This window comes from Pandoraea sp. NPDC090278, assembly GCF_044772185.1.
Taxonomy (GTDB): Bacteria; Pseudomonadota; Gammaproteobacteria; order Burkholderiales; family Burkholderiaceae; genus Pandoraea.
The window spans coordinates 1,729,051-1,784,162 of record NZ_JBIVYJ010000001.1 but is presented as its reverse complement, the minus strand read 5'-3'; the positions used below and the strand labels follow the sequence as shown (position 1 = coordinate 1,784,162).

Annotated in this window: 58 protein-coding genes, 1 tRNA gene and 1 pseudogene (2 of these 60 only partly in view); 39 read left to right on the top strand and 21 right to left on the bottom strand. The window is 61.1% G+C overall.

Annotation, left to right across the window (positions count from 1 at the left end):
- A protein-coding gene (locus ACIQWO_RS07610) for an NAD(P)/FAD-dependent oxidoreductase (protein ID WP_402821335.1) crosses the window boundary here: on the top strand, positions 1-758 show its 3' portion. It extends 388 nt beyond the left edge of the window; the window shows 758 of its 1,146 coding nt (coding positions 389-1,146); its start codon lies beyond the left edge, outside the window; its stop codon occupies positions 756-758.
- Between the two features lie 79 nt (positions 759-837).
- On the top strand, positions 838-1,884 hold the full coding sequence (locus tag ACIQWO_RS07605) for an ABC transporter substrate-binding protein (RefSeq protein ID WP_233326099.1): 1,047 nt from the start codon (positions 838-840) through the stop codon (positions 1,882-1,884).
- Between the two features lie 26 nt (positions 1,885-1,910).
- On the opposite strand, the gene ACIQWO_RS07600 is transcribed toward ACIQWO_RS07605, so the two are convergent.
- Entirely contained in the window at positions 1,911-2,306 is a 396-nt protein-coding gene (locus ACIQWO_RS07600) for a BLUF domain-containing protein (protein ID WP_150574620.1), read from the bottom strand.
- An 87-nt stretch (positions 2,307-2,393) separates the two neighbouring features.
- On the opposite strand from ACIQWO_RS07600, the gene ACIQWO_RS07595 reads away from it, so the two are divergent.
- The 3 genes from ACIQWO_RS07595 to ACIQWO_RS07585 all read left to right on the top strand — a co-directional run bounded on the left by ACIQWO_RS07595 (position 2,394) and on the right by ACIQWO_RS07585 (position 5,240).
- A complete protein-coding gene (locus tag ACIQWO_RS07595) occupies positions 2,394-3,143 on the top strand; it encodes a YoaK family protein (RefSeq protein ID WP_402821331.1) in 750 nt (249 codons plus the stop codon).
- A 73-nt stretch (positions 3,144-3,216) separates the two neighbouring features.
- Positions 3,217-4,800: a diguanylate cyclase gene (locus tag ACIQWO_RS07590; RefSeq protein WP_402821328.1), complete on the top strand. Its 1,584-nt coding sequence runs from the start codon at positions 3,217-3,219 to the stop codon at positions 4,798-4,800.
- Positions 4,801-4,880: 80 nt separating this feature from the next.
- On the top strand, positions 4,881-5,240 hold the full coding sequence (locus tag ACIQWO_RS07585; protein ID WP_402821325.1) for a hypothetical protein: 360 nt from the start codon (positions 4,881-4,883) through the stop codon (positions 5,238-5,240).
- 36 nt (positions 5,241-5,276) lie between these two features.
- On the opposite strand, the gene ACIQWO_RS07580 is transcribed toward ACIQWO_RS07585, so the two are convergent.
- Positions 5,277-5,522 (bottom strand): hypothetical protein, encoded by a 246-nt coding sequence (locus tag ACIQWO_RS07580; protein WP_039402924.1) that lies wholly within the window; start codon positions 5,520-5,522, stop codon positions 5,277-5,279.
- 219 nt (positions 5,523-5,741) lie between these two features.
- Between ACIQWO_RS07580 and ACIQWO_RS07575 the strand changes: the two genes are divergently transcribed.
- From ACIQWO_RS07575 to ACIQWO_RS07555, 5 genes are all read left to right on the top strand, one after another.
- Positions 5,742-7,748: a DUF2849 domain-containing protein gene (locus tag ACIQWO_RS07575; RefSeq protein ID WP_402821322.1), complete on the top strand. Its 2,007-nt coding sequence runs from the start codon at positions 5,742-5,744 to the stop codon at positions 7,746-7,748.
- Positions 7,738-8,232, top strand: coding sequence for a DUF934 domain-containing protein (locus ACIQWO_RS07570; RefSeq protein ID WP_402821319.1), 495 nt, complete (start codon positions 7,738-7,740; stop codon positions 8,230-8,232). The genes ACIQWO_RS07575 and ACIQWO_RS07570 overlap by 11 nt, the downstream gene beginning before the upstream one ends.
- Positions 8,233-8,530: 298 nt before the next feature.
- Positions 8,531-9,172: a methylamine utilization protein gene (locus tag ACIQWO_RS07565; protein ID WP_402821316.1), complete on the top strand. Its 642-nt coding sequence runs from the start codon at positions 8,531-8,533 to the stop codon at positions 9,170-9,172.
- 63 nt (positions 9,173-9,235) lie between these two features.
- Positions 9,236-11,647 carry a putative bifunctional diguanylate cyclase/phosphodiesterase gene (locus ACIQWO_RS07560; protein WP_402821313.1) on the top strand — a complete coding sequence of 804 codons (2,412 nt, stop codon included), beginning with the start codon at positions 9,236-9,238 and terminating at the stop codon, positions 11,645-11,647.
- A gap of 146 nt (positions 11,648-11,793) precedes the next feature.
- Positions 11,794-12,117 (top strand): hypothetical protein, encoded by a 324-nt coding sequence (locus ACIQWO_RS07555; RefSeq protein WP_402821310.1) that lies wholly within the window; start codon positions 11,794-11,796, stop codon positions 12,115-12,117.
- 86 nt (positions 12,118-12,203) lie between these two features.
- On the opposite strand, the gene ACIQWO_RS07550 is transcribed toward ACIQWO_RS07555, so the two are convergent.
- Complete coding sequence (locus ACIQWO_RS07550; protein WP_402821307.1) at positions 12,204-13,223, bottom strand: LexA family protein; 1,020 nt, start codon at positions 13,221-13,223, stop codon at positions 12,204-12,206.
- Entirely contained in the window at positions 13,195-13,884 is a 690-nt protein-coding gene (locus tag ACIQWO_RS07545) for a LexA family protein (protein WP_402821304.1), read from the bottom strand. The genes ACIQWO_RS07550 and ACIQWO_RS07545 overlap by 29 nt, the downstream gene beginning before the upstream one ends.
- A 215-nt stretch (positions 13,885-14,099) precedes the next feature.
- Here ACIQWO_RS07545 and ACIQWO_RS07540 point away from each other — a divergent pair, with 215 nt between their 5' ends.
- The 21 genes from ACIQWO_RS07540 (at position 14,100) to ACIQWO_RS07440 (ending at position 30,374) form a co-directional block, all read left to right on the top strand.
- Positions 14,100-15,008 carry a hypothetical protein gene (locus ACIQWO_RS07540; RefSeq protein WP_402821301.1) on the top strand — a complete coding sequence of 303 codons (909 nt, stop codon included), beginning with the start codon at positions 14,100-14,102 and terminating at the stop codon, positions 15,006-15,008.
- Positions 14,959-15,678 carry a hypothetical protein gene (locus ACIQWO_RS07535; protein WP_402821298.1) on the top strand — a complete coding sequence of 240 codons (720 nt, stop codon included), beginning with the start codon at positions 14,959-14,961 and terminating at the stop codon, positions 15,676-15,678. The genes ACIQWO_RS07540 and ACIQWO_RS07535 overlap by 50 nt, the downstream gene beginning before the upstream one ends.
- Positions 15,675-16,298 (top strand): hypothetical protein, encoded by a 624-nt coding sequence (locus tag ACIQWO_RS07530; protein WP_402821295.1) that lies wholly within the window; start codon positions 15,675-15,677, stop codon positions 16,296-16,298. Before ACIQWO_RS07535 ends, ACIQWO_RS07530 begins: the two co-directional genes overlap by 4 nt.
- A gap of 179 nt (positions 16,299-16,477) precedes the next feature.
- Positions 16,478-16,996, top strand: coding sequence for an LIC_12616 family protein (locus tag ACIQWO_RS07525; RefSeq protein WP_402821292.1), 519 nt, complete (start codon positions 16,478-16,480; stop codon positions 16,994-16,996).
- 165 nt (positions 16,997-17,161) lie between these two features.
- Positions 17,162-18,637, top strand: a complete 1,476-nt coding sequence (locus tag ACIQWO_RS07520; protein ID WP_402821289.1) for a DUF3383 domain-containing protein — start codon at positions 17,162-17,164, stop codon at positions 18,635-18,637.
- Positions 18,638-18,649: 12 nt separating this feature from the next.
- Positions 18,650-19,090 carry a phage protein gene (locus tag ACIQWO_RS07515; protein ID WP_402821286.1) on the top strand — a complete coding sequence of 147 codons (441 nt, stop codon included), beginning with the start codon at positions 18,650-18,652 and terminating at the stop codon, positions 19,088-19,090.
- Complete coding sequence (locus ACIQWO_RS07510) at positions 19,090-19,581, top strand: phage tail assembly chaperone (RefSeq protein ID WP_402821283.1); 492 nt, start codon at positions 19,090-19,092, stop codon at positions 19,579-19,581. Before ACIQWO_RS07515 ends, ACIQWO_RS07510 begins: the two co-directional genes overlap by 1 nt.
- 32 nt (positions 19,582-19,613) lie before the next feature.
- Positions 19,614-19,769 (top strand): DUF6889 family protein, encoded by a 156-nt coding sequence (locus ACIQWO_RS07505; RefSeq protein WP_402821280.1) that lies wholly within the window; start codon positions 19,614-19,616, stop codon positions 19,767-19,769.
- The gene (locus ACIQWO_RS07500; RefSeq protein ID WP_402821277.1) at positions 19,762-21,522 is read left to right on the top strand and encodes a mannosyl-glycoprotein endo-beta-N-acetylglucosamidase; all 1,761 of its coding nucleotides are present in this window, start codon (positions 19,762-19,764) and stop codon (positions 21,520-21,522) included. The genes ACIQWO_RS07505 and ACIQWO_RS07500 overlap by 8 nt, the downstream gene beginning before the upstream one ends.
- Positions 21,519-22,103 carry a phage baseplate protein gene (locus ACIQWO_RS07495; RefSeq protein WP_402821274.1) on the top strand — a complete coding sequence of 195 codons (585 nt, stop codon included), beginning with the start codon at positions 21,519-21,521 and terminating at the stop codon, positions 22,101-22,103. The genes ACIQWO_RS07500 and ACIQWO_RS07495 overlap by 4 nt, the downstream gene beginning before the upstream one ends.
- A gap of 1 nt (position 22,104) precedes the next feature.
- On the top strand, positions 22,105-22,419 hold the full coding sequence (locus ACIQWO_RS07490; protein ID WP_402821271.1) for a phage baseplate plug protein: 315 nt from the start codon (positions 22,105-22,107) through the stop codon (positions 22,417-22,419).
- Positions 22,419-23,411, top strand: a complete 993-nt coding sequence (locus ACIQWO_RS07485; protein ID WP_402821268.1) for a phage protein — start codon at positions 22,419-22,421, stop codon at positions 23,409-23,411. The genes ACIQWO_RS07490 and ACIQWO_RS07485 overlap by 1 nt, the downstream gene beginning before the upstream one ends.
- A 76-nt stretch (positions 23,412-23,487) precedes the next feature.
- The gene (locus ACIQWO_RS07480; protein WP_402821265.1) at positions 23,488-24,234 is read left to right on the top strand and encodes a Gp138 family membrane-puncturing spike protein; all 747 of its coding nucleotides are present in this window, start codon (positions 23,488-23,490) and stop codon (positions 24,232-24,234) included.
- 2 nt (positions 24,235-24,236) lie between these two features.
- A complete protein-coding gene (locus ACIQWO_RS07475; RefSeq protein ID WP_402821262.1) occupies positions 24,237-24,584 on the top strand; it encodes a hypothetical protein in 348 nt (115 codons plus the stop codon).
- Positions 24,581-25,762, top strand: a complete 1,182-nt coding sequence (locus tag ACIQWO_RS07470) for a baseplate J/gp47 family protein (protein ID WP_402821259.1) — start codon at positions 24,581-24,583, stop codon at positions 25,760-25,762. Before ACIQWO_RS07475 ends, ACIQWO_RS07470 begins: the two co-directional genes overlap by 4 nt.
- Position 25,763: 1 nt before the next feature.
- Entirely contained in the window at positions 25,764-27,197 is a 1,434-nt protein-coding gene (locus ACIQWO_RS07465; RefSeq protein ID WP_402821256.1) for a DUF2612 domain-containing protein, read from the top strand.
- Between the two features lie 55 nt (positions 27,198-27,252).
- Complete coding sequence (locus tag ACIQWO_RS07460) at positions 27,253-28,239, top strand: hypothetical protein (protein ID WP_402821253.1); 987 nt, start codon at positions 27,253-27,255, stop codon at positions 28,237-28,239.
- A 268-nt stretch (positions 28,240-28,507) separates the two neighbouring features.
- Positions 28,508-29,137 (top strand): hypothetical protein, encoded by a 630-nt coding sequence (locus ACIQWO_RS07455; protein WP_402821250.1) that lies wholly within the window; start codon positions 28,508-28,510, stop codon positions 29,135-29,137.
- Entirely contained in the window at positions 29,109-29,345 is a 237-nt protein-coding gene (locus ACIQWO_RS07450) for a holin (RefSeq protein WP_402821247.1), read from the top strand. Before ACIQWO_RS07455 ends, ACIQWO_RS07450 begins: the two co-directional genes overlap by 29 nt.
- A gap of 88 nt (positions 29,346-29,433) precedes the next feature.
- Positions 29,434-29,889 (top strand): glycoside hydrolase family 104 protein, encoded by a 456-nt coding sequence (locus tag ACIQWO_RS07445; RefSeq protein WP_402821244.1) that lies wholly within the window; start codon positions 29,434-29,436, stop codon positions 29,887-29,889.
- Positions 29,889-30,374 carry a DUF2514 family protein gene (locus ACIQWO_RS07440; RefSeq protein ID WP_402821241.1) on the top strand — a complete coding sequence of 162 codons (486 nt, stop codon included), beginning with the start codon at positions 29,889-29,891 and terminating at the stop codon, positions 30,372-30,374. The genes ACIQWO_RS07445 and ACIQWO_RS07440 overlap by 1 nt, the downstream gene beginning before the upstream one ends.
- Before the next feature lie 375 nt (positions 30,375-30,749).
- On the opposite strand, the gene ACIQWO_RS07435 is transcribed toward ACIQWO_RS07440, so the two are convergent.
- From ACIQWO_RS07435 to ACIQWO_RS07420, 4 genes are all read right to left on the bottom strand, one after another.
- Positions 30,750-31,007, bottom strand: a complete 258-nt coding sequence (locus tag ACIQWO_RS07435; RefSeq protein WP_402821238.1) for a hypothetical protein — start codon at positions 31,005-31,007, stop codon at positions 30,750-30,752.
- Between the two features lie 562 nt (positions 31,008-31,569).
- Positions 31,570-31,767, bottom strand: coding sequence for a hypothetical protein (locus tag ACIQWO_RS07430; protein ID WP_402821235.1), 198 nt, complete (start codon positions 31,765-31,767; stop codon positions 31,570-31,572).
- Between the two features lie 250 nt (positions 31,768-32,017).
- Positions 32,018-32,299 carry a hypothetical protein gene (locus tag ACIQWO_RS07425; protein ID WP_402821232.1) on the bottom strand — a complete coding sequence of 94 codons (282 nt, stop codon included), beginning with the start codon at positions 32,297-32,299 and terminating at the stop codon, positions 32,018-32,020.
- Between the two features lie 75 nt (positions 32,300-32,374).
- Entirely contained in the window at positions 32,375-32,587 is a 213-nt protein-coding gene (locus ACIQWO_RS07420; protein WP_402821229.1) for a cold-shock protein, read from the bottom strand.
- 304 nt (positions 32,588-32,891) lie between these two features.
- Here ACIQWO_RS07420 and ACIQWO_RS07415 point away from each other — a divergent pair.
- Positions 32,892-32,990 (top strand): annotated as a pseudogene (locus ACIQWO_RS07415) (transposase); the annotation flags it as partial.
- A gap of 247 nt (positions 32,991-33,237) precedes the next feature.
- Here ACIQWO_RS07415 and ACIQWO_RS07410 read toward each other — a convergent pair.
- Both ACIQWO_RS07410 and ACIQWO_RS07405 read right to left on the bottom strand, forming a co-directional pair.
- Entirely contained in the window at positions 33,238-33,975 is a 738-nt protein-coding gene (locus ACIQWO_RS07410) for a hypothetical protein (protein ID WP_402821226.1), read from the bottom strand.
- A complete protein-coding gene (locus tag ACIQWO_RS07405) occupies positions 33,966-34,583 on the bottom strand; it encodes a hypothetical protein (RefSeq protein WP_402821223.1) in 618 nt (205 codons plus the stop codon). The genes ACIQWO_RS07410 and ACIQWO_RS07405 overlap by 10 nt, the downstream gene beginning before the upstream one ends.
- A 308-nt stretch (positions 34,584-34,891) precedes the next feature.
- On the opposite strand from ACIQWO_RS07405, the gene ACIQWO_RS07400 reads away from it, so the two are divergent.
- Together ACIQWO_RS07400 and ACIQWO_RS07395 are read left to right on the top strand one after the other, a co-directional pair.
- Positions 34,892-35,557 carry a M35 family metallo-endopeptidase gene (locus ACIQWO_RS07400; RefSeq protein ID WP_402821220.1) on the top strand — a complete coding sequence of 222 codons (666 nt, stop codon included), beginning with the start codon at positions 34,892-34,894 and terminating at the stop codon, positions 35,555-35,557.
- Positions 35,557-36,030, top strand: a complete 474-nt coding sequence (locus ACIQWO_RS07395; protein ID WP_402821217.1) for a hypothetical protein — start codon at positions 35,557-35,559, stop codon at positions 36,028-36,030. Before ACIQWO_RS07400 ends, ACIQWO_RS07395 begins: the two co-directional genes overlap by 1 nt.
- Positions 36,031-36,440: 410 nt before the next feature.
- Here the strand turns inward: ACIQWO_RS07395 and ACIQWO_RS07390 are convergent.
- Positions 36,441-36,517, bottom strand: a tRNA-Pro gene (locus tag ACIQWO_RS07390).
- A 301-nt stretch (positions 36,518-36,818) separates the two neighbouring features.
- Here ACIQWO_RS07390 and ACIQWO_RS07385 point away from each other — a divergent pair.
- The gene (locus ACIQWO_RS07385; protein ID WP_402821214.1) at positions 36,819-38,507 is read left to right on the top strand and encodes an AMP-binding protein; all 1,689 of its coding nucleotides are present in this window, start codon (positions 36,819-36,821) and stop codon (positions 38,505-38,507) included.
- 23 nt (positions 38,508-38,530) lie between these two features.
- On the opposite strand, the gene ACIQWO_RS07380 is transcribed toward ACIQWO_RS07385, so the two are convergent.
- The gene (locus ACIQWO_RS07380; RefSeq protein ID WP_150737215.1) at positions 38,531-39,304 is read right to left on the bottom strand and encodes a sulfite exporter TauE/SafE family protein; all 774 of its coding nucleotides are present in this window, start codon (positions 39,302-39,304) and stop codon (positions 38,531-38,533) included.
- Positions 39,305-39,634: 330 nt separating this feature from the next.
- On the opposite strand from ACIQWO_RS07380, the gene gshA reads away from it, so the two are divergent.
- Positions 39,635-41,305, top strand: a complete 1,671-nt coding sequence (gene gshA, locus ACIQWO_RS07375; protein ID WP_402821210.1) for a glutamate--cysteine ligase — start codon at positions 39,635-39,637, stop codon at positions 41,303-41,305.
- 71 nt (positions 41,306-41,376) lie between these two features.
- On the opposite strand, the gene ACIQWO_RS07370 is transcribed toward gshA, so the two are convergent.
- The 5 genes from ACIQWO_RS07370 to ACIQWO_RS07350 form a co-directional block, all read right to left on the bottom strand.
- Positions 41,377-41,700, bottom strand: coding sequence for an AzlD domain-containing protein (locus ACIQWO_RS07370; protein ID WP_046292276.1), 324 nt, complete (start codon positions 41,698-41,700; stop codon positions 41,377-41,379).
- Positions 41,697-42,434, bottom strand: a complete 738-nt coding sequence (locus tag ACIQWO_RS07365; RefSeq protein ID WP_402821207.1) for an AzlC family ABC transporter permease — start codon at positions 42,432-42,434, stop codon at positions 41,697-41,699. The genes ACIQWO_RS07370 and ACIQWO_RS07365 overlap by 4 nt, the downstream gene beginning before the upstream one ends.
- Before the next feature lie 218 nt (positions 42,435-42,652).
- Positions 42,653-45,169, bottom strand: a complete 2,517-nt coding sequence (locus ACIQWO_RS07360; RefSeq protein WP_402821204.1) for a penicillin-binding protein 1A — start codon at positions 45,167-45,169, stop codon at positions 42,653-42,655.
- Between the two features lie 221 nt (positions 45,170-45,390).
- Positions 45,391-46,023: a LysE family translocator gene (locus ACIQWO_RS07355; protein ID WP_402821903.1), complete on the bottom strand. Its 633-nt coding sequence runs from the start codon at positions 46,021-46,023 to the stop codon at positions 45,391-45,393.
- A 140-nt stretch (positions 46,024-46,163) separates the two neighbouring features.
- The gene (locus ACIQWO_RS07350) at positions 46,164-46,466 is read right to left on the bottom strand and encodes a hypothetical protein (protein ID WP_402821201.1); all 303 of its coding nucleotides are present in this window, start codon (positions 46,464-46,466) and stop codon (positions 46,164-46,166) included.
- A 332-nt stretch (positions 46,467-46,798) separates the two neighbouring features.
- On the opposite strand from ACIQWO_RS07350, the gene ACIQWO_RS07345 reads away from it, so the two are divergent.
- Entirely contained in the window at positions 46,799-48,421 is a 1,623-nt protein-coding gene (locus ACIQWO_RS07345; protein ID WP_402821198.1) for a methyl-accepting chemotaxis protein, read from the top strand.
- Positions 48,422-48,533: 112 nt separating this feature from the next.
- Positions 48,534-48,941, top strand: a complete 408-nt coding sequence (locus ACIQWO_RS07340; protein WP_402821195.1) for a hypothetical protein — start codon at positions 48,534-48,536, stop codon at positions 48,939-48,941.
- 86 nt (positions 48,942-49,027) lie between these two features.
- On the opposite strand, the gene ACIQWO_RS07335 is transcribed toward ACIQWO_RS07340, so the two are convergent.
- The 4 genes from ACIQWO_RS07335 to ACIQWO_RS07320 form a co-directional block, all read right to left on the bottom strand.
- Positions 49,028-49,465 carry a hypothetical protein gene (locus ACIQWO_RS07335; protein WP_402821192.1) on the bottom strand — a complete coding sequence of 146 codons (438 nt, stop codon included), beginning with the start codon at positions 49,463-49,465 and terminating at the stop codon, positions 49,028-49,030.
- Positions 49,465-50,022: a nucleotidyltransferase domain-containing protein gene (locus tag ACIQWO_RS07330; RefSeq protein ID WP_402821189.1), complete on the bottom strand. Its 558-nt coding sequence runs from the start codon at positions 50,020-50,022 to the stop codon at positions 49,465-49,467. Before ACIQWO_RS07330 ends, ACIQWO_RS07335 begins: the two co-directional genes overlap by 1 nt.
- A gap of 90 nt (positions 50,023-50,112) precedes the next feature.
- Positions 50,113-51,855 carry an NADPH-dependent assimilatory sulfite reductase hemoprotein subunit gene (locus ACIQWO_RS07325; RefSeq protein WP_402821187.1) on the bottom strand — a complete coding sequence of 581 codons (1,743 nt, stop codon included), beginning with the start codon at positions 51,853-51,855 and terminating at the stop codon, positions 50,113-50,115.
- Positions 51,856-51,874: 19 nt separating this feature from the next.
- The gene (locus ACIQWO_RS07320) at positions 51,875-53,743 is read right to left on the bottom strand and encodes an assimilatory sulfite reductase (NADPH) flavoprotein subunit (protein WP_402821184.1); all 1,869 of its coding nucleotides are present in this window, start codon (positions 53,741-53,743) and stop codon (positions 51,875-51,877) included.
- Between the two features lie 552 nt (positions 53,744-54,295).
- On the opposite strand from ACIQWO_RS07320, the gene ACIQWO_RS07315 reads away from it, so the two are divergent.
- Positions 54,296-55,112, top strand: the 5' portion of a protein-coding gene (locus ACIQWO_RS07315; RefSeq protein WP_402821181.1) for a 2-oxoglutarate dehydrogenase E1 component. It continues 2,039 nt past the right edge of the window; 817 of the gene's 2,856 nt are visible here — the first part of the coding sequence; the start codon lies at positions 54,296-54,298; its stop codon lies off the right edge, out of view.

Sequence of the window (55,112 nt, the reverse complement as noted above, 5' to 3'; positions counted from 1 at the left end):
CGTGGCTGGGGGATGGCGCTGTCGGTGGTTCGCTGTGCATGAGCGACGGTCACGCGAATCCGCGTCTGGTGTCGCCCGCCTTCGCGCGTGCGGCCCGCGCCCTCGGTGCAGACGTGCGCGAGCGCACCCCGATTACTTCGGTTACGCACGACGGCGTGCGCTTCCAACTGACGGCGAAACCGGAAGTCGGCGACGAGCTGCACGTGAGTTGCGACTGGTTGCTCAATACCTCCGGCGCGTGGGCGAACCACATTGCAGGCACGTTCGGGGAGCGTGTGCCGATGCATGCCATCTACCCGAACATGTGGGTGACGGAGCCGTTGCCCAAGTTTGTCGGACACAACCTCGGCGTGTACGGCGGCGGCGTGTATGCGCGGCAGGTCGAGCGCGGCAACTGCGTGATAGGCGGTGGACGCGGTACCGGTGATGGCGAATACGCCCAGCCGTCGGCCGACACCACGCGTGCCGTGATGCGTGAAGCATGCGCGTTGCTGCCCGCGCTGCGCAATGCGCTGCTGATTCGTACGTGGAGCGGTGTGGAAGGCGAGACGCCCGACGACAACCCGATCATCGGCATGAGCCGCACGACACCGCGTCTGGTGCATGCGTTCGGCTTCTCGGGTGGTGGCTTCCTGCTCGCGCCGGGCGTGGGTGAAGTGCTGGCCGATCTGGTGACACAGGGAGAGACGGCCACGCCGATCGATGCCTTCGCCGTCGACCGCTTTGCCGCAGTCACTGCCACGCACGCCGTAGTCTGAGGAACCTCACGCATCCCCAACGTTCAGAGTCCGTCCCAAACAACATTCCTAACACCCTGGAAACGCAAGGAGAACCACGATGAAGCTGTCTAAGAAGGTCGTCATGTGCGCTGCGGCGCTGGCATTGGGCGCGAGCAGCGCAGCCTGGTCGCAGTCCAAAACGCTCTACATCGGCATGAATGGCGGCCCGATGGAAAAGGCTTACACGAGCCAGGTCTTCCCGGAGTTCGAGAAGGCCAACAACGTGAAGGTCGTGGTGGTGCCGGGCACGTCGTCGGATGTGCTGGCCAAGCTGCTTGCCAACCGTAACAGCCCGCAAATGCATGTCGTGTTCCTGGACGACGGCGTGATGGCGCGCGCCATCAGCATGGGCGTGTGCCAGAAGCTCGACGACTCGCCCGTGCTCAAGGAACTGATGCCGTCCGCACGCGTGAAGGACGACATGGGCGCTGGTGTGCAACTGGGCATGACCGGTATCGGCTACAACACCAAGCTGTTCAAGGAGAAGGGCTGGGCCACGCCGACCTCGTGGACCGACTTCGCCGATCCGAAGTTCAAGGGCAAGGTGGTGTTCCAGTCGGCGTCGAGCAGCACGTTCGGCCTGCATGGCTTCCTTGCACTGAACCGCATCTGGGGCGGCAGCGAGACGAACGTCGAGCCGGGCTTCACGAAGTGGGCGTCGACGGTCGGCCCGAACGTGGTCGAGTACATCCCGAACTCGGCCAAGCTCTCGGAGATGATCCAGACGGGTGAAGCCGCGATCTTCCCGCTGACACCGACGGCCGTGAGCGATCTTCAGGACAAGGGCATTCAAGTCGGCTACGTTGCGCCGAAGGAAGGTGCGGTGCAGTTGCTCGTCGACCTGTGTGTAGTGAAGAACAGCCCGGACAACGCGATGGCGCAGAAGCTCGCGCAGTATCTGCTGTCGGCCAAGGGCCAGTCGCTGGCCGCTGCCGCCGGTGCGTACATCCCGACGAACCCGAAGGCGACCGTCCCGGCCACGATGCAAACGCGTCTGGGCAAGCTCGACGACCTGACCAAGAACATCAAGACGGTCGATTGGGATGCCATCAACCAGCGTCGCGCGCAATGGGATCAGCGCTGGAACCGTCAGATCGAGCAGTAATCATGTAGTCATGTTGCGGGCCGACGTCACATCACGTCGGCCTGTGCCGCCAGCACGTTGAAGGCCCCCACGAGTTGCGCGTGGTCAGCGGGCATGACGAAAGCATGCAGCGCGTGCGCTGGCTCGTCGAGCATCAGATAGCCAAGACTCCACGTCGAGAACGCCCCCGGCTGGCGCGGCGTGCCGTCGAGCAGCACCTGGATGGACGAGTGGTGACGCGACGCTTCGATGCGCTGGCGGGCGTCCGCCAAAGGCTCGGCAGGCCCTTCGATGTACTGATAGAAGGTCGTGCCGTCGTAAAGCAGCAGGCCGGTGATGCCGTAGGTTTCGTTGAAGCCGCGGGAATGCACGATGATTTTCGAGAGCGCCACCGGATCAAGATCGGGCAGGGCTCGGCTGGTGTATGCGTAGCACTCGATCATTATTTTTGATGTCCCCCAAGTCACTCGTCGACTTTGCGTCAACGCACATTAGAATACTCCAAGTGCGAAGCCGGGGACTCCAGCGTCATGCCGATCAACTATCTTCGTGGCTTTACCCAACCGGTGCGCACGGACGCGGCGAATCGGCGCTTGGGCTGCTCGCTCGCTTTCGTTGCCGGGGCGGCTAACGCCGGTGGTTTCCTGGCCGTCGGGCAATATACGTCGCATATGTCGGGGATCGTGGCGTCGCTCTCCGATCATCTCGCGCTCGGCCAACTGGTGCTGGTGCTTGCTGGGCTTAGCGCCCTGGTGGCGTTCCTGCTGGGGGCGGCCACATCAAGCGTGCTGATCCATTGGGGGCGCCGCCACCACACCCAAAGCGAGTACGCGGCACCGCTCATGTTCGAGGCGCTGCTCTTGCTGACGTTCGGCGTGATGGGGGCGAATCTGGAGAGTCACCGGGTGTTGTACGTGCCCGCCGCGGTGGGGCTGCTGTGCTATGTGATGGGCTTGCAGAATGCCATCATCACCAAGATATCCCGGGCCGAAATTCGGACGACGCACGTCACAGGCCTCGTGACGGACATTGGTATCGAACTCGGCAAGATGGGTTACTGGAACCGGCCGGGTGTAGCGCAGGAGTTGCCGCCGGTGGCCGGTGACCGGCAGAAGCTGCGGCTGCTCTGCGCGCTGCTAGGAATGTTCTTTCTGGGCGGCATGATCGGGGCGCTGGGCTTCAAGCATCTGGGTTTCGTCTCCACGATCCCGCTCGCAGTGGTGCTCATCATGCTGGCCATCGTGCCGCTGCTCGACGACTTCTCGCAGAATGTGCGTTAGTGGACGTTGGCGCACTTAAGCGCACGGCATCCTCACCGATCCTCACACCGGTATCGCTGTCAGGCCCTTCGCTATGACTACAAGCTCAGGTGTACCCAGTTCGCGCAATCCCGCAGGAAGCTGGACCCGCAAGCGGCTGCACGCGGTGTCCGCCAAGTTCGACGACTACCCATGGATGATCGGTGTAATCGGCACGATCATCGCGCTGGCGATCCTCGCTGGTGTGGCGCTGCTGCTGCGCGCCGACCGGCAGGCGCGTCACGAACACGCGCTCGAGCGTGCGCAAAGCGTGGCGTCGGTGGTCGCGGCGAGTCTGGGTGGCAACATCGCGGTCTACGATGCGTTGCTCATGGAGATGGTGCGCGAGGCGGAAGATCCGGCCACGCCACTGTTTCCGGACCAGGTGCGCGACCGCGTGCGCTTTGGACAGGCGCTGAGCCGGGACTTTCTGGACGACGCTTATGTGGTCGACAAGAACGGGCGCATTGCCGCGCCGCTCGACCGGACGCAAGGTGCCCCCGTCAGTGTGGCCGATCGCGACTACTTCCGCTCGCATGAGAGCAGTCCGTCGCTCGGCCTGTACATCTCCCAGCCCTACGCGTCACGCACGCACGGCGGCCGGTTGTCGGTGGCGCTCACGCGCCGTATTGCGGCACCCGATCATTCGTTTGCCGGAGTTGCGGTGCTTGCGCTGCGGCTAGATCGTCTGAGCACGCTGGTGAACGACGTAGATTCGGCCGATCTGAAATCCATCGACATCGTGGAAGAGAAGGGCACGGTGCTGGCCTGCGATCCATGCTCGGGTGCGCAGCCGGGCCAACTCGTCGTCTTGCCGGGCAACGCGGCGCGTAACGGCGATCTCGCGGCAGCGCTGGCATTTCCGCGTGGAACGCAGGCGAGCGAGTACCGGTCCGTGCGGGTGCCGGGGGCCTCGATGTTCGTCGTGGTCACGCCGTCGACGGCTGACCTTCTGCACGAATGGCAGCGCCAAGCCATGTTGTTCGGTGCAATTGCCCTCGCGTGCGCTGCCACGCTGATCGCGGGCTCATGGTTGCTGGTGGCTGCGATGCGCACACGGGCCGCGGCCGCTGCACGGCTCATGAGCCTGTCGATGACCGACGGGCTCACGGGCCTCGCCAATCGTCGCGCGCTCGACGCCAAACTCGGCAGCGAATGGCGGCGCGCGAAACGCTCGGGCAGCCCGTTGTCGATCCTGTTTGCCGATATCGACGACTTCAAGCATTTCAACGACGCCTACGGTCATTCGATGGGCGACGATGTCCTGCGCGCCGTCGCGAAGAATATCGGTGGGCATGTGCGGCGCGACAGCGATATGGCGGCGCGTTACGGTGGCGAAGAGTTTGCCGTGGTGCTGCCCGATACCGATGCGCATGCGGCCGAGGTGATGGCCGAACAGTTGCGACGCGACATCGAGCGTCTGCATATCGATCACGAAGGGAGCGCCGCAGGTACGGTGACGGTGAGCGTGGGGGCCGCGACGGGGCGCGCGGCTGAGTGCGACAGCGCCGACGCCATCCTGAAGGCCGCCGACGCGCAATTGCGTGAGGCCAAGCAAAATGGCCGCAATCGCGTGAGCGCGGTGGTGCTCAGAACGAAGGCGGGGAGCCGCAGCGCCGAGGAGGGGCGTCAACTGTGATTTGTGCGGGCGACAACGCGAAAAGACGCTGGGACAATGGCGTCACGTCGAAAGATAACGAATCACTTATCGGGGGCTTTATGAACCGCACCAAATTCTTCGCAGCCATCGTTTGCCTGACGGGCCTTCTGACGTTCGGCCATGCCAGCGCTCAGTCGTACCTCGGTTCGAGCGACCTCGGCAGCATCCGTCAGTCCAATCAGACACCGGCGGTGAGCACGGCCGTGGCCGCAGTGGGCAAGCCGACCGCAACGGTCTCGGACGCCCACGCCGCCAGCGCGAGCATCAATCGGACGGCGAGCGAGCGCAACGGGCCTTCCACGGGGCCGAGCGACCAACAATTGGCGGCGACGAACAACGCGCTCGACACGCGTAATTTGCAGCACCCGCGTCAGACGAAACCCTCTGCCAGCACGGTCCGTGGGTCGCGGTCGGAATAAGCGGTCGGAATAGTCGGGTGGATCAAGCGGGGGAGATTAATCGGCCATCGCCGGAATGGCACCTTCCTGAAACAACACACGCGGGGCGTCCATCGTGCCGTCCTCTTCGTCGACCAGCACTTCGTACGCGGCAATCCCCGCGAAGCCGGAGGCCATCGACTGCGCAATGCGCACCGCGCCGAACTCCGTACTTGCCTGACGCAACTCGCCCGGCTGCAGAACGCCGTCCTTGTTCTTGCGATACGGCACGACGATGAACTTGATGGATTTGGCGTCGCTCATGGTGTCACTCACGATGAAATGGAATGATGGGAAATGTAGCATGACTACTGTATAAAAATACAGGTATCCGCATCATTTTTTCGCCATACAACATCTCGTAATGTCGACATAACTAGTCAATATTCGTATATTCCCGCGCCTCTTGATAGCCTGCGGTTCTAATCGCGAATTGTTTTCCCACCAACTCGCGGCCAAAACTACAAGTATCGAGAGCATCGAATGAACGCAGGCAATCTGATTTCGGCGAACCGGCTCAAAGACGGTCTGGTCGTCTGGCTGGATGAACAACACAACTGGGTAGACGAACTGACGCAGGCGCACGTGTTCGATGCCGACAGTCTCGATCAGGCGCAAGCCGCCGCCAAGGCGTCCGCTGCTGCGAATCTGATCGTCGATCCCGTACCGCGTCCGGCTGAGGTGAGCGAAGTCGGCCCGGTGCCGGTGGACTTTCGCGAGCAACTGCGCTCGCGTGGCCCGTCGGTGCGCGAAGACCTCGGCAAGCAGGCCGTCGACGCCGACACGCAAGCGGCCCTGGCGCATGCCCCGGCCCTGACCGTCGCCCCGGAACATGCAGGCATCTATCGGTATGACCCGTCGGAGCGCCAGTACCTCAAGGATCGCGCGAACGAATTCGGTCAGCAGGTGGCGCGCCGTCTGAGCGGCGAACTCAGCGAGGACGACTTCAAGGTCTACCGTCTGATGAACGGCCTGTACCTGCAACTGCACGGCTACATGCTGCGCGTGGCAATTCCGTACGGGACCCTGAGTGCGGTTCAACTGCGTCAGTTGGCCTACGTAGCGAATCGCTACGACAAGGGTTACGGTCACTTCACCACGCGTCAGAACCTGCAATTCAACTGGCCGACGCTCACCGATTCGCCGGACATTCTGTCGGCATTGGCAGACGTCGATCTGCACGCCATTCAGACGAGCGGCAACTGCATCCGCAACGTGACGACCGACCAGTTTGCCGGTGCAGCGAAGGACGAAGTTGTCGATCCGCGCGTGTACGCCGAGATTCTGCGTCAATGGTCGACCGACCACCCCGAATTCACGTATCTGCCGCGCAAGTTCAAGATCGCCATTACTGGCGGTCAGACGGACCGCGCCGCTGTGCGTTTCCACGACATCGGCATTCTGGCGCGCACAAACGAGCAGGGCGAAGTCGGCTTCCAGATTTATGCGGGCGGCGGTCTGGGTCGCACCCCGATCGTGGGCACTCTCGTGCGCGAGTGGCTGCCTGAAGCCGATCTGCTGCGCTTCGTCGAGGCGATTCTGCGCGTGTACAACGCGTTGGGCCGTCGCGACAACATCTATAAGGCGCGCATCAAGATCCTCATCAAGGAAATGCAGCCCGCGAAGTTCATCGAGATGATCGAGGAAGAATTCGCGCGCATTGCACAGACGCATCGTCCGCTCGCGGAGAACGTCATCGCGGCGATTGGCGAGCGTTTCATCCTTCCCGAATTCGAGACGCTGCCCGCCGAGTCGACCGTCTTCGCACAAGCCTACGCGAACGACATCGACTTCAAGCACTGGGTCGACACCTGCACGCACGAACACAAGGCGCCGGGCTATATCAGCGCGGTCGTCTCGCTCAAGCCCGCCAGCGGTATTCCGGGTGACGCGAGTGCACAGGAAATGCTGGTGCTGGCCGATCTGGCCGATCAATACTCGTTCAGCGAACTGCGCGTGACGCACGAGCAGAACCTTGTGTTGCCGCACGTGAAGCGCGACGAACTGCATGCGCTGTGGAAGCAACTGAAGGCCAACGGTCTGGCGACGCCGAACATCGGTCTGATTTCGGACGCGATTGCGTGCCCGGGGCTGGACTATTGCGCGCTGGCTAACGCACGTTCGGTGCCGGTGGCGCAGCGTATCGCGCTGCGCTTCACGGAAGAACAACAGCGCGATATCGGCCCGGTGACGCTCAACGTGTCGGGCTGCATCAACGCTTGCGCACATCACCACGTGGCGCACATCGGTATTCTCGGTGTAGACAAGGCGGGCAAGGAAAACTATCAGATCACGCTGGGCGGCTCGGCGGACGACAACGCGGCCGTCGGCAAGATTCTCGGCCCGGGGGTCTCATACGAAGCGGTGCCGCAAGTGATCGAAAACATCCTCGGACGCTATCTGAAGCTGCGCAACGAAGGTGAGCGCTTCATCGATACGCTCGGACGCGTGGGTGCAGAAGAATTCAAGGGAGCTTTGCATGTTGATTGATCGTAACGGACTGCCCGCCGAGGACGTCTGGACTTATGTCGCCACGGACGCCTCCGATGCAGCCAACGACGCCAGCGCAGCGGAGCAGGTAAGCAGTGACACCGTGCTGCCGCTCGACGCATGGCTTGCGGCGGACGCGCAGGGCGTGGCACCTGCCGGTATTCGCGTGCAGGGTCACGACGACCCTGAGCGCATCGCGGCGCTGTTGTCGAAGCTGGAACTCGTGGTGATCGAATTCCCGAAGACGCGCGACGGCCGTGGTTTCACGTTGGCGAAGTTCCTTCGCGACAAGTGGCAGTTCAAGGGGGCCATCCGTGCGGCGGGCCCGCTGTTGCCCGACCAGTTGGCGATGTTGTGGGCGTGCGGCTTCGACAGCCTGCTCTCGCCGTCGGAAGTGCCCACGGCACGCTGGCGCGAAGCGGCACTGGCCGCGCAAGTGCGTGCCGGACGTCCGCGCACGCTGCTTGCTCGTCTGACCGCCTGAAGACTCAAACGACGTGACACGGCCCGGTGCATTCCCATGCGCCGCCGTGCACGCAGCCTTCAGAACGGAAATTCCAAAAGTAGAACGAAAGTAGAAAGTAAAGCGAATTTCCCAGCATTTGCGGACGCGTTCGGGTTGATGGCGCGTTGAAAGGCAACGCAAGGTCGCCTGACGCATACTGCGGCGACGGCAAATTTCCTACCCGTGCGTAGGAATAGTTCGGGGGCTTGCGCCGTTATCTCCCCATCACTGCTCGTTTCCCCTTTCCGTCTGCACTGCGCGACATCGCAATTCCATCATGAAGACAACAGGACGTCTGCCGCTGCGCGCGGCCCTTATGGGGGCGCGCCTGGCGGTATTGGCGCTGGCCTTGCACGGCGCGGCCGCCGTGGCGCAGGACTTCCAGGTGCGCGACAGCACCGGGGCTGCATTGGACGATGCGGTCGTCTATCTCACCCCGGAGGACGGCAAGGCGCCAGTGGCGCGTCCTGCATCGGCGTCCATCGTCCAGCAACACAAGATGTTCATGCCGCTGGTCACCGTCGTGCAGAAGGGGGCGGCCGTCGACTTCCCGAATCGGGACGACATCGCCCACGACGTCTATTCGCTTTCCGACGCCAATCGCTTCGAGCTGAAGCTGTATCGCGGCGGGTCGAAGCGTGTGGTGTTCGACAAGCCCGGCGTGGTCACCATCGGCTGCAACATCCACGACATGATGATTGCGTACGTCGTGGTCGTGGACACGCCGTACTTCGCGAAAACCGGTGCGACCGGCCGGGGCGAGCTGCCGCAAGTGCCGGAGGGTCGGTACCGCGTGGCAGTCTGGCACCCGCGTCTGGGCAACGCACCGGCTGCCGTCGTCGGCACATTCAGGCTACCGGCGGACACCTCAGTCGGGGCCAAGCCGCTTTCGCTGACGTTGCCGCTGCACGGGGACTGACGCGTGTCGTTCTTTCCTGCACTCCTGAGATTGCCTGGCCGACTGCACGGCCGATTCCTCGGCATGACGCGAGGCAAGTTGGCCGGTCTCGGCTGGCATCGTCTGCGCACGAAGATCACGCTGGTGTTCGTCGCCCTGATTCTGGTGGTGCTGGCGGTCATGCAGATGACAGCGAGCCGGGCGCTCAACGACGCGTCCTCTGCTCAGGTCGCAGAGCAACTTTCGGTCGGTCAACGCGTGTTCTGCCGGGCGCTGCAAACCAAGGCGGACGAACTGACGCAGGTCGCGCAGGTCGTCACGGCCGACTTCGGATTTCGTGAGGCGGTGGCACTGCACGACCCGGTGACGATGCACTCGGCACTCGAGAACGTGCGCGAGCGTGTGCATGCGGACGTGGCCTTGCTCGTCGATCTGAACGGCGAGGTGATCGCCGATTCGCGAGTGTCGGGCGCGGTGAGCGACGGTGACGACATCGATGCGACCGACCCGGCGCTACCCGGCACGCCGCGCGGCAAACTCAGAGGCAAAGCGGGCACCTCCGTCTCCGTGATCGGCATGCTCGGCGGCCGCGCGTATGAACTGGTGAGCGTGCCGGTCAAGGCGCCGCTGATTATCGGCTGGGTGACGATGGGCTTCGCACTCGACGACGCATTCGCGCGCGACATGCACGAGCTGTCGGGACTGGAGGTGTCGCTGGTGCATCGCGGTACGTCAGGTCAGTGGGAGGTGGTGGCGAGTTCGCTATCTTCGGCCGATCGCACCGACTTGCAGATGGCACTCACCCGGAACGTCATTCGCGTGACGGGGAAGGAGACGACGTCGCGCGTGAGCGGATATGCCGCGCGCGTCGTCAATCTGTCCGGCACGGACGCTCCCGTCGTCGCCGTGCTGCAACGCTCGTTGACGGAGGCGGCGGGTCCGTTCCGGCAACTGCGCTCGACGTTGCTCTGGCTGACGCTCGGCGGCATTGTGATTTCGGTGCTCGGGGCGGCGCTCATCGCGCGTAGCGTGACGCGCCCGCTGGCCGCGTTCGTGGATCTGGCACGACGCATCGGCAAGGGCGATTACGCGGCGGCCATTGACGTGCGACGACGCGACGAAACCGGCGATCTGGCGCGCGCGTTCGACCTGATGCGCAACGCGATTGCCGAGCGCGAGGAGCGAATTACCGAACTGGCTTATGTCGACACGCTGACCGGGCTGCCGAATCGCGCGGCGTTCAGCGAGCAGATGCAGGACGACATCATGCGTGCCTATCGGGGCGGTGCGCCGTTCGCCGTCATCCTCATGGACATGGATCGTTTCAAGGACGTGAACGACACGCTGGGGCATCACGTCGGCGATCACCTGTTGTGGGAGGCGGGGCACCGGCTGAGTACCGAGCTGAAGGCGTCGGGCTATATGGTGGCGCGTCTGGGCGGCGACGAGTTCGCCATTCTCGTGCGCGGCGGCGATCAGGCGGCGGCGCATCGGTGTGCGACGGGGCTTGCGAGCGCCCTCGATGCGCCTATCGTCGTCGACGGTCAGACGGTGGACGTTGGCGCGAGCTTCGGCATCGCCGTCTATCCCGATCACGGCTCGGACATGCACACGTTGCTGCGGCGTGCGGATCTCGCGATGTACGCGGCGAAGCGTTCGAATCTGGGTGTCGCGGTGTACGAGCCGGACACCGAGAGCCGCGACCGGGACCGCTTGTCGCTGATGAGCGATCTGCGTCACGCGATCGAGCACGGCGGGCTGTACCTCTGCTATCAGCCGCAAGTGGACTTGTCGGACGGCCGGGCCGTGCGTGTCGAAGCGCTGGTGCGGTGGCGGCACCCGAAGCGGGGGATCGTGCCGCCGGCGGAGTTCATTCCGTTTGCGGAGCAGACGGGGTTCATCCGCGTCATTTCCCGGTGGGTCGCGGCCGAGGCCATCGCGACGTGCGCCGCATGGCATGCGCGAGGGATTCCGCTCGGCATGTCGATCAACCTGTCGGCACGCGATCTGGTGGACGTCGATTTACCGGATTACCTGAAGCGGGTGTTGGACGAACACGCGCTTGCGCCGCATTGGTTGTGCGTCGAGATAACCGAGAGCGCGCTGATGGACGACCCGGAACAGGCGTTGATTACGATGGAGCGTTTGCATCGGATGGGCGTGCGTATTGCGATCGACGACTTTGGCACAGGCTATTCGTCGCTGTCGTATCTGAAGCGCATGCCGGTCGAGGAAATCAAGATCGACCGGTCGTTCGTGAAGGGGATGGCGCATGAGCAAAACGACACGCTGATCGTACGCTCGACGATTGCGTTAGGGCACAGCATGGGCATTCGCATCGTGGCGGAAGGCATTGAAGACGCCGCGACGCTGGAGAAGCTGCGCGCGCTCGGATGCGACTTTGCGCAAGGCTATTACCTGAGCAAACCGCTGCCGGAAACCGAGCTTGTCGACTGGGCGCAGGCATGGCAAAAGCCGGGGTGCGAGGCTGTATAAAAATTCAGTCTTTTGAAAGTTGAAATTTTGTCCTATCTTTTCATCGTCGCGCTCGCAGGGGGGGCAGTCGGACGGGCGACGATGCATCATCTCGACAAACTGACAAATTCATAACGGTTACCACGGCGCAACGATGTGAGGACATCATGAAAACAGTCGCGGTTCAGGCCAATCTGGACGAGACGGTGGATCTCGTCCGCAAATTCGCACACGATGAATTCGCCCGCGCTATCGGCGTAGAGGCACCCTCCGAGCAGGACGTCCGCGGCTTCTTACTGGATCGATTACGGTCGATGCGGATTCGTGCGGTAGAGCCCGGCGACGAGCCGACCGTGCAGCGCGTGTTCGATTGCGTCTACGTGATGCCGGTCTGCGTTCGATACGAAGGCATGCGCGTGATCGAAGCGCGCTTAGTCGTCATGCCAGACGCGCGCTATGCGATGAAGGCTTATATCCCCGTGTCGGATTAAGCTGCGGGTACCGCGTTTTCAACGTACGCCGGATAGCCCTTGCCTGCTCGACGATGCGGCGAGTGGCGAGCACTATCCGGTCAGTCCTACTTTCTTTGACGATAACGTCGGTGTTCGATCATGACACCGACGACCCGTGCCTGTTCCTGTTCGCTGTGGATCGTTGGGAAATCAGGGTTCAGCGGGACAAGATCGAACACTTCCATTCCCTCTGGCCCAAGTCCGCGAGGTCGGTATTTTTTGAACGTCGCTTCGTTTCGGGCATTAGTGGCCACGACGTAGTCCCCTGGAATGGGAGATAGGATCGGGTCGACAATAATCCGGTCTCCCTCCCTGAATTCCGGCTCCATGGATCGCCCATCGATTTCAAGCGCAAAGGCGCCGTCAGAAAGCACGAGATCCGTCAGCAGATACTCGAAGCCAGCGCCGGGCGGAAACGGCGTCACCGTCTCGTTCATCAACCCCGCCTGAATGCTGCTGATGAGCGGAATGCGGCGTGTGCCCACCTCTGCCAGCCGCACATTCGCCGCCCCCTCCATCGGCCCGATTCCGTCACGAAGCCATTCCGGCTCGACGCGAAGGAATCTTGACAATGCTTCGATCTGGTTCGCCTCGATCTGTGCTTTGCCGCCACTGAACCAGAGATGCACGGCCGCTGCGGTGACGCCGCCTGCTTGCGCAACCTCTTGCTTTTGACGAATGCCACGAAGGTCCATCGCATACTTCAGCCGGGCAGGGAAGCTCTCGGGGGGATACGCATTCAGGAATTTGGGTGAGGGCTTGGCGTGCTGAGCATGAAGTGAGGGAATGCGTTGCTTCCCACGTCCGGTGATCAACCAGAACATGTTGAAGCGATAACGTTCCTGAATTCGGGCAGCCTGGTCGTGGGCGATGTCCGTCACTTCGCGCGATAACCATGCAGCGGTAGCACCGGCGTGAAGCCCGACTTCAGCCTCAAACTGGCCCGGCGAAACACCTTCTGCAGCAAGCACTTCGGCGATACGGGCGGCAAGCCCGTCGTGGGCGCGGGTGACAGGACTTTCGACGTCGCGTGTTGAGTTCATGGTTACGCAGAGGTTATCGGCGCCGATACCGTCGATGCTCAACCATCACGCCGATGATTCGAGCCGGCTCGTTGGCGCTGTTAATCGTCGGATAGTCGACATTCAACGGAACGAGTTCGAAGATTTCGCGCCCGTCTTGACCGATGCCACGGGGACGATACTTCTTAAACGTGGCTTCTTCGCTTCCGTTTTTTGCAACGACAAAGTCACCGGGTTGAGGCCCGACGGCCGGGTCGATAATGATTCGATCCCCTTCCTTGAATTCGGGCTCCATCGATTGACCTTCAATCTCGAGCGCGAAGGCCTGTTCCGACAGCTTCAGATCCGTCAACAAATACTCGAATGCCGCGCCCAGCGGGAACGGGCTGATCGCTTCGGTCATTAGACCCGCTTGCACTCGGCTGATGAGCGGTATGCGGCGCAAACCCACATCGGCAGGACGCACGTTGGCGTTGCCGGGGTCGCTGCCAGCGACGATCTGGCCCTGACCATCGTCAATCCATGTCGCATTGATCCCCAGCTCGCGCTGGGCGATCAGACGACCCTGTTTCGAAACGCCGTTGCCACGGTACGCCCAGTTATTGATCGTCTGCTCACTCTGATTGAGTGCGCGTGCAAGATCGGCGACCGTCACAATCCCGGGCCGCACCTGCTTGGCCGCCTCGAATAGCCGTCGAAACGTCTCGTGCATCTCTTTTTTCATAGCGCGATCTTCGCTCAGCTAAACACAATGTTTATAAACATGTTGTTTGCTTTTTAAATAAACATGGTGTTTAATTTTAGCATGAACACGACTAAAACTGACCATCCCGACCGGACGCTCCACTTTCGGAGCGATTCGGTTGGGATCGCATAGACGGGAGCGCAATGGCACGAATTCGATCCGTCAAACCTGAGTTTTGGACATCCGAACAAGTCATGGATGTCTCTCGGGATGCTCGCATCCTATTTATCGGCATGTGGAATTTCTGCGACGACGCGGGGATTCACTCAGCCAACGAGAAACGCCTGAAGGCGGAAGTCTTCCCTGCCGACGATCTGACGACGGCGGATGTTCGTCGAATGGTCGACGAACTGCTACGTGTCGGTTTGCTCGCCGAGTACGAAGTTGCCGGTCAGCGATTCTGGATCGTTACGGGCTGGCATCACCAGAAGATCGATCAACCGACGTTCAAGCACCCCGGTCCGGACGGCACCGTCGCGTCGGGGGTCCCCAGGCGTCGGCAAGTTCGCGTGAAAGCGCGCGACTCGGCGAGTGATCGCGGCGTGGACGGCGAGCGTTCGGACAACGTTCGACGAATGTTCGGTGATCACCCGGCGAATGTTCGCCGAACGGACGCTGAGCGTTCACCCCCGGAAGGGAGAGGAGGGGAACGGAGTGGAATACCGAAAGGCAGCGGTGCTTCAGTCGTCGTAGACGATGAAGAAAAGTCGCGCGATGACGACCTCACGTCCGATGGTTATGTGCCGGAGACGGCGGCGCAATGGGCCACGTACTTCGGTGACGAGCAAGGCATTGGCATCGACCCGACCAGTGCGCACGAGCGAAAGCGCTTCGTGCCACTTGCGACGGCCTGGTGCAATGCCCGAGTGTCGCTCGGCCGCATGCGGGCCGCCATTGCCGAGGCGCAGGAAAAGGCGACCGAGGTCATTGTGTTTCTACCCGCCTACGTCGACCGTGTACTCGCCAATCAGGGGGTGCCACGTGCTTCGCCACGAAGTGTCGACAACGCAGCCATCCTTGCTGGCCTCGCCGGTCACCCCTTGGAATACAACCATGAATACAACGCCTGCACCCTCGACGTCGATGCGCATTTCGTCGCCTGATTGGCCACGCGACGCGGCACCCCAGCGGCTCATCGAGCGTTTGTTCACTGTGCTTGGTCATCGCTACGGTGCCCGGCTTGCGGACATGTGGCGCGGCGGAGATCCGTCGAAGCCGGACACTGTCGCGCGGCATATTGATGGCGTGAAGCGGCAGTGGGCGCTTGATCTTGCCGATCTGACGCCCGCCGAGTGGCAACGCGGTATCGAGGCTTTGCGTGATCGGCCGTACGTGCCGACATGCCCGGAATTCCGGCTGCTTTGCCGACCGCGCCAACAGGTCAACGAGTTGCTGGACCTCGCCATCACGCAGCTCCATCGACGGGACACCGACGGCTCCGACGTTTGGCCCGACCCCACGCTGTTCTGGGCTGCGCAACGCGTCGGCGGGTATGACATGCGCACGCTTGGCCGCACTGAGCTGCTGAAGCGATTCACGGCGGCGCTGGAGGCCCTAAGACAAGAGGGCATCGTGCCGCCGGTCCCCCCGAAGGCGCTGGCGCTGCCGGCGCCCGGTAAGGCGACGACGGACAAGGTTTCGGCCAGGGCGATGCTTGCTGCGTTGCTGGCTGGACGTCCAGGGCGTATGCGGGACGTGTTGGGCAATGGAATCGGCAATGGAATAGGCAATGGAATGGGAATGGACAATTTTTACGGGGAAACCGACCAATGAACGAAGCATTTCAGGACACTCGACAGGCGCTACATGTGGCGTACCTCATCCTCTCGTTGCCGCCGCGTCAGAAAGCGACGTTCCGAAGCATGCTCATCCAGGTCATGGAAGCAGTAGACAAACCGACGAAGGGCCAGGAATCGTGGTTGAACCAGCTGCGCGGTCCGCAACGCGACTTTGATCCGGATCGGCTGACGATGGAAGAATTCCGCGCGCAGTGCGCCATGATCACTGCGGCTGCGCGCACCCGTTTGCCGTCGCCCGAGTACGCGGCAGTACTCGCACGCTTCGCACACGGCGACGAAAAGATTCAGGGCATCAGTGCGCTTGCCGTCTGGTCGCGCAAATCCAGCGGCATTACGGCGGTTGCTCTGCTGCGGGATCTCGCTGCGTGGAACTATCTTCCTCGTACTAGAAGGGAGGGGACGTCGATCCGTGAACTGGCCGAACGCCACAAGGTGTCGAAGGACAAGGCGTTTCGGGCGGCCAAGTGGATGGCGACACACTTCACGGAGCTGGAAAACATGGCCGTCGCACGACTCGAAGTCAGTTTTGTGCGGCACGGTGTCGTGCCGCCGGTAAGTGATGCATCCTACGAATTCTCGTCATTCGCTGCGTAATAAGGACTACTAAAAAAAGTGCTTGCACTCTTGCGACAAAGCATCTAATATTTGCCCATACTCACCGCAATTGCATCCAAGGCCCGCTCAACGCGGGCCTTTTTCATTGGTGAATCGAAACAGACCACTCTCCGGGATAGTCCATGAATAACAGTTCGACAGGGGGATATCTGGCTCCGGTGCAGTCGACGCCGCCGATCGAAGATTCAGCGCTGGAGGATTTTCTTCGGACGATGATCGCGGGCGTGACTGGGCTAGACGCCAATTTTGTTCTTTCGCTTCCACAGTCGCTGACGTCGACGCCTCCTGAATCCGGCGTCAACTGGTGCGGCTTCACCGTGTCCGGCTTCCAGTCGGACGCAAATGCGGGTCTGTTGCACGTGCCAGCCGACGACGGCAGCGACACCTACGTTCGGCACGAAGACATCGAGGTCAAGTGCCAGTTCTACGGGCACAACGCCAGTCAATATGCCCGGACGTTGCGCGACGGCTTGTACGTGCCGCAAAACCGCGAGCAGCTACAGCTCAGCGATTTCGGCCTTGTCGACACCTCCGGCATCGTTTCCGCACCTGGTGTGGTCGACCAGCAGGTGCAGCGACGCTGCGATATCAGTATGTTCCTGCGCCGTAAGGTGACGCGTACCTATCGGGTATTGAACCTCGCGTCGGTGCAAACGTCGGTGGTGAGCGAGCGCTAGGCCTGACAACCGAAATCTCGCGCACGACTTTGGAGGACGCTTCCTCCGCAATTCTTGTCGCTTCACTTCATTTCACTGCGCTGGCGAAGCGCGATACCCGATTCGCGTCAGCCAGACATTTTCGTTTCAAGCCCGCTTAGGCGGGCTTTTTTTATGGGGATCACGATGTCCAACGGATTGCCGGTTTCACGGCTGATCAACGTTACGATCAACATGTCGCCACTGGCGGCACAGGGTGCGAACCTGAACACCGCACTCCTGCTGGGTGCGTCGAGCGTCATCGACGCTGGCGAACGCATGCGTACCTACGGTGCGATTGCAGACGTCGCGGCCGACTTTGGCACGACCGCACCTGAATACCGGGCCGCCGCGCTGTATTTCCAGCAGACGCCGCAGCCGTCCACGCTTTGCATCGGTCGATGGGCGAAAACGGCGGCCTCCGGCGTGCTTCGCGGCGGTGTGCTCTCGAGCACCCAGCAGGCGATGACGAACTGGACGTCGGTCACGAGCGGCGCTTTCAAGGTGAATGTCGACGGAATGGCAAAGACGGTCTCCGGTCTCGACTTCTCGGCGCAGACGAACCTGAACGGCGTTGCGACCGTGATCAACGGCTCGCTGACCGGTGCGACGTGCACCTGGAACGGTTCGAAGTTCGTCATCACGTCGAACAGCACCGGCGCAACATCGGCCGTTGGTTATGCCGAGGCCCCCGCGAGCGGTGTGGATATTTCGGCCCAACTCGGGTTGACGTCGACGTTGGCAGGTGTGCCGGTGCAGGGCATTGCGGCCGAATCGCCGACGGATGCCGTTGCCATCTTCCTCGATCGTTTCGCGAACCAGTTCCTGGGTCTCGCGTTCGCCGACACCGGTGTGACCGACGACCAGCACGTCGCGGTGGCCGCCCTGATCGAGGCCGACCAGAAGCATCTCTATGCTGCGACGACGCAAAATCCGCAGACGCTGGACACCACGGTCTCGTCCGATCTGGCGAGCCGGTTCAAGGCGGCCAAGTTCAAATACAGCTTCACGCAGTATTCGAGCGCGACGCCTTACGCCGGTGTGTCGCTGTTCGGCCGACTCCTGACGGTGGACTTCAACGCGAACAACACCACGATCACGCTCATGTGGAAGCAGGAGCCCGGGATCGTGGCGGAGACGCTGTCGACGACGCAGGCCAACGCTTTGCAGGCGAAGAACTGCAACGTGTTCGTCAATTACTCGAACGACACCGCCATTGTGCAGACCGGTGTGACGCCTAGCGGCATCTTCATCGACTCGGTCTACAACGCGATCTGGTTCCAGAACCGTATTCAGACCGACGTGTACAACCTGCTTTACCAGAGCCCGACCAAGATCCCGCAGACGGATGCAGGCAATTCGCTGATCGCGACAGTCATCGAATCGTCGTGCGCGGCGGCCGTCAACAACGGTTACCTCGCGCCTGGCGTGTGGAATTCCGGTGGATTCGGTGCCCTCAAGCAGGGCGGCGCGCTCTCCAAGGGCTACTACGTGTACACGCCCTCGATCGCAACGCAGGCCCAGTCGGACCGTGAGGCGCGCAAGTCCGTGCCGTTCCAGATCGCGGCCAAGGAAGCCGGGGCGATCCATTCCGTCGACATTCTCGTCAACGTCAACCGATAACAGGAGCCAAATATGGCCACTTATAGCTTTCAAGACGTTCAAGCCGCCATCGTGGGTCCGGGTGCAGCCTTCTCGATTGGCGCGGGCTCGGCCACCTCGGATGAGGGTATCTCCATCGAAGCCGGCGGCGGCAAGAACACCATGACGGTGGGCTCCGACGGCGAGGTGATGCACTCGTTGCATGCCGACAAGTCCGGCACGATCAAGGTGACGTTGCTGAAGACCAGTCTACTCAACGCATTGTTGCAGGCTGCATTCGACGTGCAGTCGCTTAGCAGTGCTCTGCACGGCAAGAACATCATTACGGTGTCCAACGCCGCTTCGAGCGACCTTCATGTTTGCCGCGACTGCGCGTTTGCCAAGAAGCCCAGCGTGGTCTACGACAAGGCCGGGGCCAAGATGGAGTGGACGTTCGACGCGGGCAAGATCGATTCGATTCTGGGGACGTACTGATGCCCTCCGAAATCGAGATTCGCCAAGTCAAGTACCGCATCGGCAAGCTCTCGGCGATGAAGCAACTGCACGTGTCGCGCAAGATTGCGCCGCTGGTGCCCGCGCTTCTGCCGATCATGCTGGAACTGGCATCCCCGAAAGGGGATACGCCGGTTCCGGCGGGCGCAGGCGATGTGACGCAAGGCGCAGGGGGCGACGGCAGCGCGCTGCTGTCGCAGCCCCGATTGCTTCAACCGTTCGCGGACGGTCTGGCCAGTCTTCCGGACGATCAGGCGGAGTACGTGATCGGCGAATGCCTTGCCGTCGTGCAGCGCTTCCAGGGGAATGCGTGGTTTTCGATCTGGTCGCCTGCCGCAAAGCTGCCGGTCTACGACGACATCGATCTGTCGATCATGGTCGAGCTGTCCGTGAAGGTCATCGCGGATAGTCTCGGCCCTTTTATTGCCGGGTGGCTTACCAGCCCCGCGAGTCACCCATCGGCGATGGCGTAGCTTGGGCGCAGCTGCCGGGGAGTGAGGATTGGTTGCTCGCGCCTGTACTCGCTGGCTTGTGCAAGTACGAATCTTTGCTCGACGGCACGCTAAGCCTGCACGACATGGCCCTGATGAATGATGCCTTGGCTGTGCGCAACGACAACCGCGCACAAGCCGAGCGCATGAGGGAGAACGACAATGGCTGATGAGCCGACGGTCATCCGGGATTTTCTCGTCACCCTGGGATACAAGGTCGACGAGAGAAGCCTGAAGACATTCAAGGACGGTGTCGAGGGTGCGACCAAAGGTGCTGTCCAGATGGTGGAGACGATCGAAAACGCTGCCGTCAAATTGGGTGTGAACCTCGCCGCCTTTGCGTCGAAGATGGAGGGGGTGTATTTCGCTTCGCAGCGCAGCGGCGCGACGGTTGCCAATCTGAAAGCCCTGGAATTTTCGGCCAAAAATCTGGGTGTTTCGTCCGAGACGGCGCGCAACAGCGTTGAGGCGCTTGCACGCTTCATGCGCAGCAATCCGGCTGGCGAGAGTTACATCAAACGTCTCGGCGTGCAGACACGCGACGCCAACGGGCAGCTGCTCGACACGGTCGACATCATGGCCAGTCTTGGCGGCGCTCTGGCCAGCAAGCCAGCCAAGGTTGCGGGTGAGTACGGCAGCGCGCTAGGTATCGACGAGGGGCTGATGGCGGCCATGCGTGGTGGCGAGTTTGGGAAGTCCATCGAGCAATACCGCAACCTGACCGCGCAGACCGACTTCGACGGGGCATCGCGAGATTCGCACCGCTTCATGCTTTCTCTGCGAGAGCTTGAAGCGGTTTGGGACGGTTTCGTCACGCGGCTTGAAGGTAGTTTGATTCAGCGCCTCGGGCCAAAGCTCGACGAGTTTCAAGGCTGGTTCCAGCGTAACGGGCCGCTCATCGAGCAGCGTGTCGGCGATGTTGCGATGGCCGTCATTGGTGCGGGTGAGGCAATCGCGCCGGTAGTGGGTGGGCTGTTCGACCTGTTCGTCGATCTCGACAAATCGACCGACGGCTGGTCGACGAAGATTCTCGGTGGTGTGTTTGTCCTTCGCGCACTCGGTGCCTTCCAGTTGGTTGGGGGCGTTTTCAAGATGGCCGAGGCGCTTTTCGCAGTGGGGCGCGCGGCAGCGACGGTGAGCGGTATTTCCGGAGCCGCTAGCGCTGCCGCAGCGGCAGCCGGTGGTGCCGCGGCGGGTGGTGGCGTCGTTGGTGGGCGGATCGCCGGGTTGTTGAGTCGCGCCGCGCCGTTTGCGCGTATCGGCGGGGCGCTCGCGCTGCTGTTTCACAGTGAAGGGCTAAATCAAGGCGAGGCGGAAGATCTCGCACGCCGCCGAAAACTCGGCATGACCGTCTCGAACCCTGACGGTACGACGTCGAATGTTCTGCCGCCTGGTGTCTTGCCGCGAGGCCCTCACAACATCACCTCGGGCAACACCCGCTTCGGTCGGGGGGAGGTGGCGAAGGTCGCAGACGATTTTGCCGACTTCGTGATGTCCGACGACAGCCTGCGTGCCAAAGGGGATTTGCTGCGCGGTCAAGCGCGTCGTGGTCTGAGCGCCGTACGGGGTGCCATTAACCGGGCACCGCTTGCCGGGAACGATGCCGGTGCGTATGTCGGGGCAATGGTGAAGCGTTTTGGCGTTGGCGACGATCAGGCGCTCAACATGCGCGACCCTAATGTCATGGCCGGTCTGACGGCGGAAATTACCCGGCAAGAGAACGGACGCAATCCGTTCGCGCCGGACACTTTTCTCGGTGCCGCCGCCAGCGGTGGCCCGCGTCAAACGATCATCACGCAAAACAATCAGACCAGCATCAACGTGTCCGGTGGCGATCCGCAGGCGACAGGGCGCGCGGTGCGCGACGAGCAAGCTGGCGTCAATCGAGAACTCACTCGCAATCTACAAGGTGCGCTGTTATGAACATCCTCGAATTCTTCGATGTCATGACGATCATTCCCAAGTCGCTTGACGAGATCCGGATCGGCGTCACCATCGAGGAGACTTACACCGACGACTTGATGTTCACGCAGAACCCGGTGGAAAAGGGCGCGCCGATCACGGATCACGCGTACAAGAGTCCACCGAAGGTGGTGATCAAATGCGGGTGGTCGAACGCCGATTATGCGGCGCTGAAGGCATCGGGCGCGGTCTCCCAATTCCCACAGGGATCGACAACGCAGTCGGGTTACATCGATACCGTTTACTCGCAGCTTCTAGCGCTGCAAGCAAGCCGGAGGCCATTCCGTGCGGTGACATCGCGCCGGAATTACGACGCGATGTTGCTGACCAACCTGAGTGTGACGCACAACGATAAGACAAGTGACGCGCTGATGCTCACGGCAACGCTGCAGCAGGTCCGCATTGTGGAGACGCGGGCGACAACACTGCCGCCTCGCGACGATCAGGCCGACCCGTCTCGCACCGCCGAGACACAGAACATTGGGTCGAAGCAGGCAACACCGGCAACGCCGGCACCGGGCGGTTCAGTCGCCCCGCAATGACATGGCCAATTTCTACGAAATCCCGTTCTCGCCAACCCCTCAGGCATTTCGCGTCACGTTGTCGGGTGTCGAGTACTCGCTGACCGTACAGTACCGAGCGGCGGATAACGCCGGATGGATGCTGGACATCGCGGACGCGAATGGTGCGCCGATCCTCGGTGGTCTGCCGCTCGTGACCGGAACGGATCTGCTGGCGCCTTATGCCTACCTCGGGCTCGGCGGACGTCTCTGGGTGCAAGGTGCGGGTCATCCGGACAACACACCAACGTTCGATGATCTGGGTGTCGGATCGCATGTTTTCTGGGTGACGGACTGATGACCGAACAATATCTTCGAAAGGCATCCCTCATCATCGGCGAGAAGGCTGGCGATGCCCTCGACCTGTCGGACTTACGCTTCGCATTCGATGTGAAGCGTGGTGACAGTCAAACGCCGAATAGCGCGCACATTCGCGTCTTCAACATGAGCCCGGACACGATGACGCGCGTGCAAAAGGAGTTCAAGCGCGTCGTGATTCAGGCTGGGTACAAAGGCAATTACGGGCTGATCTTCGACGGGACCGTAGTGCAGACGCGACGCGGCCGCGAGAGTGAGCTAGATACGAAGCTGGAAATCACCGCAGCCGATGGCGATGCCGCGTACAACTTTGCCGTCGTCAATACGACCCTGGCTGCGGGATCGACCGCACAGGATCATTTCAATGCGGTCGCGAAGTCGATGGTGCGGTATGGCGTGGGCGTGGGGTACACGGCCGGATTACAGTCGAACCCGTTGCCTCGTGGCAAGGCGATTTTCGGCATGGCCCGCAATTTCATGCGAGGGGTTGCGCGGGCCACGCAGACGACCTGGAGCATTCAGGACGGGCAGATCGTGGTCATCCCCGAAACCAGTTACATGCCTGGCACGATCCCGGTGATCAACGCGGATACCGGCATGCTCGGCATGCCGACGCAAACGCAGAATGGCATCTCCGTGAAGGTACTGCTCAACCCGAACGTCAAGATCGGCACGCTCGTTCAGCTCGATAACGCTGCGATTCAGTTGAGCGAACAGAGCCTTGTCCGTCCGGATGCCAAGCCGGATGCCAAACCCTCCGGCGAGAGCGTTCAGAAAAGCCGTCTTGCTTCGAGCGAGCTGTATTACGTCACCGTGGCCGAACACCACGGTGATACGCAGGGCGCCAATTGGTACACAGAACTGACGTGCATCGCGGCCGATCCCACGGTCATCCGGTCATCGGCGCTGCTCAATCGCCCGATGTTTAGCGCTGTGGAACCCGCACCGAACGCGGTCAAGAGTCACGGTTAGCAAACTCGCCGTACCGGAATCGCTCTCTGAGTGTCCGGTACGGCGGGACCACAAGTTTCTCTACCTGAGTTTCCCCATGAATCGACAAGAGCGCGTTGGCGACCCCAACGAGATGCTGCTGCTCGCGATGCGAGGCGCGCTGTCCGAAGTATGGACGGCGCTTCCGGGCGTTATTCAGTCGTTCGACGCCGTCGCGATGACTTGCACCGTGCAGCCTGCGATCCAGGTGCGGGCGCGTGGCCCGGACGGCACAGAGAGTTCGCTCTCGTTGCCCCTGCTGGTCGACTGTCCCGTCCAGTTCCCTGCGGGCGGCAATTGCACGCTGACATTTCCCGTCACCCCGGGCGACGAATGCCTGATTGTCTTCGGCTCACGCTGTATCGATGGCTGGTGGCAGTCGAGCGGCGTGCAAGCGCAGGCGGAGCCGCGCATGCACGACCTTTCCGACGGCTTTGTGCTGTTGGGCACGCGATCGCGTCCGCGAGCGCTCTCGGGCGTGAGCACTGCGTCGGCGCAGCTGCGCAGCGACGATGGCGCAACCTTCATCGATCTGAATCCGGTAACGAAAAAAGTCAGCATCGTTGCCCCCGGCGGGCTTGACGTCGTTACGCCATTGGCCACGTTCTCGAAGGCCGTCACGATTGGCGGCCTGTTGACCTTCATCGGTGGCATGGTCGGAAGCGCCACGAGTGGTGCTGCGGCCGTGTTTAACGGCGTGCTGAATGTTCTTGGCCAGATCACGGCTAACGGCAAGCGTGTCGACGACACGCATACACACAACAACGTGCAACCCGGTTCGGGTAATTCCGGCACGGTGAACTGACCATGAGATATCGAAAACTCGACGCTGACGGCGATTACGTCCTCGGCGGGGCCGCCGCATTCCTGGCGAATTCGCCGGAAGCGGTGGCGCAGGCTGTTACGACCCGCTTGCGACTGATCCGTGGCGAGTGGTTCCTCGACACCACGGTCGGCATGCCTTGGGACAAAGTGCTCGGCAAGCACACTCAGGGTGCGGCAGACAGCGCCATACGGACGTGCATTCTCGGCACGCAGGGCGTCGTCGAAATCACCGACTACTCAAGCCGCCTGGCGCCCGACACCCGGGCAATGACAGTGACCGCAACGATCAACACGATCTACGGCACAACGACGATACAGGAAACGCTGTGACCATCACGACAACCGCTCCCACCATCGATGCCACTGGCATCCACTCGCCGACCTACGCCGACGTGCTGGACTTCCTTCAGACGCAGTTTCGCGCGATTTACGGTCAGGATGCCTACCTTGAGCCGGACAGTCAGGATGGCCAGTTCCTCGCCGTCATCGCATCCGCCATCAATGATGGCAACAGTGTCAGCCTCGCCATTTACAACAGCTTCAGTCCGGCGACGGCGCAGGATGCTGCGTTGTCGAGCAATGTGAAAATTAACGGCATTGCCCGGCATGTGGCGTCGTACTCGACCAGCGACGTGCTGCTCGTCGGTCAGGCGGGCACGACGATCACCGACGGGCTGGTGCAGGATGCGAACCAGATTAACTGGGCGCTGCCTCCGACGGTGACTATCCCGCCATCCGGGCAGATCACGGCAACGGCGACCTGCACGAAGATCGGGGCAATCGACGCGCCCGCCGGGGCTATCGCCAGGATCATGACGCCCACACGTGGCTGGCAGACGGTGACGAATCCGTCTGCCGCTGCGCAGGGGGCACCCGTCGAGTCGGACGCTGCGCTGCGCGCTCGTCAAAAGACGTCGACCGCGATTCCGTCGCTGACGGTGTTCGAGGGGACGATCGGTGCCGTCGCCAATGTGCAGGGTGTGACGCGATGTGCCGGTTATGAGAACGACACCAATGCCACTGACGCGAACACGTTGCCGCCGCACACCATCTCGTTGGTGGTGGAGGGGGGCGACGCGACGGCTATCGCGAATGCGATTGCAGCGAAGAAGGGGCCGGGCGGCGGGACATACGGGACGACAGCTGTCAGCGTCAACGATGTGTACGGGCGTCCAATCGTCATCCGGTTCTATCGGCCCGTGCCTCAGGCGATGACGGCAGTGGTGCAGTTCAACGCCCTTGCCGGGTTCACCACGGCCATTGGTCAGTCGGTTCAGCAGGCCATCTCGGACTACATCAACGCTGTGGCGATTGGCGGCGGCACACCAGGCGTCGTCGAGTGGGATGCGTGCATTGCGGCCGCCAAGAGCGTGCCGGGGGCGACCACGTTCAAGATCAAATCCCTCACGTTGAGCGGCCCGGCTGGGGCTGGCTCCCCGGACGTGCCACTTGCGTTCAATCAGGCCGCAACGTGCACGCCCGCCAGCATCACTTTGACACCGGTTTGATATGGCTGACATTACCGATTACACCGGAAAGATCACTTCCGAGCATGCCGACAAACCGCGCTATGCGGCGATGGTTCTTGCGGTCACGCAGTGCTTTGTCGACGTGCAGAATGCGCTCGCGAGCCTGCCGACGAACTTCGACCTGGATAGCGCGGTTGGCGTGCAACTGGACGCGATTGGTCTATGGGTCGGCGTTTCGCGCAACATTAAAGCCCCTTTGGCTGGGGTGTATTTCTCGTTCGATATCAAAGGAGTCGGGTTCGACCAAGGGGTTTGGAGAGGGCCATTCGATCCCGATACCGGGGTTGTAGCGCTCGACGACGATACCTATCGCCTCGTGCTTCGCGCTCGCATCGGTGCGAATCACTGGGACGGAACGTTGGCGGGAACCGCTGGCATCCTAGGACAGATTTTTCCGACCGGTGCTGCTGTGGCGGTGCACGCTTTGGGCGAGCCATTCGGAATGGGGGACGGGGCGACGAAGGCATTCCAGATTCAGTACCAGCAGCGGCCGGTCCATCAGGTCACAACAGCGACCTTGTTCCGCAATGACTGGCAGGGCAATCAGCGGCTTTACGCGACATCCCGCACGAATTCGCTACAACAAAGCGGTTCGATGACGACGGCACCGTGGTCGTCAACGGTCCCGGGATATCTGGGGGCGCGGACGTCATCGACCGCGATCGCGGCTCCGGATGGCACCGCAACGCCTGTGACCGTCATCAACGTCACCAACAACAATCTCGCTCTGCGTCAGACTGGGCTCTCAGTGCCAGTGGGGACGCGTACGGCTAGTCTCTGGGTTTATGTTCCCTCGGGCCAGCCTGGCGTCACTGGCTTCAAGCTATCGGTCGATTGGAATGACATCGACAACGGAAGCTCATCGGCGGTATCCACGTCGTTTGATCGCTGGGTCAGGCTGTCGAGTACGGCAAGCGTCACCGCCGCGCGTACTCAACTCGATTTCAACCTCACCGCGCAATCGTCGAACTTCCCAGTCGGTTCGGTGCTGTATGTCAGCTTTGCCCAAGACGAACCAGGTGCAGTAGCGACGAGCTACATAGCAACGACTAACGCGGCAGCGTCGGTGACTGACTACAGTCTGGGCGCTACTGGCGTCACAAAGATGACCGTGCCGCCGCCCGTGGGGGCGACGCTGACGTGGTGTGGTGACGGCATTCAGTACCCGAACGGAACGTATGCCTTCGTGCAGGACAATCAGGACATGTCGATCACCGTTGGCATTGCCGGGCAGGTGCCGTCAGCATTGTTCCTCGCGCTGCTGTCTGGTGGATACATCCCAATTAAGCCCCAAGCGGTGCGCGTGAACTACTACCTCACGACATCGAAGCCAGGTACACCGATTTTTGGCTTCGATATGTCCAACGGCTACGTGAACGGCTTCGATGTCGGCGCGTGGGCTGTCCCACTCTGATTCTCAATCGAATTCGATTCCGCCGCCTTCGGGCGGCTTTTTTTTTGGATAAATCATGCCCACAAACGATTTTCTCGCGTTCGCATCCGGTGCCGGCGCAAACGTAACTGCGCAATCTGACTATGCCGCGATGACCACCCTCGGCAGTGGTTTTTTGTCGGGGACGGCTCAATCGGCACAGGTCAACAAGGTGTTGCGCCAGGCCAGCATCATGTCGGCGGTTCTGGCGCAGTTCTCTGTCGATCTTACGGGCAGCAACGCGGTCGATGACGGCACGACAGCATCCCTTCTCGCGACGTTGAAGGCTGCGGTCTCGGCGCAGTCAGTTGGCGTCGTCGGCACGTCGCGCAACGCGAAGATGTACATCGCAACGGCCGGGACGACGGGTGCTTTCACGGCGGAAGAAGTGATTCTCGAAACGGCGCTCGGTGGCCAGCGCTACTGCCTCGCGAATGTGTCGGATACGTTCAACCTGACGACGGATATGGACACCGGCACCGCGCCGGTGTCGGGCTTCGTCGCGCTTTACAAGCTCTACAACCCGACGACGAAGGCCAGCATCCGGCGTATCGTCAATGCCACGAGCGCCATTGCGCCCGAGATCTACGCAGGCGCAGCGCCACCGGCCGGTTACACCGTTTCGGCGCTCGTCGCAGTTATGCCGACGAATGCTTCGGGTCAATTTCCGGTGTGTTCTCTCGCAGATCGGACTGTGTATTTCGCGCCCAAGGCGGCCGCTACGATCGGAACGTTCCCAGCGAATTTCTTGGGATATTCGGTAGCTTCGGCGATTCCGCCGAAAGCCAAGGACATGGGTTTCATCTTCACCTATAACAACGGCTCGACCGGTGTGACGATGGGCTTTGACGTGGCAGCAGACACGAACGGATTGGGGCAGGCATCTTTCGTGACGCAGTACAGCGCTGCGAACACGTCGTCGAATGCGCGTGTTCCGATCGTGACGCCGCAGACGGTGTGCGTGAAAGGCAGTGGCTCGGGTTCGCCGACGTTCCAGATCAACGCAACCTCCTATTCCTTCTGAGGTGAAAAATTGTCGGCAGCTACTGTATGGGTCGAATTTTCCGACGTTTCGGAATCGAATGCACTCTCTGTCATGGGGCATCCGGCTGACTCGCCCCTGTTCGATGGGCGTCACGTTGTCGAAATGACGCCGGACGATCCGCGCTACGTCACATTTTTCAAAGAACGGCCGGCGGAAGCACGGGATTTCATGGTGCCGCCGTCGGCATCGGGTGACTGACCACATTCCTACTTCACAGATCAACACCCTCAGTTCGTAGGGAAATCACATGCCAAGAATCGACGCCGTCACAGCGGGCGGCAGGAATGCACTCGCCTTTTGGGACACGCTCGCGGTTAATGAGCACACAGTCGTCGGGCTCGCGAATTCTGACGATGGATACAACGTGATTGTCAGTGGCACGCCGCAGCGTCCGACACTTTTCACGAGCTATCAGGATCACCCGCGCATTCTCGTTACGGCCAGTGACAAGAACGGCGTCTCGTGGATCGTCAACGGAAAGCCGCTGCAATCAACTGCGGCAGGGCATTCCCGACGGCTCGCGCGGTACTTCGACGCATACCGCCCGATGCTGCACCTGAGGTACTTTTTACCGCGCAGCCAAGATCTGATTGCACTGCGCCAAACGCGCGAGCAGGGCGCCATGCCAGACATTTGGGCAGCCGCATTGCAACTGCCCTCGCCAGGTGCCGAAACATCTGGGCGAGCCTGCCCGTCGCGGGCTATGGGCGACACGAAAACACCCTCGACTCGCTGCTTGCTGCTTATCGGCGTGCGGGTGGAGTCATTGTTTCGTAACCGGGGACCGATTGATGGAACACCAAAAGACAGCCTGGACGATCTTGTGCCTGCTCGTACTAGGCGCAGCTATGGGACTCGGGAAATTACTCGTCAGTGACGAGGTATTGACGTGGCGGTTGGTCGTCGGCCGCGCGATCTTGGGGGCCGGCGCATCGATGATCGCCGGTGTGGCGTTGATTCAGATCCCGGACATTCCGCCGTTGGCCCTGCTGGGCATCGGCGGCGTGCTCGGTACGGTCGGCGCGCAGTTCATCGAGTTGCAGCTGAAGCGTCGCGCAGGATCGTTTCGAAGCGGGAAGGGGTGAGCGATGGGAGTGACGTTCTCATGCTCGTCGGGCTGGCGAGCGCTGCGATTGAAAAAACGGAGGGGGCATGGCTCGGATTGACTTGGTCATGGCAAGTGACCAGAACGTGTGCGCGTTTCTCGACATGCTGGCGTGGTCCGAATTCACATCACGCATCGCAGGTTCAGACGACGGCTACAACGTGATCGTCGGCGGCGGGACGTTCACCAGCTACGCAGACCATCCGAGGAAGTCGGTGTGGATCTCGCGCTTCAATGTGTGGTCGACGGCGGCTGGGCGGTATCAACTGCTCTCGCGCTATTACGACGTGTACAAGCGGCAATTGGGCCTGCCGGATTTCTCGCCCGTGAGTCAGGACAAGATCGCGATACAGCAGATTTGCGAGCGCGGTGCGCTGCCCGACATCATGGCAGGAAGGATCGAGTCAGCGATTTCGAAGTGCAGGAACATCTGGGCCAGCTTGCCCGGTGCGGGTTACGGTCAGATGGAACACGCGCTTGCGCCGTTGCTTCAGCAGTATGCGAAGGCCGGAGGTGCAATGTGATGTGGTTCGATCCTCGCCTGTGGGGCGGGCTATTGCTCGCCATCGTGCTGGCTGCTGGCGGTGGCTATTGGAAGGGGCGCCACGATGCCGGTCAGTCGGCTACGGTTGCTGAACAAGTGAAGCAGATCGACGACCTCACTGCCGCCAACAACCTTTATCGCCAGACGACGCAAACGCTGGCCGGGATATCGATCGATGCAAAAAGATCTGCCGATGCCGCGAATGCTGCCGCTCGTACTTCTGATCTCGTCGCTGACGAGCTGCGCAAGCAACTCGGCCAGTACGTCGTTGCTGCACGACGTTCCTCCGCTGCCAGCGGAAGCGCGCCAACCGATGGGGGAACAGATCCCCTCGATATGCTCTCAGGGCTGCTCAATCGGACTGACGAGGCTGCGGGAGCGCTCGCTAAATTCGCTGACGATGCCCACGTCGCAGGACTTGCCTGCGAGCGCAGCTACGACGCGTTGACGAAAAAAGATAATTAAAGTGATCAAAATATATAAAAAGATATCTATTATTATCTTTTTGATGCGTTATTTTGAGGGCTTAACTGGACACTCAGCCGCCGAGCAATGAAAGCGCGTAGTCAAAGACCATCGACTTGACTTTGAGTACGCCGATGAGGGCGCTGGCACCGACGGCACACTTTGCGCCAAGATAAGCGAGGGCTGCGAGGGGCGTGATCAGTCTCCAGATTTCCGTGAGTGGTTGAGGATAGATGCTTTCGACGTGTTGCCAGAATAGCGAGCCTCGAACTCTCGGTCATCGGAGATAAATCGCAGTTCCCCGGTCGACACGCCCGCAATGGCCAAGGGCGGAGCCACCGTCGAATGAGCCGCTTCCTGTCAAGCGCGTCTCACTTACGCCGAGGTGCGATCGTCGAGTACTGGCACGCGACCGTACTGAAATAGAACCTTAGGCTCGTCCATCGCGCCAGTCTCGGGATCGATCTGAACTTCGTAGGCAGCTACGCCAGTATGTCGATCTCGCATCGCGTGCGCGACACGCACCGCGCCTACGCTAGTGCCGACCGGCCGGGCTTCTAAGGGCAGCAGATCGCCGCCGGTCCCTTTACGGAACGGAATGACAATAAATCGGGTGGCGTGTGGATTTCGCATACTGTCCTCCCTCGTGATCGGGGTGAGGATGGTAGGCTAGCATAATGAACTGTATAAAAACACAGTATTTGCATTAGTGAAATTCAGATGAATCGACGGCCATCAACCCCTGCAGCAGGCACGGCCAGACGATGTAGAACTGCTCTTCGATGGCCAGAGACCATAGATGCAGCCATATCTTCGTGTCGGACGACGTATCGAAGTAGCCAGCGTCGTTCCAGACGTTGTTTGTAAGTGGTGAAAAAGATAATCAAAGTGATCTTTTTATCTTAAATGATAATTTAAATTATCGAGATATGGGGACTTAACCGTGCCGCCATGAGGTAACCCGTGTAACGCACGGCGACGCCAGAAGGTCCTGTGCGTGCTTAGGCTTCGTAGCTGAGACAGATTAGTCGCTTTGGCCTTTCCCACCATTCATCTCAGTCAGCGCCATGAGCAATGTCGCGCATCTTCGGCGTCCGCTTGAGTAAAGCGAGGCTGGTCGTCCATTCTTTCCAGGGACTGCATTCTTAGACGATCAGCAGGCGCCCGAAGGCGACCGCGTGATCAACATGCGGCCCTACCACGCTGGGCGAATCGTATAGGCATGGCGGAAGTAGGCGCGGCCAAATTGGGTCGGCTCAAAGTGCTTGCCGACCCGATGTATCAACTCGCGTGCGAGCAACGCATTGATTACCGCGTCAGAGGGTTGCTTCGGGTTTTTTTCCGCAATGAGTTGAAGCGCCGCAGTGATGGCTTGTGCTGAAAGGGCGAGCATATTCGCTCCTGTAGAAGTTTTATGACCCTGTGCGCTGCGCTTCGATAGAGCTGCTCAGTTGGGTGATTTGCGCTCGGTGGCGCGCCGACGTAGCCACTTACCGATGGGACCGTGCTGCGCATGCGCGGACGCTTCAGTCCGATTGCTCAGACAAATCGCACGGGCGATCGACCCGAAAGAAAGAAACCGTGCCGCGTCAGCAGGCACGTACCCGGAATACAAGAACCAGTTGGGAGATGCGCCCATGGGGTTACGCCTCCAACGACGCCTTGTTAATAAAACCGTCAATCAACGTGCGACCAAACTCATCGCCAGCGCGTCGTGCATTGCCGATGGAGTCGAACAGAACGGTCTCAAGTCGAAATACCCGTGATTCCGACGGCGGAACGCTATCTATGGACGCGTTCGGCGTGATGCGTACGGATACAGCCAACAATCTTTCGTGCTTGCGGCTTGCTTGCGGGGTGTCCGGGTCCAGAAACACCAGGATTTCCAGGTTAAAGCCTCTGTATGACGGTGATGTGTGCGACATGTTTCCTCCGGCACGGCGAGCATCTCCACATCGCCGTACGACTACGGCGATGTGAGCGAGCGATAAGGGAAGACGCTAAGCAGGCTTGATGTTGGATGCCTGCAAGCCTTTCGGGCCGCGTGTGACGTCGAAGGAGACGTGCTGATTCTCTTGCAGGGTGCGAAACTCCGTGCGCCCTTGAGGTTGAATTTCTGAGAAATGGGCGAAAAGATCATCCCCACCGTCGTCCGGGGTGATGAAGCCAAAACCCTTGCTGTCGTTGAACCACTTCACAATACCGGTGCTCATGTGAACCCCAGGTTTTCCCTGCGAATAGTCATCGCGGAACGCGTGACTGGGCGCAAGTGGCGGACAACCAAGAAATTCAGAGATCGGAAGTGTCTAGCAATGATCGATGAGATCGACGCTTGATCGATAAACGTCAGACTTGATGTTCGATATATCGCTTATACGCCCAATGCATCGAGGACTCAATGCATATTGTGTAAGTGTTCCCCGAGCTGTCCCGCCTTGGCATTGCGCCAGTTTCTTGACCTGCCCCCTGAATAGTCCGCAGACGGTGTAGAGTCCGCTCCAAGGAAGGGGAACGGAAGTGAAGAAGCGATTCAGCGAAGAGCAAATCATTGGCGTGTTGAAGGAAGGCGAGGCGGGTCTCAAGCCGGCCGAGCTGTGCCGTAAATACGGAATTTCGCGTCGCTGATGTGGCTGCTTTCGCTTCATGTGGACGAGCAACAGCGCGCATGGCGGCGAACGAATTCGATTGGATTATTGAGCAGGCCGAGCGTGCGACGCTATCAGTGGACGAACCTGCATGATCCAATGTCAGTTCGTTATATCGCGATTCCAATGGCCTTGATCCCATAGGGGGCCGAAGGAATAGGATTCGACAGCTGGATGCTAACTCCGGGCTGCGGAATTCAAACCTAAGACGCACGATTTCAAGCTGGTGGTTTTGCGGCGATCCGGATCTTGTCCATCGGCACGACGCGAAACTCGCGCTCGCTCATGTCTTCGGTGAGTTTCAACATGAGCGCCTTGTCCCCGACGACTTTTACCAGCTTCCATTCGATATCGGGTTGCTCAAGGAAGTATGCTTTTGCCAGCGTCGAGTGTGTGGGGTCTACGTGCACTCGTGCGACGGCCGTGCCAATGGAGCTTGAAGCGAAGATAAATAAAGTCAGGACCGCGAGTAGCGCGTGGCCCCAAATGTGTTCGGAAAAAATTGGCTGCCCCTGTCGCAATCGCTGTTTCGCATGAGCAGCGAGGGCTCCGACGACGACGCCGTAAGTGACCAGGAACACCACCAGAAAAAAAGTCGAGGCGATGGCGCCTTTGTAAATCCCGCTTGTGAGTGTGACAAGCCAGAAAAGGCCGGCAGCGGCGACGCCCGCAATGAGGAAAGCCTTGTTGTCGTTGAGCGTTTGTTGTATTGCCGCGCCCCAAATGCCCGCTATTACAAACATGGTGATGATCGGTGCGGACAGCACGAGCAACGCGGGGGTGCCCAGCATTTCAGCGGCCCATGGGGCTCCCAACTCTCCGAAGTACGATCGCGCGAACAAATATCCGATGACCGAGAACAGGGCCGTTCCGAAGACCAAAGACCCGGTCAGCATCCCAACGATTTCAGCAATCGTAAGCTTTCTGACTTCGGGTTGCGTGTTTGTCAGTTGCATTGCGGTGCTATCCATGCGTTCGCCCCGTTGCGGTAAGCGTAAGGTGATGTTGAACGGCTCTTTATCTGGGCGCTTAGTGTATTGCCTCGCACACAGCTTTTGCAAACTGACGCATCCGTCGTGCCGATCATGACCTTCGCGTCATGTCCATTGGCATCCGGCTTGCGTCCGGTGCGATTCAGGTAGATCGAATTCGTCGAGCGCTGCATTGATTTGCGCCGTTTCCTATTGATAGTTCCGCACCCACTCGCGTAACGTTCAGTCCCTTCAACGCAACTTGATATGCGTTTTATACGTGAGGTGACGTGACGCTCTATTACGCAGTGGTCGATGGCGATCCACTGACCAGCCATTCCGATAGTCGCGTTTTCGCTAGCGGCAGGCGATGCACTGTCGAAGACGCCAGCGGAGCGCGCCGAGGAATTGTATTCATCGGCGACGCTGCATGGTGTGCTGCGTGCAAGCGTGAGGGCGTTGTGATTGGCGGCGCCGGCGTTCGCGATAACAGGCGCATGAAGGACATGACATCTGGGATGCGCCGTCAAGCGGTGAGCGGCGATTTTGTCCAGTGCGGCTGTGACCGGCAGCCCCAGATTATTGCCGTTCATGGGCGAAGATTCGCCATAAATGATGTTTCGAGCATTGAGGGCGCCGCGGCTACTGATTCGGCATTGAGGGCACAAGGTGTGTCAGCGGTAGGCGATGGCGGATTGCCTCGAGAATCGCCCATATCATTCGACGAGCAGTTTGTTCTCAAAGACCACCGAAGCGGAGAGCCTATGGCTGGGGTCCGTTATCGAATTCGTAGCTCGACACAGGTCATAGGAGAAGGGAGAACGGACGGAATGGGGCGAACACATCGAGTTCAGACCGAAGGACAAGAGTTGCTTGTTTTGGACGTAAGTGAGGGCTGAGGATGGCAGATGTCGCATGGATTGAGGTGGCTTCAGCCAACACAAATTCGATAGATGGATCGCACCAGGTGGTGCATCTAAAGAACCTTCCAATTTGTCCGAACATGAGCAATGTGGAGTTTCGATCCCTCATCGTCAAATTAAGAAACGCGGCGGCGTATTTGGTGGGGGATCGGATTGCTGGCTTGGCTCGATGGGATGTTGTAGAACGATCGCGCGTCAAAGATTGGTTTGGTCGCGATGATGACGAGGTGAGATCCGTGCTTCAAAGCAGGCTACCTCGGTTGAAGGCCGCGCTTGGCTCGTTAGACCCAACGAAGGTGACCCGGTGGGATGAGGCCGCTGGCTTGACGAAGGCCTGCATGTTCGTTCCGGACAGCGGTAGCAATAAGGCGGCGGTGTGCAAACCGGAGTCGGACGAAAGAATCATCGGAATATATTCGGGTTTTTGCAACTCGCCGGACGCAGACTTGTGGAGAGAGTGCAAACTCAAAACTCTCGTTCACGAATGTAGTCACTTTACGGACGTCTTCGACTCGAAAGACGTGATGTATGGGGACGGCGTCGGAGTGAAATATTGGGCGCAAGCGAATGCCGACAAGACTCTATACAACGCAGATAGCATCACGATGTACGTGGCGCACTTTGATAGGAGGTTGACGCTGTAATGCGGATCTATACGTTTGTCATCGTTGCCGCGCTATTTTTTGCGCCCCGCTTTAGTTCGGCGTGCACGGTAAGGGAGTACGTCACTCAACAAATCCCGTTGAATTCAGTCGCTATTCCCAATAGCGTGCGAGTAGAAATTGCGGAAATGGTTATTAGAGCGAGAGCATGGCCCGGAGTTGAGATTCGGGCTGTGATTGGCGCGAGTGCGTATGTTGGGGAGCGCAATCCACAGCAGCTTGTCGCGCAACGGACGAGTGAGCTTCATGCATACCTTCTACAGCTTGGCATCAAGCAAGAGAATTTTTGGCTCCAACCCTATATCCTGAATGATCAGATGGCCCGTGATGCAAACGGCAACCTGGACATTCAGCAATTGACGGTGACGCTGTATCCCGAATGCGAAGGTGGTTGTGAACGCCTTTGCGATGACCCGCGTGTAGTGCCGACGACAAAGGGGCTTAGTGTTCATTGAACCCCGCGTGAAGATCTCTCTGCGATCAGTGCTGGTTTGTCATCGTTTGCCGTCATTTGCGTGGCTTTTCCCACCACTCATCCCAGTCAGCGCCATAAGTAATGTCGCTCATCTTTGGTGCCCGCTTGAGCAAGGCGGAGCCGCACTCGCCGGAAACCCCCATATCCATTGGGTTTGCGTGAGAGTCGCCTAAAACTCGCTCAGTTTTTGTGCGCCGAAAAGGCCCTTGTCGTTGGGCTGCTGCCGGGTGCTCAAACAATGAGCGCAGCACCCGCGTCAAATTCCGACAGATGAGGTGGTGCCGCCCGGGATGATATTAGGCAATCGCCTAATATTGCGCTATACGAAATAACAGATTGACCCAAATGAAAAAAACCGCACAGCCAAAGACTGTGCGGGTTTTTCAATTCTGGTCGGGGCGAGAGGATTTGAACCTCCGACCACCTGCACCCCATGCAGGTACGCTACCAGGCTGCGCTACGCCCCGTGAGAGATGCGTCGGTTAGGATGCATCGCTCGAAAGAACGCGATTATAGCAGAGCTTTTCGCGCGAAAGATAGGGGGCGTGCGCGTCGGACGCATCTTCTTTTACTCCCACCGATCGCTTGCCGCATCAACCCCTTGAATCGCTTCTGTTTTTCGCGCATGGCCTCGCTCGCACATCGCGTCGTTGAGCATTCGCGTGGCTTCCCGCATCCATGATGGTTATTCCGGATGTCGTATTCGAAGGGCCTCACGATAATGGAAATCTGCCTATATCCATCGCCCATGAGGCTCGGAGACAAGCGATGCCGCACACCCAGGGATTCGGCGACGCACGCGACCTGCTGCTCGCGCAGCGCGCCCATTACGACGTGGCGTACCGTGATTTCCGTTGGCCTGTCCTCACCCATTTCAATTGGGCGTTGGACTTCTTCGATCCACAAGCGCAAGACAACGATACCCCGGCCCTCTGGGTCGTAGAAGAAGACGGACGCGAAGCGCGTCTGTCGTTCGCCGAAATGTCGGCACGCTCCAATCGCGTCGCGAATTTCCTGCGCGCACAGGGCGTGGCGCGCGGTGACCGTGTCCTGCTCATGCTGCCTAATCAGGTCGAACTCTGGGACCTCATGCTCGCATGCATGAAGCTCGGCGCCGTCATGATTCCCGCCACCACACTGCTCGTCGCAGGCGACCTCGCCGACCGGCTGGAGCGTGGTCGCGTGCGGCACGTCGTCACCACCGCGCGCGATGCCGTCAAGTTCGACGACCTGCCCGGCGACTATCGACGCATCGCGGTCGGCGATCATCCGCCCGACGGCTGGACATCGCTCACGCCCGCCTACGAGGCCCCCGAACAGTTCACCCCCGACGGTGTCACGCTCGCGACCGATCCGCTGTTGCTGTACTTCACCTCAGGCACGACATCGCGTCCCAAGCTCGTGCTCCATACGCATCAGAGTTACCCCGTCGGTCATCTCGCCACCATGTACTGGATCGGCCTTCAGCCGGGCGACGTGCACTGGAACATCAGCTCGCCGGGGTGGGCGAAGCACGCGTGGAGTTGCTTCTTCGCTCCGTGGAACGCGGGCGCGACGATCTTCATCTACAACTTCTCGCGTTTCGACGCCCGCGCTGCGCTGGAGACGGCCGCCCGCTGCCAGGTGACGACACTCTGCGCGCCGCCGACCGTCTGGCGCATGATGATTCAGGAAGATCTTGCGCGTCACCCCGTGAAGTTCCGCGAATTGATCGGCGCGGGCGAGCCGTTGAACCCCGAAGTCATCGATCAGGTGAGACGCGCCTGGAACATCACGATTCGCGACGGCTACGGACAGACGGAAACCTGCTGCCAGATCGGCAACTCACCGGGACAGACCGTCAAGGCGGGGGCGATGGGGCGTCCGATGCCGGGCTACCGTGTGGTCCTGCTGGACCCGGACGGCAAGGAGTCTGACGAAGGTGAAGTGGCGCTCGTTCTGTCACCGCGTCCCACCGGTCTGATGCAAGGGTACGAAGACGACAGCGAGAAAACCGACTACGCGATGCGCGACGGCTACTATCACACCGGCGATGTCGCCATGCGCGACGACCGCGGCTATTTCACTTACGTCGGCCGTGCCGACGATGTCTTCAAAGCGTCCGACTACCGCATCAGCCCGTTCGAGCTGGAGAGCGAACTCATCAAGCATCCCGCCGTGGCGGAAGCCGGTGTTGTGCCTAGTCCCGATCCACTGCGTCTTGCCGTACCGAAGGCGTTCATCACATTGCGTTCGGGCTTCCAGGCGGACGACAAACTCGCGCTCGATATCCTGCGTTTCTGCCGCGACCATCTCGCCCCATACAAACGCATTCGCCGCATCGAATTCTGCGATTTGCCAAAGACGATCTCGGGCAAGATCCGGCGCGTTGAACTCCGTCGCACGGAGGAGGGACGGAGTCTGGAGGCGCGTCGGGAAATGGAATTCTGGGACATCGATTTCGCCGATCTGAAGTAAGGCGTGGACGTACCCAACCCGGTTCAACGCATGTGCTGGATCACAAGTTCGGCACCCAGCATGGCGAGGCCGACGAAGAAGCAGCGCCGGAACACCGGTGCGCTGACGCGGCTTCGCACCCACTGCCCGATGAACATGCCGCCCAGTGCCGGTGCCAGCGCCAGCAACGACACGCCGATGGCCGGGCCGTGGAAGATGCCGTCGCGCGCCAGTCCGGCCGCCAGGGCAATCGTCGAGACAGTAAACGACAGGCCCATCGCCTGCACCAGATCGTCCTTGTCGAGATCGAGCGCCTGAACGAACGGCACACCCGGAATCACGAAGACGCCGGTCGCCGCCGTCACAAGACCCGTCGCTACGCCGACGACACCGCCCACCGCACCTTCGCGTCTGGCTGTCCAGTGTTTCGGCACATGCAGACGAACCGCCGCCAGTCCGAGCACGGAGTAAGCGAGCAACGCGACGCCCAGCGCCATCCCCGCGAGATTGCCGCCGTTCGCCAGCCATCCGCTGCCCGCCCATGTGCCGAGGCAGATGCCCACGAGCATCGGCCAAAGCCGCTTCGCCAACGCAGCAAATCGCGGCCCAGCCAGCAATTGCCAGATGTTGGTGACGAGCGACGGGACGATGAGCATCGCCGCAGCTTCAGCCGTCGGCATGGCCAGTCCGAGCAGGCCGATGGCCACGGTTGGCAGGCCCAGCCCGATCACGCCTTTGACGAAACCCGCGAGCAGGAAGGTGACGAGGCCCAGCGCCAGCAAGGGGAGGAGATCGGTGAGGTGTTGAATATTCATCATGTCGCCAGTATCTGCGCGGTGCCGCGGGCCGCCAATGCGGCATTCGCGCAGGGGGACTCAGGCTCACGCTGAGGCTGAGGCCGACGGTCCCGCCGAAGCGTGCCCGGAAGCCGAAACGACCTACTGAAGTAGCGGCCGACGCGGTTTGGCGTTTTCAGTTATGCTCAGGCCAAATTCGCGCCGTGCCGCGCATCGGCGCGTCCCCCGGAATCCAGATTCCGGCGGTCGTGCCGCCGCCGTCGGCACCCCGTAGACCTCCGTATGTCGTTCGACGTCGAACCCCACACCGATCATGACGCCTCGTCATGACGGGCTTCGGCGTCAACAGCCATGCCAAAGCAGTCCGCTTGCCCAGAGGGATGGAAGTTGGAAAACCAGAATCGTCAACACGAACACACCGCCGATGCCGCATTGCTCGACCAGCGTCTGGCGCTCATCATGCAACCCGCCCACCGCGACTTGCTCGGCCAGGGCTTGTCGGGTATCGAACGTGAGACGTTGCGCGTCGAAGGCGACGGCGAACTCGCGCTGACGCCGCACCCGCACGCGCTCGGCTCGGCCCTGACCAACGACGAAATCACCACCGATTACTCCGAAGCGCTGCTCGAATTCATCACGCCGCCGCAGCACGATGCGGCTGCCGTCATCGCCCGTCTCGACGAAATCCATCAGTTCGCCTATCGCAAGCTCGGCGCGGAGTTGCTGTGGAGCGATTCGATGCCGCCCGCACTGCCGCCGGAAGACGTGATTCCGATTGCCGACTACGGCACCTCTCACATCGGCATGCTCAAGCATGTCTACCGTCGGGGCCTCGCGCTGCGCTATGGCAAGCCGATGCAATGCATCGCCGGTATTCACTACAACTTCTCGCTGGCCGAGCCGGTGTGGGAACTGCTGCGAGAAGCCGAGGGCTCGAAGGACAGCGCACGCGATTATCAGTCGGCACGCTACGTCGCCCTCATCCGCAATTTCCGCCGCTACAGCTGGCTGCTGATGTATCTGTTCGGTGCGTCTCCGGTGCTGCATGCCGAGTTCCTGCGTGGACGTAATCACGGCCTCGACTCGTTCGACGAAGGCACACTCGGCCTGCCGTACGCGACCAGCCTGCGCATGAGCGACCTTGGCTATCAGAACAGTGCGCAGTCGGAAGTCTCGCCGTGCTACGACTGCCTGCCGAGCTATATCGATGCGCTCACGCAAGCCGTCAGCCAGCCGCATCCGGCTTATGAGGCGCTGGGCACGAAGCGCGACGGCGAGTGGATTCAGCTCTCGACGAACCTGCTGCAAATCGAAAACGAGTTCTACGCGACGATTCGCCCGAAGCGGGTGACGTACAGCGGCGAGCGTCCGGTGCAGGCGCTGGCGCGCCGTGGGGTGCAATACGTCGAAGTACGTTGTATCGACATCGACCCGTTCCAGCCCGTCGGCATCGACGTCGACACCGCGCGGTTCATCGACGCTTTCCTGCTGTTCTGCGCGTTTGAGAGCAGCCCGTCGTGCTCGAACGCCGAGAACATGGAGAATCGCGACAACTTCGCGCACGTGGTCAAGGAAGGTCGCAAGCCCGGACTTGTCCTGCATCGCGGCGGCGAAGCGATCACGTTGTTCGATTGGGCCGAAGACCTGCTCGATCGCATCGACCGCACGGCCGCGGCCTTCGACGCGCAACGCGGCGGCGCGCACTATGCCCACTCGATGGCGCTGCAACGCGCGAAGGTGCAGGACGTGACGCTTACGCCGTCCGCCCGTGTGATGGCGGCGCTCGAACCGCTGCGCGGCACGAAGGGCGGCGCGTTTCAGGCGTTCGCGCTGGATCAGAGCAAGCGTCACGCTCAGACGTTGCGCGACATGCCGCTCGATCCGGCGGTCGTCGATCACTTCGAGACGCTGGCCCGTAAATCGCTCGACACGCAGGCTGAACTCGAACGCACGCAAGTCGGCGATTTCGATGCTTTCGTTGCCGCCTATCGCGCTGGCACGTTGGGTACCGTGACGGTCTGACGCTGAGCATTGCCGCATGAAAAAAGCGCCTCTCGGGGCGCTTTTTTTCTGTCGGCTTCGTTGGGTGCCTGCTATCCCAATACGCCCAGTTGCCACGCGAAAAACACCGCGAGCCCCGCGCCGATCGTGAGCAACTGATGGCGTGTCGCCGCACAGACGGCGATGGCGACGAGGGCCGCCACGAGTTGTGGATTGCGCCACGTCAGTTCAAGCCCGTTGCCATGTGGCGCTAACGTCATCGGCACGATGATTGCCGTGAGCACCGTCACCGGGACGAACGACAACGCTTCGCGCAACCATTCAGGGAACCGCACGCGGTCGCCCAGCACGAAGATGCCCGCCTTGACCGCGAACGTCACCGTCGCCATGCCGAGAATTGCCAGGACGTAGTTCATTGGGCACCTCGCGTCGACGTCGGTTGTGCGCCGTCGCGACGCTTCGCATGCAGCGCTAGCATGCCCGCCGCGATGCCTAGCGCCACAGCGACCAGCAGGCCGAGCTTATAGGGCAGCGACTGACAAAGATACGCCGCCGTGCCTGCGACGACCGTCGCCACGGCCCAGGGCATGCGTGCCATCTGCGGCACGATGATGGCGATAAAGGTCGCGACCATCGCGAAGTCGAGGCCCAGCGTTTGCAGACGCGGAAACGCGGCGCCGAACAACAGGCCTGCGAGCGTCCAAATTTGCCAGTTCACGTACATCGACAGCGCCGAGCCGAGGAAGTACCAGTGGCCCATCGGATCGTCGGGATGACGGTGGAAGTGGCTGCTCGTCACGGCGAACGTCTCGTCCGTCAGCAGGAATCCCAACAGCGCGCGCCAGCGCAGGTTCAGATGCTTCACGTGCGGCAGCAGATTCGCGGCATACAGCATGTGGCGCAGGTTGACGATGAACGTCGTCGCCCACAGCACGGCGTAGCCGACGCCCGTCGCAAAAAGCCCTGCAGCGATGAACTGGCTCGACCCCGCGAACACGGTGAGCGACATCAGTTGGCCGTGCCAGAGGGCTAGTGGCGTGGTGGCGACCAGCGCGCCGAAGATTAGGCCGAACGGGGCTGCGCCGACGATCATCGGCAACGTGTCGCGGGCACCTGCGGCAAAGCTTGCCGAGCGGGACAGAACCGGCATGGTGAGACGTTCCTGTGGGTTGAGGTGTTAGGTCGAAGGGAAAAAGGGCAAAAAGGGGCATTCGACGCCCCGAGCATAACGTTTTGCACCGTGTGTCGGCTTGTACGTTCTTGCGCTTGCCCTCCTGTCAAGGGATGGGACGTCGACGCAAAAACGGCCACCGTTCGGTGGCCGTCATTGGCAAAGTCTAGCGGTGACTAATGGAGGCTAGTGGAGGCTTAGGGATGCTTGAACATGTCCAGAATCCGGGCCTTTTCACTAGCATCCGTGCCGCCCGGCGAGGGCGGTTGCGCGGCGGCGGGTGGCGGCGCGGCAGGCGAGGGCGAGCCGTTGCCGAAGAACGGCAGCGAGAAGCCACCGCTGTTGTCGTCGACGCCGATGCTCGCGACAAACCCGTTGCCCGGCAACTTGTCCGTCTCGTACAACTCGCCGTTCACCACGCTCACGCCCTCAGGCATGGCCATTTGCTGTTGCGGCACGCCGTTCAGCGCCACGCCCATGTACTTGGTCCACACCGGCAGCGCCAGTTGCGCACCGAATTCACGGCTACCCAGCGTCTTCGGCTGATCGAAACCGATCCACGCGACCGCCACGAGCGAGTGCTGATAACCAGCGAACCAGCCATCCAGCGCATCGTTCGTCGTACCCGTCTTGCCAGCCAGATCGGCGCGCTTGAGCACGTTCGTGCCGGAGCCCGTTCCGCGCTGCGCTACCGATTGCAGCAGGCTGTTCATGATGTACGCGTTCGGTGCGGAAATCGCACGGGCAGCGTTCACGCCTGCCACGACCGGCGTCGCCTTGTTCAGGACGTTGCCGCGTGCATCGCGAATCTCGCTGATGAGATACGGCGCGACACGGTAGCCGCCATTCGCGAACACCGCATAGGCACCGGCGAGTTGCAGCGGCGTTGTCTGTCCGGCACCCAGCGCCATCGGCAGATACGGCGGCACCTTGTCGGCGTCGAAGCCGAAACGCGTGGCGTAATCCTGCGTGTATTGCGTGCCCGCGAATTGCAGCAGACGAATGGCTACGAGGTTCTTGGAGCGTTGCAGGCCTTCGCGCACGGTCATCGGGCCGCTGAAGGCGTCATCGTCGTGCGGATCCCACGCCTGACCGCCGGTCTGCGCGGGTGGCAGGTTCAGCGGGCCGTCCATCACCATCGTCGCGGGGCTCACGCCCTTTTCGATTGCCGCCGAGTACACGACCGGCTTGAACGTCGAGCCCGGCTGACGCCATGCCTGCGTCGCGCGATTGAACTTGCTCTGGTTGAAGTCGAAGCCGCCGATCAGGGCGCGAATCGCGCCGTCGTCCGGCGAGAGCGAGACGAGCGAGCCTTGCACTTCGGGCAGTTGCGAGATGCGCCACTTGCCGCGCGCGTCCTTCATCACGCGGATGATCGAGCCGGGGCGGATGCGGACCTTCTCGCTGGCCTTGGCCGAGAGTGCCGACGCTGCGAATCCGATGCCATCGCCGTTGATCACGGCGGCGTCGCCCGAGAGGGGAACTGCCGTCACTTGCGAGCTGCTTGCGGCCACGACCACAGCGGCCACGAGATCGCCGTTATCCGGGTGTTCGAGCAGCGTGTCTTCGATCAGTTGCTGACGATCGGGCATGGCCGCCGGGAGCTCCACGAAACCTTCGGGGCCGCGGTAGCTATGGCGGCGCTCGTAATCGAGCACGCCTGCACGAACGGCCTCATAGGCGGCCTGCTGTTTCTTGGAATCGAGCGTGGTGATGACGGTCAGGCCGCGCGTGTAGGCGTCGTCCTTGTACTCGTCGTACACCGCCTGACGCACCATTTCCGCTACGTATTCGGCGTGGACGTTGTACTCATTGCCGGACGTGCGCGTACGGATCGGCTCATGCAGGGCGTCTTCGTACTGATTGCGCGAGATGTAGCCCAGATCGAGCATGCGCTTGAGGATGTATTCCTGACGAATCTTCGCGCGCTTCGGGTTGACGATCGGGTTGTAAGCTGAAGGGGCCTTGGGCAGACCGGCAAGCATGGCGGCTTCGCCAAGCGTGATGTCCTTGAGGTCTTTGCCGAAATAGATGCGCGCGGCGCTGGCGAAGCCGTAGGCGCGCTGTCCCAGATAGATCTGGTTCATGTACAGCTCGAGAATCTTGTCCTTCGACAGCGCGGACTCGATCTTGTACGCGAGCAGCATTTCATAAATCTTGCGGGTCGCTGTCTTCTCGCGGGAGAGGAAGAAGTTGCGCGCGACCTGCATGGTGATCGTGCTGGCACCCTGCGACGCACCGCCGTGCATCACGTCGGAAACACCCGCGCGCAGAATGCCGATGAAGTCGACGCCACCATGATTGTAGAAGCGGTAATCCTCGATCGCGAGGACCGCCTTCTTCATCACATCCGGAATCTGGTCGATGGTCACCAGACTGCGTCGCTCTTCGCCGAATTCGCCGATCAGCACGTTATCGGACGTGTAGATCCGCAGCGGCACCTTGGGCCGGTAGTCGGTGATGACGTCAAGCGCGGGCAGGTTGGGGCGCATGACGATCATCGCGTAGCCGACGATCAGGGCCGCGACGACGGCTAACCCTGCCAGCGTGGCAAGGATGACGGCAAGCGTGCCGAATCCGCGCTGACCACGGGGGAGACGGTGGGGTGAAGGCGAGGCGGCGTGCGATGACTGCGCCTGAGGCGTGATGACGGGGGACTTACGGTGCGCGCGATGCGACGGCGCACGAGGCGGCAAACAATGCTTCAAGGACATACCCAACGAAGAATGCAGGATGGGAACAGGCCGGCCGGCCTAGCGCTGCGTGGATCCCCGCCGCGCGGCGAAATCGGTGCAGTATGCCACGCTCGGGGCGACACCCCCAAAAAAGTGGGAGGGGGCGCTGCGTGGCAGACGGCGAAGGGTTAGAGCGACGTCCACGCAGGGCGTTCGCCCGACGGCCGATCAAGTGGCCAACTAAGCGGCATGACGTACGCTCAACGGCGCGCTTCGGTCGCCATGCGCAGCGCCAGTGCGCCGAGCATGCCGCCCATGAGCCAGCGCTGGATGCGCAGCCACGCGGGACGCTGACCGAGGAAACGTGAGATGGAACCGGCCGACAGAGCGACGGAGGCATTCACTGCCACGCTCACCACGATCTGCGTGAGGCCCAGCACCAGCGACTGCGTCAGCACGCTGCCATGCTCGGGATGCACGAACTGGGGCAGCAACGCCAGATAAAGCATTGCAATCTTCGGGTTGAGTACGGACGTGAACAGGCCCATGGTGAAGAGACGCCGATTGCTGTCTTTAGGCAGCGTCGTCACTTCGAACGGCGAGCGGCCGCCCGGCTTGAGCGCTTGCCAGCACAGCCACAGCAGGTAGAGCGCACCGCCGAAGCGCAGCACGTCGTACGCATAAGGCACGGCGAAGAGCAGGGCCGTGATACCGAAGGCGGCGCACAACATGTAGACGACGAATCCAACCGCCACGCCGCCCAGCGACACGAGGCCAGCGGCCGGTCCCTGACATAGCGAGCGCGAGATGAGATACATCATGTTCGGCCCTGGCGTCAGGGCCATGCCGATGGCGACCAGCGCGAAGGCCAGCCAGGTGGAGAGTGCGGGCATGGTTGTGGTGGCTGGAACGGCGATGCGTCCGCGCCATATCTGAAGAGCAAGTCGCAAGATACCACGCACTCGGCGCGCACGCCGGTTGCCTGAACCGTTCAGTCACATCGGGCCGAAATTCTCCTGGATTCCCTGAGAAATCAGCCCAGCCGTTTGAGAAAGACGGTCATTTCCTTCTCGGCCTGACGGTCGCCATGCGCCTGCGCGGCGGTAATGCCTTGCGTCCACGCGTCGCGCGCGCCATCAATGTCCCCGGCGCCCTGACGCGCTTTACCTAGTAGCTTCCACGCTGCGGTGTACTTGGGATCGAACGCGACGCAATGGGTCAGGTGATCGGCCGCGACCGCGAAGTTCTGCGCGTCGAGATAGGCTTTGCCGAGGCCGAAGCGCAGCAGGGCGTTGTCTTTGCCAGCCGCCAACAGTTTCTCAAGTCCTTCAATCATGATTAGAATATATCGTCGGTATATATAAAAAACGTAATAAGATCGCGCTGACCCCCCAGTCACCCGCAGCATTCTGCCGTCCTTCCGTGCCTGACCGGTGTTCTTATCGGTATTCCTTCGTTTCGATCCACAAGACGTCACGAGCACCGAATGCCGGACGCCAGTCATTTGATATCGATCAATCCGACGCCGACCGATACCTTGGCGCACAGGCACGTAAACCCGCAGGATGCTCAAGTCTGGCGTGAGGCACGCCGATGTGACAAGTATGACCGGCCCAAAAGAGGCCGGACAGGGGTGAGCTACCCATCACGTAAGACGGAGACGACAGCATGTTTCGGAGCTTTTCGATCAAGGCGCGCCTGGGCATCACCATGGCGTTGTTGGCTGTTTTGTTGATTCTGTTGGGCGCATTGGGCATTGCCGGCATGACACGCACCGGCGATGCGCTTCGCGAGACGTACGCCAATCACCTCGCCGCCACGGTGGCACTCGGTAAAGATAACGCCACACTTGCCCGTACCCGCGCGATTCTCGATCGCGTGGTCCTGCATCCCGAATCGCCCGACGCCGACAAGGTGGCGGCGCGTGCGCGCAACATGATCAAGAATGCGAATGCTGCGTGGGCCGCGTATCAGGCGTTGCCGCACGGTGCCGAGGAGCAGCGTATGGCGGACGATGTCGCGACACGTCGCGCGACTTTCTTCGATAAGGGCATGGATCCGATGCTGGCCGCCATCGATGCGCGCGACCGCACCGCGATGGACGACATCACGATGAACGTGCTGCCCAAGCATTACGCGTCGCTCACGGCCGCGAGCGACGCGCTGGCGGCATACAAGATGAAGCTCGGACAAGACACGTACGAAGCCTCGATGACGGAGCTCACGGCGTTCCGCTGGCTGAGCATCGGGGCGACGGTGCTGGGCGTGCTCATGGCCGTCGCCTGCTATTTCTCGCTGCGCGGCGCGATCATGCGGCCGCTGGGCGAGGCGCTCACGCACTTCGAAAATATCTCGGCGGGGCAACTCGACAACCCGGTGCAAGTGCGCGGCAAGGACGAAATGTCGATGCTCATGCGTGGGTTGGAGACGATGCAGTCGCGACTGGCGGGCACGATTCGCGGTGTGCGTCACAGTTGCGATGCGATGGCGACCGCCACGGCCGAGATCTCGGCGGGCAATACCGATCTGTCGGCGCGCACCGAGCAGCAGGCGGCCTCGCTGGAGGAGACCGCATCGTCGATGGAGCAGCTGACGGCGACCGTCAAACAGAACGCCGACAATGCGCGCCAGGCGAGCCAGTTGGCAGTGAACGCTTCGGATATCGCTGCTCGCGGTGGGCAGGTCGTCGCACGCGTGGTCGATACGATGCAGGGCATCTCGGCGAGTTCGTCGCAGGTCGTGGACATCATCGGGGTGATCGACGGCATCGCGTTCCAGACCAACATCCTCGCGCTCAATGCGGCGGTGGAAGCGGCGCGAGCGGGTGAGCAGGGGCGCGGTTTCGCCGTGGTGGCTGGCGAGGTGCGCACGCTGGCCCAACGCAGCGCGACGGCTGCACGTGAGATCAAGGGGTTGATCGAGGCGTCGGTGCAGAAGGTGTCGGACGGCTCGACGCTGGTGACTGAAGCCGGTCGAACGATGGACGAGATCCTGCAAGCCGTGCAACGTGTGACCGACATCATGGGCGAGATTTCGGCGGCGTCGGACGAGCAGAGTGGCGGCATCGAGCAGGTGAATCAAGCCGTCACGCAGATGGACACCGTCACGCAGCAGAACGCAGCGTTGGTGGAGCAGGCGGCGGCTGCGGCTGCCTCGCTGGAGGATCAGACGAACGCGCTACGCGAGGAAATGGCGCGATTCCGGCTGGGTGACGAAGGCGTGGCATCGGCCGGGACGCGGCGTGTTGCGCTGCATGCTGTGGAGGATACGAGGCTCTCTCTGGCAGCGTGATCGCGGCCTGACGAACGACTGCCGAGACTGTGTGCAATGGGCGTGTTCATGGCGGTGATGCGCCGAACCGGGTAACATTGCCCATCTTTTGCTCAGTTGAGGGTGTCGAAGTATGAAGCGAGTGGCGCTGATGGGGACGGTGGCCGTGCTGGCTGGCCTGATGGCAGGCTGTGGCCCGATCAACCAGATGAGCCGGCCCGATCCGGCGACGGGTCGACTGATCGACCAGGGAACCAGTGCCGATCGTTTCATGGTGCTCAACTGCATTTATCACGGCTGGAGCGAGTTGTCGCAGAACGTCGATTCGACGTCGTATGCCCGTCAGGGGGCTGACCGCGTGCGCGTGTATCGCGGTCACGACAAGGACAACAACGCGATTTACAATCCGTACGTCGACATTGAACAAGGTGGCTTCGGCGCACGCGTTCAGTACTTCGAAACCCCGGGCAGCAACCTGTCGCGCGATTTCGAGAACACCGTCAAGCGCTGCATGGTGCCGTACGCAGGCAGCAACGACTGACATCGGTCGCATCGGAAAGAAGAAAAGCCCTGGCGCGAAAGTGTCGGGGCTTTTTTGTTGGTGCGTTTCCGCGGTTGGCGTCGGACTTATGACGCGCCCGTCAGTGCGTGTGCGACTGGCAGGTACTTGGTTAGCACCGCAAGCATCGTCGCGGCTTCATTCTTTGAAACCGGTGGAAAAGGGGATTCGCACGACGTGCCGTTGCGGCGCTCGTGCGCTCTCGTGATGAAGGCGAATTCCTGAGGGGTCACGCCGAGCGAAGTTGAAACACGCTGAATCGCCAGGTTGCGCCCTGCTTCTTTGGTGCGGACTTGGTAGAACTCAAGTACGGCTTGTACAACTTGGAAATACCCTTCGTAAGCCAAAGTAAACAACTGCATCGGTCGCGAACCACGTAACTCGTCGGCGGTGGCTTTGTAATCGGCCGCGTTGCTCAAATATCTGGCGACTGCGCCGGGTGTAGACGTGACGGCTTCGAAAGCACGTCTTTCGACGAGGTTGTCGTACTCGGTTGGGCGTGGCATTACAGAATCCTGAGCGTGGGGCCCTCGGCAATTTGGGCCATGACGGGGTCGGACTCTATCAGGTCAGCCCACTCGGAAGATTCATAAAGTGAGAAATGGATGGGGCGCATCAAGCGCTGTTCTGCATCTTGCATGGCCTCGGAAAGTTCGAGTAGCTGAACGTCCCCAATCACAATCAAATCAACGTCGCTGTGACTGTTGTCGGTCCCTTTGGCGACCGATCCGAAGACGAATGCCGACGTGATTCGATCGGCGTACGGCGACAGGGCGTTTTTCAGAGGTTCCACAATACCGAAGGACTTGCGCGCGATGCCCACGAGCTCGGGGTAAAGCGCGAATTCGGTGTTGGCGCGGATGCTCCGCTGACGGCCACGCCGCTCGTCCTCCCTGAGCACGCCAACATCAACCAGACGGTCGACTTGCTTTTGTGCGCTACCCCGGCCGCTGTCCGCCAGACGAAGCAGGTCCTGAAGCGTAAAGCTTCGCTCGGGGTGTAGAAGTGTTGCGCCAAGTACGCGCTGCAACCCGGGGGTGAACAGGAAGTCGGCGAGGCTCATGGTTAATCCTCAAAAGAGGGATGATCGTCCCTATTATAAGGATTTTCATCAAATCCTCAATATGGGGATGACGATCCCTAATTTAAGGATTCACGACTCGCTGCGACCCTGGCCGTGGAAATCTTCCCGGGCCTCCACGACTGCCGGGACGACGCCCTGACGCACAAGGAAGTCGCCGAAGGGCTCCCCGGGGGCACGGTCTTGCGCATATCGCCGAAAGAGCGGCGTCAGCTCGGCAACGATCTGGTCTTCGCTCACGGACTCCTTGTGCAACTTGTTCAGGCGCTGACCGTGAAAGCCCGCGCCGAGATACAGGTTGTACTTGCCCGCCGATTTGCCGACCAGACCGATCTCCGCGATGTACGGCCGCGCGCATCCGTTCGGGCAGCCCGTCATGCGAAGGGTGATCGGCTCGCCCGTCAGCCCCGCGTCGTCCAGTACTTTCTCCAGACGCGTCACCAGACCGGGCAGGGCGCGCTCGCTCTCGGCCAGCGCCAGCCCGCACGTCGGAAAGCCGACGCATGCCATCGAATTGATCCGCAATGCGCTCTGGTGCTCGCCGTCGAGCAGGCCATACTCGCGCACCAGCGCTTCGATTTGCGGTTTCTTCGCTTCGCTCACCCGTCCAACGATCAGATTCTGATTCGCGGTGATACGAATGTCGCCGTCGTGCACCTTCACGATCTCGCGTAGTCCCGTCATCAGCCGATAGTCGTCCCAATCCTTCACGCGGCCGTTCTGGATGAACAGCGTGAGATGCCACAGGTCGTCAGCACCTTTGAGCCAGCCGTATTGATCGCCGTTGGTCGTGAAGTGGAATGGCCGCGCGCTGTCCAGACGCCAGCCGAGATACCGGTTGAGCTCCTCCCGGAACCACGCCACACCCCGGTCGTCGATGGTGTACTTGAGACGCGCGTGTTTGCGGTTCGTCCGGTCGCCGAAGTCGCGCTGCACAAGCAGTACCTTCTCGGCAACGTCGACGATGCGCTCGGCCGGAATGTAGCCGATCACCGTGCCTGTGCGCGGATACGTCGCCGCGTCGCCATGCGTCATGCCCATGCCGCCGCCGACCGCGACGTTGAAGCCGTCGAGCTTGCCGTCGTTACCCACAATAGCGATGAAGCCGAGATCGTTGGCGTAGAGATCGACGTCGTTGTTCGGCGGAATCGCAATGGCGATCTTGAACTTGCGCGGCAGATAGTGCTTGCCGTAAATCGGTTCGTGATCCTCCTTGCCTGCGCCCAGGCGCTTGTCGCCCAGCCAGATCTCGCGGTAGGCGGTCGTTTGCGGCAGCAGATGCCGGTCGATCTTCAGGCACCATTCCAGCGCTTCGGCGTGCGCGGGCGAGAGGTGAGGGTTATTCGACACCAGCGTGTTGCGGTTGACGTCGCCGCACGCCGCGATGCTCGTCATCGCCACTTCGTCGATGCCCCGGATGAGCGGGCGCAACTGATGCTTGAGGACGTTGTGATACTGCACCGTCTGACGCGTGGTGAGCCGGATCGTGTTGCCGCCATACTTCTGTGCGAGCTCGTCGAGCCTGAGCCACTGCGCGGGCGTGCACACGCCGCCCGGCATGCGCAGACGGATCATGAACTGATACGCAGGCTCAAGTTTCTGCTTCTGCCGCTCAGTTCGAAGGTCGCGGTCGTCCTGCATGCAGGAGCCGTGGAATTTCAGCAACTGGGCGTCCTTCTCGAAGATCGCGCCCGTGAGCGGATCGGCCAGCCCCTCGGCAATCGTGCCGCGCAGATACTGGCTGACGTCCTTGATCTTCTCGACTTCCGAGCGGGTTGCCGACGGCGCGGTCCCGGTTGGGTTGGCTTGTGTCATGTGAGGTGCCTGTCCTGCGTCAATAGACGTCGCGCTGATAGCGCTTCTCGCGTTGCAGCGTCTTCACGTATTCGGCGGCAGCTTCCTGCGACAGGCCGCCATGTTCTGCGATGACGTCGGTGAGCGCAGCATGGACGTCGCGCGCCATGTGCTCTGCGTCGCCGCAGACGTACAGATACGCGCCTTCCTGGAGCCATTCGTACACCGCTTTGCCTTGCTCGCGGAGGCGTTGCTGCACGTACACCTTGTCTTCGGTGTCGCGCGAAAAGGCGAGATCGATTTTCGTCAGTGCGCCATCTTTCACATAGCGCTGCCACTCACGCTGATAGAGGAAGTCCGTGCGGAAATTACGGTCACCGAAGAAGAGCCAGTTTTTGCCCGGTGCATCGAGCGCCTGGCGCTGTTCCACGAATGCCCGGAACGGCGCAATGCCGGTGCCCGGTCCGATCATGATGACTGGCGCATGTGCGTCCTGCGGCAGCTTGAAGTTGCGATTCGCATCGATGTAGACGGGCACCGACGCACCCGTGCGGGCGGTATCCGTGATGTCGGCCAGATAGGTTGACGCTACCCCGCGACGCGCACGTCCGTGGCTGTCGTAGCGCACCGCACCGACCGTAATGTGGACCGCCTCCGGGTTGGCCGCCAGACTCGATGCGATCGAGTACAGCCGCGGCTGAAGTGTGCGCAACGTGCCGACGAATTCGGCCGCCTTGAGCTTGCGCGCCGGGAACTGCCGCACGACGTCGAGTACGTCGCGCCCATAGAGATAGTCGCGCAATGCCACTTCGTTGCCTGCCGAGAGTAGCGTCCTGAGCTCGGTCGACTCGGCGAGGGCGGCGTACTTCTCGAGGAACGCGCGCGAGAGCGTGGTGATGTCGTAGGCGTTGACGAACGCGTCGCGCAGGCTGAGGGTGCTGTCGTGTGTCGTGGTCGTGGCCTGCGGGTCGAGCGCGAGGGTGTCGATCAGTTCGTCGACGAGAGGCGCGTCGTTTTTCACCACGACGCCCAGCGCGTCGCCGGGTTCATACGTCAGCCCCGAGCCTTCGAGCGAGAGTTCCAGATGATGGACTTCCTTGGACGAACCGCGCCCTGACAGGGTGATGTTCTCCAGCACCGGTGCGTCGAACGGGTTTTTTCGGCTGTAGTGGGACTCGGTCGTTGTCATCGCCCCCATGCCGCCCACGCCGCCCGCCAGCGCGGCAAGTGAGAGGCTGTCCATAAGGTTGGCGGCCGTGCTCGTGGCCGATGCCTGTGATGCCACGACTTGTTTGAGCGGTTTGAGCGCTTCGATGGCGCCGTCGATCCAGCGCTCGGCTGGCGTGTCGTAGTCGACGTCGCAGTCCACCCGGGCGATCAGACGCTCGGCACCGAGTGCAGCCAATCGGGTGTCGAAGTCCTTGCCTGTCTGGCAGAACTTCTCGTAGCTGGAGTCTCCCAGCCCAAGCACGGCAAAGCGCGTGCCGTCGAGCCGGGGGGCTTTGTCGCTGTGGAGGAAATCGTAGAAGTCGCGGGCGTCGTCAGGCGGTTCGCCTTCACCTTGCGTCGACACTGCGATGAGCAGCAGCTTGTCGTGCTTCAGGCGAGACGCCTTGTAATCCCCCATTGCGAACAGATCGACCTTGAACCCGGCGGCCGTCGCACGTGCCTTCGCCTGTTCGGCGACTTCCTGCGCGTGACCTGTCTGGGAGCCATAGAGGATGGTGAGTTGCGGTGCGCTGGCGCTCCCTGCCGCGGTGACCGCCGCCGGCTGGCCGGTCTGACGGACCGAGTGATTGATTCCGGCGAGAAATCCCCGCACCCAGGCCATCTGCTCGGCGGAAAGGCCATCGACCAGTTGGCTGAGCAACTGGACTTGCTGAAGGTTAAGCGGCGAAGTCTCTTGCATGTCGGTCCTGGCTCCAGAGGCCGGACCGGCGGGGCGCTACGGCGGATCAGTCCCGTCTAGCCGCCCCCGCAATGGACCGGCAAGGGATACACATCACCCTATCCCCTGGGCTTTAGAAATTAAAATAATAAAAATTAATTTTGATATATCCAATTTCCATATCGTCATATAGGGACGGGTGAATAACCGGTCTAGGGGGCGTAATACGAATACGCGCGATGACGGCATGTTCGCGGCCAAATCGGGGGCAGGTGTTGTGAAATCGGGGTCGGATATGCGCAGGATCGCGGCAATGCGAGCGCGCGTTCGACAGAGCAAACGACAGGGGCGGGGACCCATGCGACGGGCACCCCGCAAGTCCCCGTACGACGGCTTTCCGGGGCGGTGAGTGCCGGGAAAACGTGCTATGCTCCTCGCCGTGATTGATCAGGTCCTTCCAAGCACCACTTGATTCTCGCAATCCGCTAATCGGTCAGGCCGTGTCGCGGAAGGTTTCTAGTAACCCGCTATTTCTCGAGACACTCGTGAAAAGGTGAGCGCAAAATGAGTTTGATGGAACAATTCCAAGCGAACTCGTACCTCTTCGGTGGCAATGCCCCCTACGTCGAAGAGCTGTACGAATCGTATCTTGATAATCCGGCTTCCGTGCCGGACAACTGGCGCCAGTATTTCGACGCGCTGCAAAACGTTCCCGCTGTTGATGGTTCCAACGCCAACGACGTGGCTCACGCCCCGATCGTGGAGTCGTTCGCCCAGCGCGCCAAGGCCAATGCCTTCGTGTCGCATGCCGGTGCTTCCGACCTGGCCGTTGCCCGCAAGCAGGTACACGTGCAGTCGCTCGTGGCCGCCTACCGCTTCCTCGGCGCACGCTGGGCCAATCTGGACCCGCTCAAGCGTCAGGAACGTCCGGCCATTCCGGAACTGGAACCCGCGTTCTACGACCTGACCGAAGCCGACATGGACAGCGTGTACTCGGCTGAGAACACGTACTTCGGTTTCGAACAAGCCAGCCTGCGCGATCTGCTCAAGGCGCTGCGCGACACGTACTGCGGCTCGATCGCCGCCGAGTACATGTACATCAGCGATCCGGTGCAAAAGCGCTGGTGGCAAGAGCGTCTGGAGAAGGTGCGTGCAACGCCCAACTTCACCGCTGAAAAGAAGAAGCACATTCTCGAACGCCTGACGGCCGCTGAAGGCCTCGAGCGTTATCTGCATACCAAGTTCGTCGGCCAGAAGCGCTTCTCGCTCGAAGGCGGCGAATCGTTCATCGTGGCGATGGACGAGCTGGTGCATCACGCCGGCGCCAAGGGCGTGCAGGAAATCGTGATCGGCATGGCTCACCGTGGCCGTCTGAACGTGCTGGTCAACA

Excerpts from the sequence above, each read along its gene's own strand:
- ACIQWO_RS07605 (WP_233326099.1), top strand. The coding sequence starts at position 838 with ATGAAGCTGTCTAAGAAGGTCGTCATGTGCGCTGCGGCGCTGGCATTG.
- ACIQWO_RS07600 (WP_150574620.1), bottom strand. The coding sequence starts at position 2,306 with ATGATCGAGTGCTACGCATACACCAGCCGAGCCCTGCCCGATCTTGAT.
- ACIQWO_RS07595 (WP_402821331.1), top strand. The coding sequence starts at position 2,394 with ATGCCGATCAACTATCTTCGTGGCTTTACCCAACCGGTGCGCACGGAC.
- ACIQWO_RS07590 (WP_402821328.1), top strand. The coding sequence starts at position 3,217 with ATGACTACAAGCTCAGGTGTACCCAGTTCGCGCAATCCCGCAGGAAGC.
- ACIQWO_RS07585 (WP_402821325.1), top strand. The coding sequence starts at position 4,881 with ATGAACCGCACCAAATTCTTCGCAGCCATCGTTTGCCTGACGGGCCTT.
- ACIQWO_RS07580 (WP_039402924.1), bottom strand. The coding sequence starts at position 5,522 with ATGAGCGACGCCAAATCCATCAAGTTCATCGTCGTGCCGTATCGCAAG.
- ACIQWO_RS07575 (WP_402821322.1), top strand. The coding sequence starts at position 5,742 with ATGAACGCAGGCAATCTGATTTCGGCGAACCGGCTCAAAGACGGTCTG.
- ACIQWO_RS07570 (WP_402821319.1), top strand. The coding sequence starts at position 7,738 with ATGTTGATTGATCGTAACGGACTGCCCGCCGAGGACGTCTGGACTTAT.
- ACIQWO_RS07565 (WP_402821316.1), top strand. The coding sequence starts at position 8,531 with ATGAAGACAACAGGACGTCTGCCGCTGCGCGCGGCCCTTATGGGGGCG.
- ACIQWO_RS07560 (WP_402821313.1), top strand. The coding sequence starts at position 9,236 with ATGACGCGAGGCAAGTTGGCCGGTCTCGGCTGGCATCGTCTGCGCACG.
- ACIQWO_RS07555 (WP_402821310.1), top strand. The coding sequence starts at position 11,794 with ATGAAAACAGTCGCGGTTCAGGCCAATCTGGACGAGACGGTGGATCTC.
- ACIQWO_RS07545 (WP_402821304.1), bottom strand. The coding sequence starts at position 13,884 with ATGAAAAAAGAGATGCACGAGACGTTTCGACGGCTATTCGAGGCGGCC.
- ACIQWO_RS07540 (WP_402821301.1), top strand. The coding sequence starts at position 14,100 with ATGGATGTCTCTCGGGATGCTCGCATCCTATTTATCGGCATGTGGAAT.
- ACIQWO_RS07535 (WP_402821298.1), top strand. The coding sequence starts at position 14,959 with ATGAATACAACGCCTGCACCCTCGACGTCGATGCGCATTTCGTCGCCT.
- ACIQWO_RS07530 (WP_402821295.1), top strand. The coding sequence starts at position 15,675 with ATGAACGAAGCATTTCAGGACACTCGACAGGCGCTACATGTGGCGTAC.
- ACIQWO_RS07520 (WP_402821289.1), top strand. The coding sequence starts at position 17,162 with ATGTCCAACGGATTGCCGGTTTCACGGCTGATCAACGTTACGATCAAC.
- ACIQWO_RS07515 (WP_402821286.1), top strand. The coding sequence starts at position 18,650 with ATGGCCACTTATAGCTTTCAAGACGTTCAAGCCGCCATCGTGGGTCCG.
- ACIQWO_RS07510 (WP_402821283.1), top strand. The coding sequence starts at position 19,090 with ATGCCCTCCGAAATCGAGATTCGCCAAGTCAAGTACCGCATCGGCAAG.
- ACIQWO_RS07500 (WP_402821277.1), top strand. The coding sequence starts at position 19,762 with ATGGCTGATGAGCCGACGGTCATCCGGGATTTTCTCGTCACCCTGGGA.
- ACIQWO_RS07495 (WP_402821274.1), top strand. The coding sequence starts at position 21,519 with ATGAACATCCTCGAATTCTTCGATGTCATGACGATCATTCCCAAGTCG.
- ACIQWO_RS07490 (WP_402821271.1), top strand. The coding sequence starts at position 22,105 with ATGGCCAATTTCTACGAAATCCCGTTCTCGCCAACCCCTCAGGCATTT.
- ACIQWO_RS07485 (WP_402821268.1), top strand. The coding sequence starts at position 22,419 with ATGACCGAACAATATCTTCGAAAGGCATCCCTCATCATCGGCGAGAAG.
- ACIQWO_RS07480 (WP_402821265.1), top strand. The coding sequence starts at position 23,488 with ATGAATCGACAAGAGCGCGTTGGCGACCCCAACGAGATGCTGCTGCTC.
- ACIQWO_RS07475 (WP_402821262.1), top strand. The coding sequence starts at position 24,237 with ATGAGATATCGAAAACTCGACGCTGACGGCGATTACGTCCTCGGCGGG.
- ACIQWO_RS07465 (WP_402821256.1), top strand. The coding sequence starts at position 25,764 with ATGGCTGACATTACCGATTACACCGGAAAGATCACTTCCGAGCATGCC.
- ACIQWO_RS07460 (WP_402821253.1), top strand. The coding sequence starts at position 27,253 with ATGCCCACAAACGATTTTCTCGCGTTCGCATCCGGTGCCGGCGCAAAC.
- ACIQWO_RS07455 (WP_402821250.1), top strand. The coding sequence starts at position 28,508 with ATGCCAAGAATCGACGCCGTCACAGCGGGCGGCAGGAATGCACTCGCC.
- ACIQWO_RS07450 (WP_402821247.1), top strand. The coding sequence starts at position 29,109 with ATGGGACTCGGGAAATTACTCGTCAGTGACGAGGTATTGACGTGGCGG.
- ACIQWO_RS07445 (WP_402821244.1), top strand. The coding sequence starts at position 29,434 with ATGGCAAGTGACCAGAACGTGTGCGCGTTTCTCGACATGCTGGCGTGG.
- ACIQWO_RS07440 (WP_402821241.1), top strand. The coding sequence starts at position 29,889 with ATGTGGTTCGATCCTCGCCTGTGGGGCGGGCTATTGCTCGCCATCGTG.
- ACIQWO_RS07435 (WP_402821238.1), bottom strand. The coding sequence starts at position 31,007 with ATGCGAAATCCACACGCCACCCGATTTATTGTCATTCCGTTCCGTAAA.
- ACIQWO_RS07430 (WP_402821235.1), bottom strand. The coding sequence starts at position 31,767 with ATGCTCGCCCTTTCAGCACAAGCCATCACTGCGGCGCTTCAACTCATT.
- ACIQWO_RS07425 (WP_402821232.1), bottom strand. The coding sequence starts at position 32,299 with ATGTCGCACACATCACCGTCATACAGAGGCTTTAACCTGGAAATCCTG.
- ACIQWO_RS07420 (WP_402821229.1), bottom strand. The coding sequence starts at position 32,587 with ATGAGCACCGGTATTGTGAAGTGGTTCAACGACAGCAAGGGTTTTGGC.
- ACIQWO_RS07410 (WP_402821226.1), bottom strand. The coding sequence starts at position 33,975 with ATGCAACTGACAAACACGCAACCCGAAGTCAGAAAGCTTACGATTGCT.
- ACIQWO_RS07405 (WP_402821223.1), bottom strand. The coding sequence starts at position 34,583 with ATGAACGGCAATAATCTGGGGCTGCCGGTCACAGCCGCACTGGACAAA.
- ACIQWO_RS07400 (WP_402821220.1), top strand. The coding sequence starts at position 34,892 with ATGGCAGATGTCGCATGGATTGAGGTGGCTTCAGCCAACACAAATTCG.
- ACIQWO_RS07395 (WP_402821217.1), top strand. The coding sequence starts at position 35,557 with ATGCGGATCTATACGTTTGTCATCGTTGCCGCGCTATTTTTTGCGCCC.
- ACIQWO_RS07385 (WP_402821214.1), top strand. The coding sequence starts at position 36,819 with ATGCCGCACACCCAGGGATTCGGCGACGCACGCGACCTGCTGCTCGCG.
- ACIQWO_RS07380 (WP_150737215.1), bottom strand. The coding sequence starts at position 39,304 with ATGATGAATATTCAACACCTCACCGATCTCCTCCCCTTGCTGGCGCTG.
- gshA (WP_402821210.1), top strand. The coding sequence starts at position 39,635 with ATGCCAAAGCAGTCCGCTTGCCCAGAGGGATGGAAGTTGGAAAACCAG.
- ACIQWO_RS07370 (WP_046292276.1), bottom strand. The coding sequence starts at position 41,700 with ATGAACTACGTCCTGGCAATTCTCGGCATGGCGACGGTGACGTTCGCG.
- ACIQWO_RS07365 (WP_402821207.1), bottom strand. The coding sequence starts at position 42,434 with ATGCCGGTTCTGTCCCGCTCGGCAAGCTTTGCCGCAGGTGCCCGCGAC.
- ACIQWO_RS07360 (WP_402821204.1), bottom strand. The coding sequence starts at position 45,169 with ATGTCCTTGAAGCATTGTTTGCCGCCTCGTGCGCCGTCGCATCGCGCG.
- ACIQWO_RS07355 (WP_402821903.1), bottom strand. The coding sequence starts at position 46,023 with ATGCCCGCACTCTCCACCTGGCTGGCCTTCGCGCTGGTCGCCATCGGC.
- ACIQWO_RS07350 (WP_402821201.1), bottom strand. The coding sequence starts at position 46,466 with ATGATTGAAGGACTTGAGAAACTGTTGGCGGCTGGCAAAGACAACGCC.
- ACIQWO_RS07345 (WP_402821198.1), top strand. The coding sequence starts at position 46,799 with ATGTTTCGGAGCTTTTCGATCAAGGCGCGCCTGGGCATCACCATGGCG.
- ACIQWO_RS07340 (WP_402821195.1), top strand. The coding sequence starts at position 48,534 with ATGAAGCGAGTGGCGCTGATGGGGACGGTGGCCGTGCTGGCTGGCCTG.
- ACIQWO_RS07335 (WP_402821192.1), bottom strand. The coding sequence starts at position 49,465 with ATGCCACGCCCAACCGAGTACGACAACCTCGTCGAAAGACGTGCTTTC.
- ACIQWO_RS07330 (WP_402821189.1), bottom strand. The coding sequence starts at position 50,022 with ATGAGCCTCGCCGACTTCCTGTTCACCCCCGGGTTGCAGCGCGTACTT.
- ACIQWO_RS07325 (WP_402821187.1), bottom strand. The coding sequence starts at position 51,855 with ATGACACAAGCCAACCCAACCGGGACCGCGCCGTCGGCAACCCGCTCG.
- ACIQWO_RS07320 (WP_402821184.1), bottom strand. The coding sequence starts at position 53,743 with ATGCAAGAGACTTCGCCGCTTAACCTTCAGCAAGTCCAGTTGCTCAGC.